The 57,671-nt window shown below is 61.4% G+C and carries 47 protein-coding genes and 1 pseudogene (2 of these 48 cut by a window edge); 21 read left to right on the top strand and 27 right to left on the bottom strand.

Annotated features, from left to right (window positions below; all coding sequences use genetic code 11):
* The 4 genes in view from GAL01_RS12585 to GAL01_RS12570 are tightly spaced (at most 7 nt apart) and all read left to right on the top strand, a layout consistent with a single transcriptional unit that may run on beyond the window.
* Positions 1 to 908, top strand: the 3' portion of a protein-coding gene (locus tag GAL01_RS12585; protein ID WP_062032290.1) for a sodium:solute symporter. It extends 616 nt beyond the left edge of the window; only the last 908 of its 1,524 coding nucleotides appear in the window; its start codon lies beyond the left edge, outside the window; the stop codon is at positions 906 to 908.
* 4 nt (positions 909 to 912) lie between these two features.
* Positions 913 to 1,845: an N-acetylmuramic acid 6-phosphate etherase gene (locus GAL01_RS12580; protein ID WP_062032292.1), complete on the top strand. Its 933-nt coding sequence runs from the start codon at positions 913 to 915 to the stop codon at positions 1,843 to 1,845.
* Positions 1,846 to 1,852: 7 nt separating this feature from the next.
* Positions 1,853 to 2,617 (top strand): GntR family transcriptional regulator, encoded by a 765-nt coding sequence (locus GAL01_RS12575; protein WP_082780139.1) that lies wholly within the window; start codon positions 1,853 to 1,855, stop codon positions 2,615 to 2,617.
* Complete coding sequence (locus tag GAL01_RS12570) at positions 2,617 to 3,726, top strand: anhydro-N-acetylmuramic acid kinase (RefSeq protein ID WP_099253317.1); 1,110 nt, start codon at positions 2,617 to 2,619, stop codon at positions 3,724 to 3,726. The genes GAL01_RS12575 and GAL01_RS12570 overlap by 1 nt, the downstream gene beginning before the upstream one ends.
* Before the next feature lie 10 nt (positions 3,727 to 3,736).
* On the opposite strand, the gene GAL01_RS12565 is transcribed toward GAL01_RS12570, so the two are convergent.
* Both GAL01_RS12565 and GAL01_RS12560 read right to left on the bottom strand, forming a co-directional pair.
* Positions 3,737 to 5,170, bottom strand: a complete 1,434-nt coding sequence (locus GAL01_RS12565) for a sugar porter family MFS transporter (protein WP_062032301.1) — start codon at positions 5,168 to 5,170, stop codon at positions 3,737 to 3,739.
* 254 nt (positions 5,171 to 5,424) lie between these two features.
* Positions 5,425 to 6,171, bottom strand: coding sequence for a glucose 1-dehydrogenase (locus GAL01_RS12560; RefSeq protein ID WP_062032304.1), 747 nt, complete (start codon positions 6,169 to 6,171; stop codon positions 5,425 to 5,427).
* 145 nt (positions 6,172 to 6,316) lie between these two features.
* Between GAL01_RS12560 and GAL01_RS12555 the strand changes: the two genes are divergently transcribed.
* Both GAL01_RS12555 and GAL01_RS12550 read left to right on the top strand, forming a co-directional pair.
* Positions 6,317 to 6,940, top strand: a complete 624-nt coding sequence (locus tag GAL01_RS12555; RefSeq protein WP_231865410.1) for a TetR/AcrR family transcriptional regulator — start codon at positions 6,317 to 6,319, stop codon at positions 6,938 to 6,940.
* A gap of 54 nt (positions 6,941 to 6,994) precedes the next feature.
* Complete coding sequence (locus GAL01_RS12550) at positions 6,995 to 7,456, top strand: YbaK/EbsC family protein (RefSeq protein ID WP_062032307.1); 462 nt, start codon at positions 6,995 to 6,997, stop codon at positions 7,454 to 7,456.
* A gap of 18 nt (positions 7,457 to 7,474) precedes the next feature.
* On the opposite strand, the gene GAL01_RS12545 is transcribed toward GAL01_RS12550, so the two are convergent.
* Complete coding sequence (locus GAL01_RS12545) at positions 7,475 to 8,080, bottom strand: DUF1826 domain-containing protein (RefSeq protein WP_062032311.1); 606 nt, start codon at positions 8,078 to 8,080, stop codon at positions 7,475 to 7,477.
* Positions 8,081 to 8,172: 92 nt separating this feature from the next.
* On the opposite strand from GAL01_RS12545, the pseudogene zigA reads away from it, so the two are divergent.
* A pseudogene (gene zigA / locus GAL01_RS12540) lies at positions 8,173 to 9,376 on the top strand (zinc metallochaperone GTPase ZigA).
* On the opposite strand, the gene GAL01_RS12535 reads toward zigA, so the two are convergent.
* From GAL01_RS12535 to GAL01_RS12520, 4 genes are read right to left on the bottom strand one after another with little or no spacing between them, the layout of a single operon-like run.
* Positions 9,324 to 9,983 (bottom strand): sarcosine oxidase subunit gamma, encoded by a 660-nt coding sequence (locus GAL01_RS12535; protein WP_062032316.1) that lies wholly within the window; start codon positions 9,981 to 9,983, stop codon positions 9,324 to 9,326. The pseudogene zigA and the gene GAL01_RS12535 sit on opposite strands and share 53 nt — an antisense overlap.
* Positions 9,976 to 12,999, bottom strand: a complete 3,024-nt coding sequence (locus tag GAL01_RS12530; RefSeq protein ID WP_062032319.1) for a sarcosine oxidase subunit alpha family protein — start codon at positions 12,997 to 12,999, stop codon at positions 9,976 to 9,978. Before GAL01_RS12530 ends, GAL01_RS12535 begins: the two co-directional genes overlap by 8 nt.
* Positions 12,996 to 13,259 (bottom strand): sarcosine oxidase subunit delta, encoded by a 264-nt coding sequence (locus GAL01_RS12525; RefSeq protein ID WP_062032322.1) that lies wholly within the window; start codon positions 13,257 to 13,259, stop codon positions 12,996 to 12,998. Before GAL01_RS12525 ends, GAL01_RS12530 begins: the two co-directional genes overlap by 4 nt.
* A 10-nt stretch (positions 13,260 to 13,269) precedes the next feature.
* The gene (locus tag GAL01_RS12520) at positions 13,270 to 14,529 is read right to left on the bottom strand and encodes a sarcosine oxidase subunit beta family protein (protein ID WP_062032326.1); all 1,260 of its coding nucleotides are present in this window, start codon (positions 14,527 to 14,529) and stop codon (positions 13,270 to 13,272) included.
* 80 nt (positions 14,530 to 14,609) lie between these two features.
* On the opposite strand from GAL01_RS12520, the gene GAL01_RS12515 reads away from it, so the two are divergent.
* On the top strand, positions 14,610 to 15,563 hold the full coding sequence (locus GAL01_RS12515; RefSeq protein WP_231865411.1) for a LysR family transcriptional regulator: 954 nt from the start codon (positions 14,610 to 14,612) through the stop codon (positions 15,561 to 15,563).
* A gap of 13 nt (positions 15,564 to 15,576) precedes the next feature.
* Here GAL01_RS12515 and GAL01_RS12510 read toward each other — a convergent pair whose 3' ends face one another.
* Positions 15,577 to 16,878, bottom strand: a complete 1,302-nt coding sequence (locus GAL01_RS12510; protein ID WP_062032333.1) for an MFS transporter — start codon at positions 16,876 to 16,878, stop codon at positions 15,577 to 15,579.
* A 101-nt stretch (positions 16,879 to 16,979) separates the two neighbouring features.
* Here GAL01_RS12510 and GAL01_RS12505 point away from each other — a divergent pair, with 101 nt between their 5' ends.
* Positions 16,980 to 17,678: an SDR family NAD(P)-dependent oxidoreductase gene (locus GAL01_RS12505; RefSeq protein ID WP_062032337.1), complete on the top strand. Its 699-nt coding sequence runs from the start codon at positions 16,980 to 16,982 to the stop codon at positions 17,676 to 17,678.
* A gap of 16 nt (positions 17,679 to 17,694) precedes the next feature.
* Here GAL01_RS12505 and GAL01_RS12500 read toward each other — a convergent pair whose 3' ends face one another.
* From GAL01_RS12500 to GAL01_RS12465, 8 genes are read right to left on the bottom strand one after another with little or no spacing between them, the layout of a single operon-like run.
* Positions 17,695 to 19,362 (bottom strand): peptide ABC transporter substrate-binding protein, encoded by a 1,668-nt coding sequence (locus tag GAL01_RS12500; RefSeq protein WP_062032341.1) that lies wholly within the window; start codon positions 19,360 to 19,362, stop codon positions 17,695 to 17,697.
* 3 nt (positions 19,363 to 19,365) lie between these two features.
* Entirely contained in the window at positions 19,366 to 20,691 is a 1,326-nt protein-coding gene (locus GAL01_RS12495) for an NAD(P)/FAD-dependent oxidoreductase (protein ID WP_062032344.1), read from the bottom strand.
* A 28-nt stretch (positions 20,692 to 20,719) separates the two neighbouring features.
* Positions 20,720 to 21,676, bottom strand: a complete 957-nt coding sequence (locus GAL01_RS12490; protein ID WP_062032347.1) for an oligopeptide/dipeptide ABC transporter ATP-binding protein — start codon at positions 21,674 to 21,676, stop codon at positions 20,720 to 20,722.
* On the bottom strand, positions 21,673 to 22,689 hold the full coding sequence (locus tag GAL01_RS12485; protein ID WP_062032351.1) for an ABC transporter ATP-binding protein: 1,017 nt from the start codon (positions 22,687 to 22,689) through the stop codon (positions 21,673 to 21,675). Before GAL01_RS12485 ends, GAL01_RS12490 begins: the two co-directional genes overlap by 4 nt.
* Positions 22,686 to 23,534 (bottom strand): ABC transporter permease, encoded by an 849-nt coding sequence (locus tag GAL01_RS12480; protein WP_082790795.1) that lies wholly within the window; start codon positions 23,532 to 23,534, stop codon positions 22,686 to 22,688. Before GAL01_RS12480 ends, GAL01_RS12485 begins: the two co-directional genes overlap by 4 nt.
* Positions 23,531 to 24,490 (bottom strand): ABC transporter permease, encoded by a 960-nt coding sequence (locus tag GAL01_RS12475; protein ID WP_062032358.1) that lies wholly within the window; start codon positions 24,488 to 24,490, stop codon positions 23,531 to 23,533. Before GAL01_RS12475 ends, GAL01_RS12480 begins: the two co-directional genes overlap by 4 nt.
* Positions 24,483 to 25,658, bottom strand: a complete 1,176-nt coding sequence (locus tag GAL01_RS12470) for an NAD(P)/FAD-dependent oxidoreductase (RefSeq protein WP_062032363.1) — start codon at positions 25,656 to 25,658, stop codon at positions 24,483 to 24,485. Before GAL01_RS12470 ends, GAL01_RS12475 begins: the two co-directional genes overlap by 8 nt.
* Positions 25,659 to 25,684: 26 nt before the next feature.
* Positions 25,685 to 28,093: a TonB-dependent receptor plug domain-containing protein gene (locus tag GAL01_RS12465; protein ID WP_082780141.1), complete on the bottom strand. Its 2,409-nt coding sequence runs from the start codon at positions 28,091 to 28,093 to the stop codon at positions 25,685 to 25,687.
* A gap of 210 nt (positions 28,094 to 28,303) precedes the next feature.
* On the opposite strand from GAL01_RS12465, the gene GAL01_RS12460 reads away from it, so the two are divergent.
* Positions 28,304 to 29,029: a helix-turn-helix domain-containing protein gene (locus GAL01_RS12460; protein ID WP_169926428.1), complete on the top strand. Its 726-nt coding sequence runs from the start codon at positions 28,304 to 28,306 to the stop codon at positions 29,027 to 29,029.
* A 47-nt stretch (positions 29,030 to 29,076) separates the two neighbouring features.
* A complete protein-coding gene (locus GAL01_RS12455) occupies positions 29,077 to 30,003 on the top strand; it encodes a LysR substrate-binding domain-containing protein (RefSeq protein ID WP_062032537.1) in 927 nt (308 codons plus the stop codon).
* 12 nt (positions 30,004 to 30,015) lie between these two features.
* Here GAL01_RS12455 and GAL01_RS12450 read toward each other — a convergent pair whose 3' ends face one another.
* Positions 30,016 to 30,747, bottom strand: a complete 732-nt coding sequence (locus GAL01_RS12450) for a class II aldolase/adducin family protein (protein ID WP_062032375.1) — start codon at positions 30,745 to 30,747, stop codon at positions 30,016 to 30,018.
* Positions 30,748 to 31,008: 261 nt separating this feature from the next.
* Here GAL01_RS12450 and GAL01_RS12445 point away from each other — a divergent pair, with 261 nt between their 5' ends.
* From GAL01_RS12445 to GAL01_RS12435, 3 genes are read left to right on the top strand one after another with little or no spacing between them, the layout of a single operon-like run.
* On the top strand, positions 31,009 to 32,250 hold the full coding sequence (locus GAL01_RS12445) for a flavin-containing monooxygenase (RefSeq protein ID WP_062032540.1): 1,242 nt from the start codon (positions 31,009 to 31,011) through the stop codon (positions 32,248 to 32,250).
* A 15-nt stretch (positions 32,251 to 32,265) separates the two neighbouring features.
* Positions 32,266 to 33,444 carry an acetylornithine deacetylase gene (argE, locus tag GAL01_RS12440; RefSeq protein ID WP_062032380.1) on the top strand — a complete coding sequence of 393 codons (1,179 nt, stop codon included), beginning with the start codon at positions 32,266 to 32,268 and terminating at the stop codon, positions 33,442 to 33,444.
* A 39-nt stretch (positions 33,445 to 33,483) separates the two neighbouring features.
* The gene (locus GAL01_RS12435; protein ID WP_062032384.1) at positions 33,484 to 34,161 is read left to right on the top strand and encodes a DUF1028 domain-containing protein; all 678 of its coding nucleotides are present in this window, start codon (positions 33,484 to 33,486) and stop codon (positions 34,159 to 34,161) included.
* 15 nt (positions 34,162 to 34,176) lie between these two features.
* Here the strand turns inward: GAL01_RS12435 and GAL01_RS12430 are convergent, their stop codons facing one another.
* The 8 genes from GAL01_RS12430 to GAL01_RS12395 all read right to left on the bottom strand — a co-directional run bounded on the left by GAL01_RS12430 (position 34,177) and on the right by GAL01_RS12395 (position 44,714).
* The gene (locus GAL01_RS12430; RefSeq protein WP_062032387.1) at positions 34,177 to 35,790 is read right to left on the bottom strand and encodes a GMC family oxidoreductase; all 1,614 of its coding nucleotides are present in this window, start codon (positions 35,788 to 35,790) and stop codon (positions 34,177 to 34,179) included.
* A gap of 5 nt (positions 35,791 to 35,795) precedes the next feature.
* Positions 35,796 to 38,153 carry a TonB-dependent receptor gene (locus tag GAL01_RS12425; RefSeq protein WP_062032391.1) on the bottom strand — a complete coding sequence of 786 codons (2,358 nt, stop codon included), beginning with the start codon at positions 38,151 to 38,153 and terminating at the stop codon, positions 35,796 to 35,798.
* A gap of 71 nt (positions 38,154 to 38,224) precedes the next feature.
* The gene (locus GAL01_RS12420) at positions 38,225 to 38,638 is read right to left on the bottom strand and encodes a RidA family protein (protein ID WP_062032396.1); all 414 of its coding nucleotides are present in this window, start codon (positions 38,636 to 38,638) and stop codon (positions 38,225 to 38,227) included.
* Positions 38,639 to 38,785: 147 nt separating this feature from the next.
* A complete protein-coding gene (locus GAL01_RS12415) occupies positions 38,786 to 40,177 on the bottom strand; it encodes a purine-cytosine permease family protein (RefSeq protein WP_062032400.1) in 1,392 nt (463 codons plus the stop codon).
* Between the two features lie 28 nt (positions 40,178 to 40,205).
* Positions 40,206 to 41,567, bottom strand: coding sequence for a hypothetical protein (locus GAL01_RS12410; protein WP_062032403.1), 1,362 nt, complete (start codon positions 41,565 to 41,567; stop codon positions 40,206 to 40,208).
* Positions 41,564 to 42,892: a histidinol dehydrogenase gene (gene hisD, locus GAL01_RS12405; protein WP_061510420.1), complete on the bottom strand. Its 1,329-nt coding sequence runs from the start codon at positions 42,890 to 42,892 to the stop codon at positions 41,564 to 41,566. The genes GAL01_RS12410 and hisD overlap by 4 nt, the downstream gene beginning before the upstream one ends.
* Positions 42,893 to 42,927: 35 nt before the next feature.
* On the bottom strand, positions 42,928 to 43,695 hold the full coding sequence (locus tag GAL01_RS12400) for an SDR family NAD(P)-dependent oxidoreductase (RefSeq protein ID WP_062032406.1): 768 nt from the start codon (positions 43,693 to 43,695) through the stop codon (positions 42,928 to 42,930).
* Entirely contained in the window at positions 43,689 to 44,714 is a 1,026-nt protein-coding gene (locus GAL01_RS12395) for a zinc-dependent alcohol dehydrogenase (protein ID WP_062032409.1), read from the bottom strand. Before GAL01_RS12395 ends, GAL01_RS12400 begins: the two co-directional genes overlap by 7 nt.
* 265 nt (positions 44,715 to 44,979) lie before the next feature.
* On the opposite strand from GAL01_RS12395, the gene GAL01_RS12390 reads away from it, so the two are divergent.
* From GAL01_RS12390 to GAL01_RS12370, 5 genes are read left to right on the top strand one after another with little or no spacing between them, the layout of a single operon-like run.
* Positions 44,980 to 46,365: a purine-cytosine permease family protein gene (locus GAL01_RS12390; RefSeq protein ID WP_062032412.1), complete on the top strand. Its 1,386-nt coding sequence runs from the start codon at positions 44,980 to 44,982 to the stop codon at positions 46,363 to 46,365.
* The gene (locus tag GAL01_RS12385) at positions 46,362 to 47,969 is read left to right on the top strand and encodes an amidohydrolase (protein ID WP_062032417.1); all 1,608 of its coding nucleotides are present in this window, start codon (positions 46,362 to 46,364) and stop codon (positions 47,967 to 47,969) included. Before GAL01_RS12390 ends, GAL01_RS12385 begins: the two co-directional genes overlap by 4 nt.
* Positions 47,956 to 49,104 (top strand): alpha-hydroxy acid oxidase, encoded by a 1,149-nt coding sequence (locus tag GAL01_RS12380; RefSeq protein ID WP_062032420.1) that lies wholly within the window; start codon positions 47,956 to 47,958, stop codon positions 49,102 to 49,104. The genes GAL01_RS12385 and GAL01_RS12380 overlap by 14 nt, the downstream gene beginning before the upstream one ends.
* A gap of 60 nt (positions 49,105 to 49,164) precedes the next feature.
* The gene (locus GAL01_RS12375) at positions 49,165 to 50,649 is read left to right on the top strand and encodes an aldehyde dehydrogenase (protein ID WP_062032423.1); all 1,485 of its coding nucleotides are present in this window, start codon (positions 49,165 to 49,167) and stop codon (positions 50,647 to 50,649) included.
* A 39-nt stretch (positions 50,650 to 50,688) separates the two neighbouring features.
* Complete coding sequence (locus tag GAL01_RS12370; RefSeq protein ID WP_062032425.1) at positions 50,689 to 51,630, top strand: 2-hydroxyacid dehydrogenase; 942 nt, start codon at positions 50,689 to 50,691, stop codon at positions 51,628 to 51,630.
* Positions 51,631 to 51,642: 12 nt separating this feature from the next.
* Here GAL01_RS12370 and GAL01_RS12365 read toward each other — a convergent pair whose 3' ends face one another.
* On the bottom strand, positions 51,643 to 53,016 hold the full coding sequence (locus GAL01_RS12365) for an aminotransferase class III-fold pyridoxal phosphate-dependent enzyme (RefSeq protein ID WP_062032543.1): 1,374 nt from the start codon (positions 53,014 to 53,016) through the stop codon (positions 51,643 to 51,645).
* Positions 53,017 to 53,121: 105 nt separating this feature from the next.
* Here GAL01_RS12365 and GAL01_RS12360 point away from each other — a divergent pair, with 105 nt between their 5' ends.
* Positions 53,122 to 53,916 (top strand): LuxR C-terminal-related transcriptional regulator, encoded by a 795-nt coding sequence (locus tag GAL01_RS12360; protein ID WP_169926427.1) that lies wholly within the window; start codon positions 53,122 to 53,124, stop codon positions 53,914 to 53,916.
* Positions 53,917 to 53,924: 8 nt separating this feature from the next.
* Here GAL01_RS12360 and GAL01_RS12355 read toward each other — a convergent pair whose 3' ends face one another.
* On the bottom strand, positions 53,925 to 54,932 hold the full coding sequence (locus tag GAL01_RS12355; protein ID WP_062032429.1) for a 2OG-Fe(II) oxygenase: 1,008 nt from the start codon (positions 54,930 to 54,932) through the stop codon (positions 53,925 to 53,927).
* Between the two features lie 449 nt (positions 54,933 to 55,381).
* On the opposite strand from GAL01_RS12355, the gene GAL01_RS12350 reads away from it, so the two are divergent.
* Positions 55,382 to 57,671, top strand: the 5' portion of a protein-coding gene (locus GAL01_RS12350) for a TonB-dependent receptor (protein ID WP_082780135.1). It continues 101 nt past the right edge of the window; the window shows 2,290 of its 2,391 coding nt (coding positions 1-2,290); it begins with the start codon at positions 55,382 to 55,384; the stop codon falls past the right edge of the window.

Below are 57,671 nucleotides of genomic sequence, written 5' to 3'. Positions count from 1 at the left end.
CCGATGGCTGGACACAGGCATGGGCGGCCGGGAAAATGGCCCCGTTCCACGCCCTGCATGTCAGCACGCTGCTGTCCGACCCTTTCACACCCCTCGCGGCCCTGGTCGGAGGCGCCATTCTTTCGGTCGCGTCCCACGGCTCGGATCAACTCATGGTCCAGCGTCTGCTGGCGGCCAGAACCCTCCGGGATGCCCGCTACGCGCTCGTTGGCAGTGCCTTTGTGGTGGCGTTTCTGTTCGGGCTGCTGTCCCTTGTCGGCGTGCAGCTCTGGATCACGCATCACGGCCAGTCCCTGACAGAACTCGGATTGCACTCGCCCGACGAACTGTTCCCAAGTTACATCGTCTCAGGATTACCCGCCGGACTGGGCGGCCTGCTGCTCGCAGGCGTTTTGAGCGCCACGATGGGCTCCCTGTCTTCCACCCTCAATGCCATGGCCGGCGCGTCCCTGACGGATTTCGGGCCTCTGCCGGAACGTCTCCTCAGACGCTGGGGACGTTTCTGCGGATTCCGGGAAAGCCCGCTGTTTGCCCCCCGTCTTACGACGCTGCTGTGGAGCATCGCGCTCGTTCTGGTTGCCCTCTGGTTTGCACAGGGCGAGCAGTCCGCCGTGATTCTGGGCCTGACGATCGCAGGGTGGTCCTATGGCCCGACTCTCGGGGCTTTCCTCTTTGGCATGTTGTACCCTGATGCCCGGCCGCGGGATGCCCTGACGGGTTTTCTGGTCTCGCTGGCGGCCATGGCAGCCATCATGAAGTTCCTCCAGTATTCCGGCTATCACATCGCTTTTCCTTGGCTCGTTCCTCTGGGTATCGCAGGAATGCTGATGGCGGCCCGTTTTTCCATGCTGTTGACAGGCGCGCGCCGAGAGAACCGCCAGTCGGCTTATGACGCCCGAAAGGATTGAGGCCATGAGTGCCAAGAACACGCCCCTCACGTCTTCAGTTGCGCCGGGCGGGACCGAGCAGCAGGACCCGCGCTATGGTGACATCGACCTGTGGCCGGTGACATCGGTTCTGGACTCTCTGGCGGAAGCCCAGATGACCGCAACCGCCGTCGCCCGCGCCGCGGTTCCGCAGATGAACGATGTCGTCACAGCTGCTCTCCCGCGTCTGCGGGCCGGAGGGCGGCTGTTTTATGTGGGCGCCGGAACGTCCGGCCGCGTAGGGCTTCAGGATGGCGTGGAACTCACACCCACCTTCGGCTGGCCGTCCGAACGCCTCATCCTGATGCTGGCGGGAGGCACCACGGCCCTGTTCGAAGCCGTGGAAGGCGCCGAGGACCGCGAAGAGACCGCAAGCCGGGAAATCCTGTCTCACAACCCCGGCCCGAATGACGTGGTGTTCGGCATCGCGGCCAGTGGCGCCACGCCCTATACCTGCGCCGCCATTGCGGCCGCGCGAAACGCAGGCGCCCTGACCGTCGGAATCAGTTGCAACGGGGAGGGCCGTCTGCTCAGGGAAGCGGAACTGGGCATTGCCATCGTCACGGGCGCGGAAGTCATTGCAGGCTCCACCCGGCTCAAGGCAGGCACAGCCCAGAAAGCCGTCCTGAACATGCTGTCCACAACCCTGATGATCAAACTCGGACATGGCTATTGCGGCCAGATGGTGGATATGCGCGTCGTCAATGCCAAACTCGAAAAGCGTGCCGCCCGCATGGTGCAGGATCTGGCCGGAGGTACCCCGGAAGAAATCGAGGCCGCCCTGCAGGCCAGCAGCCAGAACGTCAAACGCGCCATTCTCATCCGCTCCGGACTGACGCTGGAAGACGCGGAAACCGCCCTGACCCAATACGCAGGCGATCTGCGCGCCGTCATGGCCGCACAAGCGGACCGGGACTGAGGTTTTTATGGACGTGAAGCCCACGGAAAACATTTTTGCTGCCCTCACGCCAGATGAGACCGACCGCAAACCCCTGTATCTGCAACTGGCTGAACGCCTGCGCGAACTCATCAACGGGGGCACCCTGCGCGGCGGCGATGCCGTCCCGCCGGAGCGTGAACTGGCCGCGCTGACAGGCGTCTCCCGTGTGACGGTCCGCAAATCGCTTGAACAGCTGGTGACGGCTGGCCTCCTGACCCAGCGCCCCGGCGCAGGAACATTCGTCTCCCGCAGGATCCAGCAGCCGCTTTCGGTCCTGATGGGGTTTTCTGACGACATGCGGGCCCGCGGCTACGAACCGGCATCAATCTGGCTGGACAAGCGCGCCGCAGGCGCCAGCCCGGACGAAGCCATGGCGCTGGGCATCGCTCCGGCCGCCCCGGTCCTGCGCCTGAAACGGATCCGGACCGCGGACGGCGAGCCCATGGCCATCGAAACAGCCGTCATCTCACGTCGGGATCTGGCCTCTCCGGAACTGGTCGGGGAATCGTTTTACGCGGCCCTGAAAGCGCACGGCCTGTTGCCCGTCAGGGCACTTCAGCGGATCCGGGCGCGCATGGCCACACTCCACGAAGCCGAACTGCTCCATATCAGCCACCCCACGGCCATTCTTGAAATCGAACGGCGCTCCTTCCTTCCTGACGGGCGCGTCCTTGAGGTCACATTCTCCTGCTATCGCGCCGACCTCTATGATTTCGTCGTGGAACTGCAAACCTCCGAGGAGCACGACTGATGCGATGCCTGACCGCAATAGGCCTGATGAGCGGCACATCGCTGGATGGCGTGGACGCAGCCCTCGTCCGGACGGACGGTGAGAAGATTGTCTCGCATGGCCCCGGCCTCAGCCTGACATATTCGCCGGAACTGCGCGCCCGCGCCCGCGATCTGCTGTCGCGCGCCACAACGCTGAGCCCCGAAGATCCGGAACTGCGCAGTGTGGAGCGGGACCTCACCCTGCGTCACATCGAGGCCGTCCAGATCCTGCGCCAGAAGACAGACACCGTCGATCTGATCGGCTTTCATGGACAGACCATCCTGCACGCCCCCGAACGCCGCCTGACCTGGCAGATCGGCGACGCCGCCCTGCTGTCGCGTGAAACCGGCCTTCCGGTCATTCATGATTTTCGCAGCGCAGATGTCGCCGCCGGTGGGGAAGGGGCCCCTCTGGCGCCGTGGTATCACGCCGCCCTGCTGCGGGAGCATGAAGGCCCGGTTGCGATCCTCAATATTGGCGGGGTTGCGAATGTGACGCTGGTGGAGGCGGACGGAAGCATCCATGCCTGCGATACCGGCCCGGGAAACGCCCTGCTGGATGACTGGGCCTTTCTCCATACCGGCACCGCCTGCGATGTGGACGGCGCACTGGCCCGCTCGGGATCGGTTCACGAAGACATTCTTGAGCCTCTGCTGGCAGATCCCTATTTTTCCCGACCGGCCCCCAAATCGCTGGACCGCCTGACCTTCCAGCGCGCCATGACTGCGGTCAGTGCGCTGTCACCGCAGGACGGTGCCGCAACGCTTGTCGCCTTTACGGTCGAGGCCATCCGGCGCACACCGCTGCCACGCCCTCCGGCAGCCTGGTATGTGTGCGGAGGCGGTCGCCACAACCCGGCCCTCATGGAAGAGCTTGAGCGCGCTTTGCCGGCGCCCGTGATGCCGGTCGAAAAACTCGGCTGGAATGGCGATGATCTGGAGGCGGAATGTTTCGGATTTCTGGCCGTACGGGCCCTGCGAAAACTGCCACTCTCCGCCCCGACCATCACCGGCGCCCCCTCCTGCCTGACCGGCGGACGCCTGACATGCAGCGGCCTGGTCCCTCCGGCCTTGTGGTCAGAGGGGTAGGCCGCATCCGTCATGGGCTGCTTGGAAGTGTTGCAGGGCTGACGTTTCCGGAGTCATCCGGGGAGAGATGATCTTTGAGATGCGTCTCCAGCTTCTCCAGCGACAAGCCCTTCGTTTCCGGAAGAAACCGCGCCACGAAACAGAGGGAGAGGACGTTGATCGTCGCGAAGACAAAAAACGTGCCCGGTCCGATCGCATGCAGGAAAACGGGGAAAAGAAAGGTGACTGTAGCGTTAAAGATCCACTGCGATGAGACTGACAGACCCGTCAGAACCCCACGGGCGCGCATTGGAAAAAGCTCGGACATCAGCAGCCAGTACAGCGGAGAAACCATCATCTGGATGAAGAGCAGGGCCAGAAGGATGAAACCCAGAGCCGCATAGCTTTCCACAGCCGTTCCCTTGAGAAACAGCAGCGTTGCTCCAAGCCCCAGATGCGCCAGAACCACACCGCACAGCCCACCCAGAAGCGTGACGCGTCGCGGGAAACGCCCGATCATCCAGATCCCCGCAAAGGTCGCCCCCACGGCAACAAGACCATCGCCAATCGTCGCGATCAGCGCCGCCTCGGTTCCAAGCCCCGTCTGGCGCAGGATGATGGGCGTAAAATACATGAAAGCATTGACGCCGGTGAACTGGGCCGTAAATCCAAGCCCCACCCCCAGCATCAGCAGACGCCGGATCCAGACTTCCCCGAATGCCTGACGCCAGCCAATCTGTTCCGCATCGTCGTCCACGGCCGTGTAGATCGCCCGCATCTCGTGACGGACCTGACGGTCGGTGGAGCGGATGAGTTCCAGCACATGCTTCGCTTCGTCCGTCCGGCCCTGACTCGCCAGCCAGCGCGGAGAGCGCGGAACGAAAAACAGCCCCACCCCCAGAAGGATGGCCGGAACCGCGGCAATCATCAGCATGGTGCGCCAGATGGACGGTGATTCCGAAAAATGCGCCAGTCCGGCATTGAGCGTGTAGGCGACGAGCTGTCCCGTCACGATCATCATTTCGTTCTGGCTGACCAGCCGTCCCCTGCGTCCGGAGGGCGCCATTTCGGAAATGAACATCGGTACAAGCGCGGACGCCCCGCCCACGGCAAAACCCAGCACGGCCCGCATGGCAACCATCACCGCAACGGACGGTGCCTGCGCAGTGCCGATCGCCCCGATGACGAACACGACCGACAGCGCCATCAGACTGTCCCGTCGTCCGAACCGATCCGCCATCATCCCGCAGATCAGCGAGCCGAAAGCCGCCCCCAGAACCAGCGCGGATGTCACCAGTCCTTCCGTCAGAGGCGTAAGCCCCAGCCCGCCCTTCGCGACCGGAAGCTGCATGAACGGCAGCGCTCCGGCAATGACGCCCGTGTCATATCCGAAGGCCAGCGCTCCCATCGTGACGACCACCACGATTTTCGTGATCAGCCTGTCCGCCTCGCTGCGTTGTCTCATCCCTCTTGCGGCAGTCCTTCGACTGCGTTCCCTGAAAAAACAGTGCACCCCACTGCGCACCGGGTTCTGCAACCTGAGCGGTAAACATCCCGCTTGTGCTTCGGGTTCCGTCGTTTCCAAGGAATAGTTTCCAGTTCTGTGTGTATAAAAACCGGAAGGATAAATAATTCTCTGTCGCCAGCAGGTCTCGTACGGCAGGGTAGGCAAGCAAAAAAAAATGACCCGGCAGAACTCTGCCGGGTCAATATCGGACCTTACCGCAGCCCGCCGGACGCGATGAGTGTCTCGCCAGTCAGCCAGCGGGCTTCGTCGGAGGCAAGGAACACGGCAAGCGGGGCAATGTCCTGCACCTGGCCACTGCGTCCTAGGGGAGTCTGTGAAACAATAAACTGTTCCGCCTCAGAACCAACGACATTGGCCGCTTTGGTTCCTTCCGTTTCGACCAGACCCGGATTGATGGCATTGACCCGGATATTTCGTGGGCCGAGTTCGCGCGCAAGGGAGCCGGTTATGGCATCCACCGCACCCTTCGTTCCCGTATAGACGGCCAGATCGGGCGGCGTAATGCGCGAGACGACAGAACTGATGTTGATGACGCTTCCGCCATCCCCCAGATGCTTCACCGCGGCCTGCGTGGTCAGGAGCGTGCCCAGAACGTTGATATTGAAAAGCCGGTGGAAATGCTCTTCGGTGATCTGGTCGATCGACGCAAATTCGTAAACACCGGAATTGTTCACAAGAATATCCAGCCTGCCGAACTGGCTGATTGCCGTCTCCACAATCGCCTGCGCATCCGCCTTGCGCGAGACATCGCCCTGCACGGAAACCGCCTTTCCACCGTTGCCCGTAATGGCGGCAACAACGGCGTCCGCCCCGGATTTGCTGGATGCGTAATTGACGACGACCGCCGCGCCTTCTGCGGCGAGCGCCTTGGCGATACCCGCGCCAATGCCCTTGGATGCGCCGGTCACGATTGCCACTTTTCCGGAAAGTCTGCTCATGGAGATGTGCCTGTCTGTAAGGGCTGGAACGCCTGCGCGCTTCACATGCCCGGTTTGTCGAAACCAGAGGATTTAAATGTGGAGTGATCGCTCCAACATAAGGCATATGAGGCTTGGATTTCCGGTTTCAAGGATTTATGGAGCGATGACACCAAAAAAAGAACCCGGCGAGCGGCGGGGGCGGGGCCGCCCTCAGTCCTTTGACCGTCAGAAAGCCCTGTGCGCCGCCATGCGCCTGTTCTGGGACCGTGGCTATGAAGGCACGAGCTTCGACGACCTGATCGCGGCCATGCAGATCAGCGCCTCCAGCTTCTACAACGCCTTCGGCAGCAAGGAGGCGCTGTATCACGAGGTGATCGAGACCTATCTGAGCGTTGCAGGCGGCTGGTTCCTCTCCATTCTGCGTGAAGACGCCGATACGCGCACGGTTTTTCGGGATTTGACGACCGCCGCCGCTGTGGAATTCACGCGCCCCGACCGGCCGGCAGGCTGCATGATTTCGGTCGCGGCGACGCAGTGCTCGCCGCACCAGACCCGCCTGCGCGACCTTCTCGCCAGTCAGCGGACCCAGGCCGAAGACGCCATGGCCAGCCGTCTGCGAAAAGGGCAGGACGTGGGAGACCTGCCAGCCGATACCGATATCGAAGCTCTGGCGGCCTTCTACGGCTCCCTGCTGCGTGGCATGGCGGTTCAGGCCCGTGACGGCGCTTCCCGGGAGCGTCTGCTCGAAATCGCCCGGATCGGCATGCAGGCCTGGCCCGTGACGTGAAATCCGCCTGAAACCGGATTACAAACGGTCTTCCCGCATCATGAGGAGCAAGAGATGAGCCGCAGTTCCGTGCAGGCGTTTTTTGAGGCAAACGCACCCGATATCCAGCCCGTCGTACTGGAAGACAGCACCGCGACGGTGGCGGAAGCCGCTCAGACCCTCGGAGTGCAGGAAGGACAGATTGCCAAGACGCTGGCGCTGAAAGTGGGCGAGGAACGGATTCTGGTCGTCATGGCCGGGACGGGACGTCTGGATAACCGCAAGACGAAAGACACGTTCGGAAACCGGCCGCGTATGCTGCCCGCGGACGAGGTGCTGCAACTGACAAGCCATCCGGTCGGGGGCGTCTGTCCTTTTGGCCTGCCGCAGCCGGTCCGCGTGTTCTGCGACATCTCCCTGCGGGCCTTCGATAACGTCTGGCCCGCCGCAGGCGACAGGAACAGTTCCGTCTGCCTGACACCGGACCGTCTGGCGGAACTCGTCAGCGCGGAATGGGTCGATGTCACCCAGACATAAGAACGCTTCTTATCAGCCTCAGGCAACCATATCGAACGCGGCATCCCCACAGGCATTTGCTTCGTCGATTGTCAGAAGCAGCCGGACACGCTCCGGCACCGGTCGGAATGAGAGAGGAGGCGAGCGATGGAGAATTTTTTCCGCCTCGTCCCAGCCCGGAAAATGCTTTCCCTTCAGGAAAACAACAGCACCTGTCGGAGCCTCCTGCACAGTCTGCCCCTCGTCAGCAGTCCACTGAACGCCCGGCCCGGCATAAGCGCGAAGCAGCCGCAGATCTACACAGTCCACGTGGAATTTCCGGCAACTGTCCGTGGTGATTTTCTCCAGCCGGACACGCAGGTTCCGGTGTCCGGACACCGCGCTGTAAACTTCCGCAAGCTCAAGCATGTCCGGAATCAAAAGCCGCGCAGACTCCGGGCAGTGCGGAGCAAGCTGTGCGGCCATTTCCGACAGAGCCCCCTTTGCCATGAGCAGACGCGGCCCCGTCACAAGATAGGTTGACGCTGCCGCCCTCAGGCCTGGTGACACGTCCATCCGGTGCATCTCAAGGCTGCGATGCGCAGACAGGATGCCACCGAACGGCAACTGGCGCTCCAGACGGCGGCGTGTCGGACAGACAGACATCGCAGACAATTTCCCCTATCATTGATATGTTATATCATATCAAATAATGAGGGCGGATCAACCCGCTGCAACGTCCCAAGGATCTCCTCTACATGTCGGATACCCGATTGCCCGTGACTGTCCTTTCCGGTTTTCTGGGGGCCGGCAAGACAACGCTTCTCAATCATGTCCTCAATAACCGTGCAGGGCTGAAGGTTGCCGTCATCGTCAATGATATGAGCGATGTGAATATTGATGCGGATCTCGTTCGTAATGGGGGCAGTAACCTCTCGCGAACAGACGAAAAACTGGTCGAAATGACCAACGGATGCATCTGCTGCACCCTGCGCGACGACCTTCTGACGGAAGTGGACCGGCTGGCGCAGGAAAAGCGGTTTGATTATCTCCTGATCGAGTCCACCGGCATTGCCGAGCCTCTCCCTGTGGCCGCAACCTTCGAATTCCGCGATGAGGACGGGCGCAGCCTGAGCGACATCGCACGCCTCGATACGATGGTGACGGTCGTGGATGCGGTGAACCTGCTCCGGGACTATGGTTCGACTGATTTTCTGCGGGACAGGGGGGAAGTGGCGGGAGAGGACGACGAACGCGCGCTCGTGGATCTCTTCGTCGATCAGATCGAGTTTGCGGATGTCATCATCCTCAACAAGATGGATACGGCCTCGCCTGAACAGGCAGAGGCGGCCCGGCTGATCATCCGCTCCCTGAACGCAGATGCGAAGCTCATCGAAACACGCCAGAGCGCAGGTTGCGCCGGACCAGATCCTGAATACGGGTCTTTTCGACTTCGACCGCGCGCACCAGCACCCGACCTGGTTCCGGGAACTGCACGGTCATGCCGAACATCGCCCCGAGACTGAGGAATATGGCATCACCAGTTTTGTCTATCGGGCCAAACGCCCCTTCAATCCGGAAGCTTTCGCCGCTTTCATCGAACAGTCATGGGAGGGTGTCGTCCGGGTCAAAGGCTATTTCTGGCTCGCAACACGACCGGACTGGGTTGGCGACCTGAGCATCGCAGGCGCTCTGGCCCGCCATCAGGCTGCCGGACGCTGGTGGGCCAGCGTTCCCCACCAGAACTGGCCGGACGACGCGGCATGGCGCGCCACACTCGCAGGCTACTGGGACGACGTTTACGGAGACCGCCGTCAGGAACTCGTCTTCATAGGCGCCGGAATGGACGAAGCGGGCATCCGCGCGGCTCTGGACGATTGCCTTGTCCCGCCTTCACAGGACGAGGTGTTCATGCCCTGGCATTACGATCATCTCGCGGATCCATTTCCACACTGGGAATAAAGTAATCCCCTTTGTCTGCACGGCTGCAGATAGGGTCAGAACCCGGAATCCCGCCCTTCATGGCGATATGAATATCGTCGAACAGGCTCTGCGCGAGACTCCGGGGCACCAGAAATTCGTATTCCAGCAACACCTCCCGGCAGGTCAGAATGACCGGGATGTGCCCTGCAAGCGTCAGGGCAACGCAGTCTTTTGCGAAAGCGGACGCCCGAAGATCCACGGGCACGAGCTTTGCCGCAATGGCCGCCGCACCAGGGCCACACAGGGAGAACCTGACCCGACTGTCGCTCTGATCCGTGACTGCCGCCCGGCCTTCACAAAGCGCCACCAGTCGCGCCTCCAGCATCCCGCCTTCCGGTCCGCGACAGAACCACTGACTGTGTCCTGCCCTGAAAACAGCATAGCCTTCCGGACTGTCCTGTTCCTGAAAACCGCTGGACAGACTGACGCCCAAAGCGGCTTTTACCGTGGCACTCACGGCGTCAGCTTGCCCCCGAAAAGGGCCGATACTGACCAGATCCTTCTGCGGCAGGAGGGCAAGACCCAGATCGCCAATCGTAACGCGCGCCTGTTTCACCGGAGACGCCGGGCGTAAAATGTCAGCCATGAAGGCGCTCTCCCTGCGGATCGACAAAAACGGGTGAAACGACAACGGCCTCCGTCACCGTTCCGGCAAGCGGGTTATGAACCGCCACAACGTCCCCCAGACGGGCCGGACCGTTCTGCAGAAAGCCGAGCCCAATCCACGACCCCACGGTTGGCGACCACGCCGAAGAGGCAATCCACCCCTGATCGGAAGCCGCCGTCGCGGCTGCTCCTTTCGGCAGGAGATGCGCCCCGCAAACCAGTGGCGCATCCACCCGCAGCGGCTTCAACCCGACCAATGTGGGACGCGCGGGATCGCGCAGCGCCGCACGGTCCGCCATACGCCGTCCGATGAAATCTTTTCTGCCGGACAGCAGACGCCCCATCCCCAGATCATGCGCCGTGGTCTGTCCGTTCAGTTCCGCACCAGCCGGATGACCCTTTTCAATCCGCATCACCCCCAGGGCTTCCGTGCCGTAAGGAGCAATTCCATAAGGCGCGCCTGCCTGCATCAGCCTGCGCGCCAGAGCATCTCCATACCGGGCGGGAACAGCGATTTCGTAAGCCAGCTCGCCGGAAAATGACAGCCGGAACAGACGCGCGCGCAAGCCTCCGCAAACTGTCACGTCCGCAGCCGCCATGAAGCCGAAAGCCGCGTTGGAAAGGTCAAAGTCCGGATCCACGATCTGTCTCATCACATCGCGGGAGTTTGGCCCCGCAACCGCGATCTGCGCCCATTCATCCGTGACGGAGATGAACTGGACATCCAACTCCGGCCAGAGACACTGATGGCAGAATTCCAGATGCTGCATGACACTGGCGGCCTTTGCGGTCGTCGTGGTCATGACATAGTGGTTTTCACCCAGCCGCGCCGTTGTCCCGTCATCGAACACAAAGCCGTCCTCGCGTAGCATCAGCCCGTAGCGCGCGCGCCCGACCGGCAGCTTCTGCCAGCCATTGACGTACAGACGGTCCAGAAAGACCCGGACATCCGGCCCCTGAAGGTCGATTTTCCCCAGCGTGCTCACGTCGCAGAACCCGACCCTGTTCCGGACCGTCTCCACTTCGCGATTGACCGTCTCAAGCCAGTGCGTTTCTCCCGGTCGCGGATACCACTGCGCGCGGAGCCACAACCCGTTTTCCGCAAACACGGCGCCCTGTTCTTCCGCCCAGCGATGGGTCGGCGGAAGGCGGAAGGGTCTGAAATGCCTGCCACGATGCGCGCCCGCCAGCGCGCCGAGCGCCACGGGCTGCACGGGCGGGCGGATCAGCGTCGTCCCGGTTTCCGAAACGCTTCGCCCGGTGATGTCCGCCAGCATGGCGAGGGCATTCACATTTGCCGTTTTGCCCTGATCGGTGGCCATGCAAAGCGTCGTATAGCGTTTGAGATGCTCGACCGACTGAAAGCCTTCCTGCGCGGCCAGCCGGATGTCCCTGGCCGTGACGTCGTTCTGGAAATCAACAAACGCCTTCCCCGCGCGCGGCAGGTTTCCCGTCCCCGGACCCTGCCACACAGGGGTGATGTCATAAGCCGCATCGTTCACATCCGGCAGACGCATCTTCCCGCTCCCGTCCGCCCCGGACGTCAGATATCCGGCGCGCAGCCCGCTCTCAAACGCCCCCCGGTCCGTCATCACGCCTGCCGCAACTCCCACCACATGCAGATCACTCCCGCCGGCCCCCTGAGCGGGAACAAACGCAGCAAGATCGTCCCGGTAGACGGGTCGCGCGCCCTGATGGGTCGTCAGGGCAATATCGGGCGACCATCCGCCGGAAACGGCAATCAGATCGCAGCCTACCCGGTGTTCCCTGCCGTGAGCGTCCCGGATGACCGCCGCCGTCACACCCAGCCTCCCGAATGTATTGGCGATCGTTGCACCCGAAAAAAGCACTGCCCCGGTCTGGCGCGCCAGATCCTGCGCGGCCGTGGACGTCCCGGCTTCCACAATGGCCACGACCCGCACGCCCGCATGATGCAGATCGGCAACCGTCCGCAGACCGTCACTGTTATTGGTGTAAACGACGGCCCGATGACCCGGAATTACACCAAAGCGGTGGAGATAGGTCCGCACACTTGCCGCGAGCATGATGCCAGGGCGGTCATTGTTCGGAAAAACGATCGGCCGCTCGATCCCTCCCGTCGCGACCACGCAGTGCTCCGCCACCACGCGCCACATCCGCTGGCGCGGCTGCCCCTCCCGCGGCGCGGGCAGATGGTCGAAGACCCGCTCCAGCACGCCATATGTTCCCCCGTCATACCGTGCAAAAACACAGCTCCGGGTCATGATCCGCACATTGGTCATGCCCGCGAGACGTCTGTGCGCATCCTGCGCCCACATCCAGCCGGGACGCCCGTCAATCAGGGTGCGCTCCCCGCGCAGACGGCCGCCTGGAAGAGCATCCTGTTCGCAGAGAATGACCTGAACGCCACTTTCCGCCGCAGCCAGCGCAGCAGACAGGCCCGCAGGCCCGGCCCCCACAACCAGCACATCGCAGAATGCCGTAATCTTCTCATACCGGTCGGGATCAGCGGCGTCCGCCGCCCGCCCAAGCCCGGCCGCACGACGGATCAGCGGCTCGTAAACCTTTTCCCAGAACGATGCGGGCCACATGAACGTCTTGTAGTAAAACCCCGCCGTGAAAACGGGCGAAAAAAAACCATTTATCCCCAGAACATCCAGCGCCAGACCGGGCCAGCGGTTCTGGCTGGAGGCGACCAGCCCGTCAAAAATTTCTGCTATGGTTGCGCGCGTATTGGGTTCGCGCGCCGCACCCTGCCGCAACTCGACAAGAGCATTGGGCTCTTCCGGCCCGGCGCTGAGCAGCCCCCGCGGGCGATGATATTTGAACGACCGGCCCAGCAGACGCACGCCATTGGCCAGAAGGGCAGAGGCCAGCGTATCGCCCGGATGGCCCAGATAGGATTTTCCATCAAACGTAAACCTGATCTGCCGCCCCGTCTCGAGACCGTTACCCGCGCCATGACGGAACGTCCGGCGTGCCTTTCGGCCCCGCCCCGCAACCCGCAACCCGCTCATGGCGTCTCCTCCCGGCAAACTGCACGCACATTGTGAACGACATGGGTAAGGGTATCGCGCTCCACCACGAGCCAGGCCCGGCAGCCAGCGCCATGATACCAGAGCTCCCGATGCGCTCCGCAGGGATTGTCCCGCAGATATACATAGGCAACCCAGTCCTCCTCCGGCGCCTCCAGCGCGGGCCTTTGGACCGTCGCATCCCCGCGATAGGAAAATTCTTCCAGACCGCGCGAACCGCAATGCGGGCAGGTCAGTCTCATGCCACGCTCCTCAATGCAGGTTGGGCTGCGCGCCCATGCCTTTTTCGTCGATCACCGCCCCCATGCCGAACCGGTCGAGCCGATAGGCCCGCGCCACCTCATGGGGCTCGTCGCGCGCCAGCAGATGCGCAAAACAAAGTCCGGACGCAGGCGTGGCCTTGAACCCGCCGTAACACCAGCCCGCATTCAGGTAGAGCCCCGCCACGGAGGTCCGATCAATGATCGGGCTGCCATCCATGGACATGTCCATGATGCCCCCCCACTGTCGCAGCAGCCTGACGCGCCCGATACGGGGCATCAGCGCTATGCCGCTTTCCAGCACGTCTTCCACAACAGGCAGATTTCCGCGCTGGGCATACGAATTGTACCCGTCGATATCCCCGCCAAAAACAAGGCCGCCCTTGTCGGACTGGCTGACGTAAAAATGCCCGGCCCCGAACGTTACGACACAGTCGATGAAAGGCTTCAGCCCCTCGCTCACGAAGGCCTGAAGCACATGGCTTTCAATCGGCAGCCGCAACCCGGCCATCGCCGCCACCCGGGACGAATTTCCCGCACAGGCCAGACCGACCTTCCGCGCCCCCACAAATCCCCGCGTCGTCTCCAGCCCCAGAACCCGCCCGTCATGAACCCGGATGCCCGTAACTTCGCAGTTCTCGATGATATCGACCCCCAGCCGGTCGGCAGCCCGTGCATACCCCCACGCAACGGCATCATGCCGGACCGTCCCGCCACGCCGCTGCAAAAGACCGCCCTGAATGGGAAAGCGTGCATTCCCGAAGTCGAGAAACGGCAGTCTGGCCCGCACGGCCTCCCGGTCCAGAAGTTCGGCATCCACCCCGTTGAGGCGCATGGCATTGCCCCGCCGGATGGCAGCATTGCGTTGTGCATCGTTATGCAGAAGGTTGAGAACGCCGCGCTGGCTGACCATCGCGTTGTAATTGAGATCCTGTTCCAGCCCTTCCCAGAGCTTCATGGACTGTTCGTAAAACGGAATATTCCCGGAAAGAAGATAATTGGACCGAACGATCGTCGTGTTGCGCCCGACATTTCCGCCCCCAATCCACCCCTTTTCCACAACGGCAATTCTGGTCAGACCATAACGCCGCGCGAGATAATACGCCGTCGCCAGTCCGTGCCCGCCGCCGCCCACGATGACAATGTCATAGGTTTTTTGCGGAACCGCCTTGCGCCATGCCGGTTTCCAGCCGCTATGGCCACGGAGCGTTTCGCGCAAAAGGGAGAAAACTGAATAGCGCTCGCCGGACATCTGCACCTTGCTCCAGGGAATAGGGACAGCATAGGGTGAGCATTCCGGACGGTAATATAATTTTTCCTTATGGTATGCCCGTGGCGCCCAGTCTCCCGCCTTTCGACGTCAATGCCCTGAGCGTCTTCCTCGCTGTCTGCGACAAGGGCAGCATGGCAGCAGCCGCGCGCAGTCTGGGGATCACGCAACCCGCCGTCTCGCAAACAATCGCGGATTTCGAAAGCCGGGTTGGCGTGACCCTGTTCGATCGCAGCGTCCGTCCCCTTGCCCTGACCGCCGCCGGAACGGTCCTGCGCCAGTACGCCGGAAATCTCATTTCTGAAATGCATCAGATTTCATGGCGCATGCGCGAAATGCAGAAAGGACGCGTCTCGCATCTCCGGATCGGAATTGTCGACTCCCTGTCCCGCGCCATTCTGAAGGACTTCTCAGCCTTCATGCAGGAGCGGGTGGAACATCTCGTCGTGCTTGCCGGCCTGACGGAGTCCCATGCCGCCGCCCTCCTGACCCGTCAGATCGACTTCATCATTGGCGTCGATGACCTTGAAGACGTTCCCGGCCTGGAACGCTGGCCCCTGTTCGAAGAGCCCTACGTCCTCGTCACCCCCAGCGGAACACCCCCACCCGAAAGCCGTGACAGTCTGGAAACGCTCCTGACAAACGCGCCCTTCGCGCGTTTTTCCCTCCGCTCCAGATCCGGTGCCGAAATCGAACGTTTTTTACGCCGCCTGCGCATTGATGTGCCCCTGGGACAGGAATTCGATCTCCCCTCCGGCGTTCTGGCTGCCTGCCGTAATGGCAGCGTCGCCATCTCCACGCCGCTATGCCTGAACGAAGCGGGCTACGACCAAACAGAAGGACTGTCCGTTCACCCTCTGCCTGTCGGAGGCTTCCACAGACGTCTGACACTCGTGTCGCGTCGGCGGGAATTCGGACGCCTGCCGCTCGAAATGGCCGAAATGCTGCGCCACGCCCTGCTGACGAAAACGGAGCCCGCCCTCAGAAACATCTTCACGAATATCTACAGGACCTGAGGCTTTTCTCTCTTCACGCGGAGAGATTTTTCCCCTGCGTTTCAGGCGCCCAGATCCCGCAGATCACCGCGCCTGCGAACAAAAGAACGGCAATCGCCTCCAGAGTGGCCGACAGACCATAAGCCGCGATCGCTGCCGGAAAGAGCGCGGTGCTGACTGTCGCGACAAGACGGCTGCTGGACACCATCAGGCTGACCCCCGTCGCCCGCAGATCCGTCGGGAAAACCTCCGGCGGATAGACATAGGTCAGGCAATCCGCCGCCGTGAGAATGAAGCCAAAAGCCGTCAGAAGCGTGAGCGTGATGAAAGGCGGCGGATCAAACAGGCTGATGAGAAAAAGACAGCTTCCCTGAAGGATAAAACTGCCCATCATCAGCGAACGGCGCCTGAAACGGTCAACGATCCATAATCCGATGACGGACCCGCTCACAAGCAGCGCGTCATAGAACAGCCCGCTTCTGAAAGGATCATGCAGCCCCGCCCTGCGCAGGACATCCGGAAGAAAAGCACTCAGGACCAGATAGGGCACATTGTGCAGGACATAGAAAACAGTCGCGCCAAGACTGTGCCGTCCCTGAACTCCGGAGAATAGCAAGACCATGCGCCGCATGACGCCCGTCCTGCCGGAAACGGAGTCTCCAGAACCCAGGGCAGGAAGATCCACGGCACCGAAGTGCCGGTTTGCGATCTTCCGGGCCTCCCCAGAGCGGCGTTGGGATACAAGCCACAGAATGGATTCCGGCATCCCGTAGCGCAGAACCGCAGCACAAAGCGCAGGGACGGCCGCGCTGATGAAAATCATTTTCCACGTCCCCTGCGGCCATGCGAGATGCAGGACATATCCAATGGCGTAAGCGGACGTATATCCACCAACCCACGCCACGCTCAGCCAGCTCATCAGCCTGCCGCGGGATGCCGAGGGGAGGAACTCGCTCACATACAGCTTGCCCGCCACGTAATCCAAACCCAGCAGACACCCGATAATGAATCGCAGGACAAGCAGGCTGGCCAGATCTGAGACAAGCGCATGAAGAAGCGCGAGCACAACAAAAGCCATCATATCGAACGCAAAAGGAATCCTGCGCCCGATCCTGTCGAGAACCGGACTGGCCAGCAGGCTCCCGACCAGAAGCCCGGCCAGAGGCGCGGACGCAACCAGACCGGTCTGATGCGGACCGAGATGTAATTCCGAAGTCAGACTGGGGAGGGCAGGGCTGATGGAGCCCAGAACATAACCATCCGTAAAAATGCCGCATGCCCCGGCGATCAGGACCCTGAAATGGAATTTCTGAACCGACAGTTCATCAAACAGCATTACATTATCCCGGTCAGTGGCTATCATTTCAGTTTCACATCGAATGCACTGCCCTGTCACTGCTATTTCGGGTCACGCCCTCAGGAAATACGGAGTTCCTCATGCATGAAGCCCCAGCCAGCCGCGTCGTCATGATTTCCGGCGCCAATCGCGGCATTGGAAAAATTCTCTCCGAACAGTTGCGGCAGACAGGCTGGCGCGTCAGCGCCGGCGTGCGCGATATTGCATCCCTGCCGCCCGGTCCCGGCCTTTTCGTGCATGAATTCGATGCGAAACGGCACCAGGAAAAAGACTGGGTCGACGCAACACTAGCCCATTATGGCCGGATCGACGCGCTGATCGCGAATGCCGGCGTCATGATCCCTGCGTCGATTGTCGATATCAGCGAAGATGACATGGACACGATGCTGACGGTGAACCTGCGCTCGCCGATCCGGCTCGTGCAGGCGGCATGGCCGTTTCTCAAGGCCTGCAAAAGGGGACGTGTCATCATTCTGGCTTCCCTGTCCGGAAAACGCGTCAAATCGGCGCTCTCCGGCCCCTATGCCATCACCAAACATGCGGCTGTTGCCCTCGCACACAGCATCAAGAAAACAGGCTGGGCAGACGGAATCCGGGCAACAGCTGTCTGCCCCGGCTTTGTCGCTACCGATATGGCCCGGAGCATCACGTCCAAAGACGATGCCGAGATGACGCAGCCGGACGATATCGCGCGCATGATCCTCGCTGTTCTGGATCTGCCGAACACCGCCAATGTTGCCGAACTGTCAATCAGCTGTTCGGAAGAAGACCTCTACTGAACACGGCCGCGCAGCGTCATGTCCAGTGCCATTCGGACAGGTTCCACAGATTGGAGCGGACATTGACGTTGCTCTCATACCCCGCAAGAGTGGCCTTGATGCCTTCGATATTATTGATCTGATAAAAAGGCAGCATCGGCAGATCGTTCCGCAGGATCTGCTGGATCCGCCGATAGCAGCGGATGCGGGCCGTGCGGTCGAATGTTCTGTTCCCTTCCTGGAACAGTCTGTCCACCTCCGGATTGGCGTACTGGAACACATTCTGGCCGCGGCCGCCTTTTGCGGGAGACGCCGTGGACATGAAGAAGCTGGAAGCATCCGGGTCGGACCCGGTCATGTAGTCCACGGACACAAGCGCACTGTCAAATTCGGAATGGACCCAGTAACGCCCCCACATTACAGCTGCCGGCCGGTCTTCGATCCGCATGATGATGCCGATATCAGACAGATACTGCTGTATGATTTCCTGTGCCTGCGTGCGCAGGGCATTGCTTGACGTGGTCGCATTCGTGAATTCCAGCCGAAGCCCGTTACGCGACCGGACCCCATCCCGGTTTTTGCGCCATCCCGCGCGTTCAAGCTTTTCCGCCGCGGCATCCGGGTCAAACCGGTGCGGGGGCAGGTCGGGGTCAAAGAAGGGAGATTCGGCAGGCAGAAAGGATTCCGTCGGAATCTCGATGCCCTGAAAAAGGGTTTTGAGCATGGTCTCCTTGTCGATGGCCTCATAGATCGCCTGACGGACCGCCAGATCCTGAAAACAGGGCCGCCCCATGTTGAAAGCGAGCCCCTCCACAAAAGGCTGGGGGGCCTGAATGATGGTCCGGTTCTGAAGGGTCCTGGCCTGTGGATAGCGGTCCGGAAGAATGCCCTGCATCCCGAGATAGTCGATCTCGCCGGTTTCGAACTGCGTGAACATCACCGTCAGATCGGGAATATAGCGGATGATCGCATCCTCGATCTCCGCTTTGGGGAGATGGTAATGCGGATTGGCCTTCAGGCGGATCTCTTCGGACGGAATCCGTTCTCCCCACCGGAACGGCCCCGAACCGACAGGCGCGCGCGAAAACGCGGACACATCCGTTTCACCCTTCAGCAGATGCGAGGGCACGATCATCGCGCTTGCAAGCACAGCGTGGAACGGCGCGTAGGGTTCACGCATATGCCAGCTCAGCTCAAGCGGCCCGGTCTGCTCGACATGGTCGATCAGGTCGAAGCCGCTTCGGGTATAGGCCGGGAAGGCGGGGTCCCGAAGGGTCTGGAGCGTGAACAGCACGTCGCCTGCCGTAACAGGCTGCCCGTCATGCCAGAGCGCATCGCCCCTCAGCCGGATGCGCCAGGTCCTGCCATCCGGGGAAATGTCCCCGTTTTCAAGAGACGGAATGACCGTCACCAGATCCGGGATGAACGCGCCTTTGGCATTGATCCGCCAGAGCGGGCTGAACAGGTTCATCAGAACCCCGTCATCCACTTCGATATGCGGCAGAAGCGGATGAAAAACGGTCGGCTCCTGGGACAGCCCGACAATGACCTGCCTCTGGCTGGGCGGCGCGTCTCCCCCCGCCGCAACCGGGAGATCGGCGGCCACGGCCTGTCGCGGAGCCAGTGCCGCACGCGTCAGGTGCCCCAGAAACCCGGCCCCAAGGGTTAGGCTCTGGCGGCGGGAAAGCTGAAAAGAGCCTGCCATCCCTCAGAAACCGCCGATCAGCCGGATGGGCGTGCCGTCCGTAAAGCGGGAGAGGCGGAACGGCGTGGGGTCCACCACAGGCGTCGCCCCCGTCACCAGATCGGCGGTGAGCTGCCCGGCCCCCGGACCGATGCCGAACCCGTGCCCCGAATACCCGGTGGAAATGGTCAGCCCGGGCACTGAAGACAGCGTATCAATGACAGGCACGGCATCGGGAACCACATCAATCAGGCCGCCCCAGTGCTGCAGGACCGGAATATGCCCGACCGAAGGAAAGAACGCCTCCAGCTTCGCCACCATGGAGCGCGTCAGCTTGACGTTGGGACGCGGATCGAGAGTCCGGGTTTTCTCGAAAGCCGTGGGCATGTCGAGGTCCCACCGTGTCGGCGTCAGGAGTTCGGTCAGGAAGCGGTTGTCGAGACGGGGCGAGACAGCCTTGCGCTCGGCGCGGAAGGCCGGAAGATATTGCAGCCCGAGCCTGAACATGTCCGGCACGATCGGCACGCTCAGCCCGACGCTGGGCGCAATATTATAGCCCCCGTCATCGCGTTTACGGAAAGCCACGGAGCCCAGATACGCCGAAACATCCGGAAGTCCCTGAACGGGCGCCGTCCGGCAGACCGAGGACAGGACCTTCATCTGCGGCAGGGACACACCCAGATTGCCACAGAAAAGCCGGGACCACGCGCCGCCGGCCACGACCACCTGGCTCGTGCGGATATAGCCCAGCTCCGTCACCACACCGCAGATGCGCCCGCCCTCCTTGTCGATGCCGCGCACCGCGCAGTTCTGCACGATGCTCGCCCCCATCTCGCGTGCCGCCAGCGCAATGAGCGGGGCCGCGCGCTGCGGCTCGGCCCTGCCATCCGTGGGATTGTAAAGCGCGGACCTGAACGTCCCGACCAGACCGGGAAGGATGGTGCTGATCTCCCGCCCGCTCACCACACGGCTGCCGATCTGATAGGGCTGTGCGTCAGCGACGAATTTCTCGTGCCGCGCCTGATCCGCCGCCGTCTTCGCAACTGACAGCACACCACAGGCGGTAAATCCCGTGTCGATCTTTTTGTCGGAAAACTCCTTCCACAGCCGGAAGCTCTCCATCATCAGCGGCAGTTCGCGCGGATCGCGCCCATTGCGGCGCACCCATCCCCAGTTGCGGCTGGACTGCTCCCCGCCGACATGCCCCTTCTCGCACAGGACCACCGAAACGCCCCGTCTGGCGAGCGCATAGGCCGTGCTGACACCCACGATCCCGCCGCCAACAATGACGACATCCGCGCTCTCGGGAGGAAGCTGATCGGTGACGATGGCTTTGACTTCAGGTCCCATAACACTTGTCCTTTGCTGTCATGAACATTCAAACACCGCCCAGATGCAGCTCTGTCCGAAGACAGGCCGACTGATGCGCCGGGCCGACCTCGCTGAGGTCCGGCTGCCTGCTGAGACATTCGGACGTCATGTGAGCGCAGAGCGACGCAAAAACGCACCCCTCCGCCGCCCGTGAAACCTGTGAGGGCGCGGGCTCCGGCGGCAGCGGAGCGCCATGCCGGGGGGCTGCCGCGAGAAGCTGCGCCGTATAGGGATGGCGCGGACGGCGGAAGAGATCCGCCGTTCTGGCCACTTCCACCAGCACGCCGCGATACATCACGCCCACCCGGTCGGAGACCACGCCCACAACCGCAAGATCATGCCCGATAAACAGGACGGAAAGCCCCAGTCGGTCCCGCAGGTCCACGAACAGGTTGACCACCTGCGCCTGAACGCAGACATCCAGCGCAGATACGGCCTCATCGGCCACCAGAAGCTCCGGCTGCATCAAAAGCGCGCGCGCAATGCTCAGCCGCTGCCTTTGCCCGCCCGAAAACATGGCAGGCGTGCGGTTCAGGCTATCGGGCGACATCCCCACGAGCGCGAGCGTCTCGAGAATTTCCTGATCGTTGTCGATCCCGCGCAGCGCCAGTGGCGTCCTGAGAATGCGGCCGATCGTCTGTCGGGGATTCAGCGATGCCGAAGGGTCCTGAAAGATAAGCTGCATCTTGCGCCGCACAGCCCGCAGACGGGCCTGCGAATAGGCCGTGATATCCGTCCCCGACAGCACAACCTGCCCCGATGTCGCCTCCAGAAGACGCATGGCCATGCGCCCCACGGTCGTCTTCCCCGACCCCGACTCCCCCACAAGCCCCAGGATTTCGCCGCGTCCCACATCGAACGAGACATTCCTGACCGCATGCGTCTCCTTCACCGCGCCCAACAGACCCTTCCGCTGGACATAGGTTTTCGAAAGCCCGCGCACACTCAGAACAGCCGTGGTCATGGTGCAAGCTCCTCCCAGCGGGCACAGCGAACAGTATGGTTTGTCTCTCCGGGTCCTGCGATGGAAACAAGCGGCGGCATGGCAGCCAGACAGACCCCCTCCCGCACATCGTCGCAGCGGCTGGCAAAGCGGCAGGCCGTTCCTCTCTGCCCCGGCGAGGGCACCTGCCCACGCGGCGCTTCGAGATGTCCATATCCCCCCATGACTGCCTCAAGCCGTGGCGCGGCAGACAGCAGCGCCCGGCTGTAGGGCATGGCGGGTCGCCGAAAAAACACCTCCGCCGGAGCATCCTCCACCACCTGACCGGCATAGAGAACGATCACCCGATCGGCGATGGCGGATGCGACGGCCAGATTATGCGTGATGAACACCATGGCCATCCCCGTCTGGTCGCGCAGTCCCTTCAGAAGGCGCAGAACCTGCGCCTGTACCGTGACATCGAGCGCGGTCGTGGGTTCGTCCGCAAACAGCAGATCAGGCTCCGCCGCAATGGCCAGAGCGATCATGACACGCTGCCGCATCCCGCCGGAAAGCCGCTGGGGCAACAGCGTCAGACAGCCTTCCGGATCGACAATCCCGACCTGCTCCAGAAGGGCGATCGCCCGTGCGCGCAGGGCCGGCCCTTTCAGGGGCGTATGGGCCCTCAGAACCTCCCGGATCTGGCTTCCGATCGTCTGAAGAGGGTCCAGACTGGACAGGGGATCCTGAAAGATCATGGAAATCCGCCGTCCCCGCAAAGCCCGCATCTGGCGGGCAGGAAGACCGACAAGTTCGGTGTCCCCCCCGGCCCCCTGCGCGCCCGCCAGACAGGCCGAACCCCGGATGTCCGCATTCTCCAGCAGCCCCATGACCGCCAGGGAGCCGACACTTTTCCCCGACCCGCTCTCGCCAACAAGCGCCACGATCTCACCATGCCCGATCTCGAACGACAGATCGTCCACGATATCCGGGCCGCCGAAACTGACGGTGAGGTTACGAACGCTCAGGAGGGGAGAGGTCGTCTTCCGGGTCATGAGCCGCGCCTCGCTGGATCAATCGCATCCCGCAGCGCATCTCCCAGCAGATTGAACATGACAACCGTCAGAACAATCACCGCACCAGGGATGATGGCAAGCCAGGGATCGGATTCCAGATATTCCTGGGCATTGTTCAGCAGGTTTCCCCAGCTCGCATCAGGCGGCTGGATGCCGTATCCCAGATAGCTCACATAGGATTCCAGCAGGATGGCCCGGGCGATGTTGAGCGTCGCGCTGACGATGATGGCCGGAAGGATGTTGGGAAGGATTTCGCGGAACAGAACCTGAGCGTCTCCCGCCCCCATGGCGACCACGGCCGTCACATAATCCTGCTGCCGCACGATACGGGTCTGGGCCTGCGCGACGCGGGCAACTTCCATCCAGCTGACCAGCGTGATGATCCCGATGATCGTCCCGATCCCCGGATGCAGGACGGCCGCAAGCGTCAGCAGCAGAAACACCACCGGAAAACACAAAACGGTGTCGATCACGGTCGTGATCAGGAAGCGCGACAGACCGGCATGATACCCGGCAACGATCCCCACCGTCGTACCGATCAGGGTGCTGATCGCGGTCGAAACCACCCCGACCAGAAGCGAAACCCGCCCCCCCATCAGAACCCGGCTCAGAACATCCCGCCCTATTTCATCCGTCCCAAGAAGATGCCCGTCGCCCAGCGGCGGGAGGAAACGATGATAGAGATCGACATGCAGCTCTCCGAAAGGCAGAAGCCACGGGCCAATCGCGCACAGCACGATAATGGCAGGTACATAGAACGCAGGCACCATTCCGCGCGGATGGGACAGCAGGCGTCGCAGAACCGAAGGAAGCCGCATCGTCATGCCCTCAGCCTCGGATCGGCCGCATGATGCACCAGTTCCGCCAGCGTGCTGCTGAGCAGAACAAGAATGGCGCTGAACATCAGAACACCCATGACAACAGGATAGTCGCGGTACTGAAGACTATCGAGGAACAGACGCCCGATACCCGGCCAGCTGAACACCGTCTCCGTGACAAGCGCGCCGCTGAGCAGCGTCGGCAGATAGATCCCCGCCACCGGAATCATGGGCAGGAGCGCGCCCCGCAACAGGCGGTGCACGATGATGCGACCGGAAGACAGACCCAGGGCGCGTGCCGTCCGGATCTGGTCCTGCTTCAGGATTTCTCCGGCGAATGTGCGCATGTAACGGCTCCAGACGGGCACGGAAACCAGCCCGAGCGTCAGCGCCGGAAGCGCAAGATGCCTGAGATATCCGACCACAGACCGATCCCCCGGACTGCTGACATTCCCCGTCGGAAACCAGTGCAGGCGCACGGAAAAAACATAGATGAACACCAGCCCCAGCCAGAAGGTCGGAAGCGAGAACAGCACGATGGACACAACGGACGTCACATCGTCCAGAACCCGCCCGGACCGCAAAGCCCCCAGCAGCCCCATGCCCACCCCGAGCGTGAACGAGATCGCCAGCGCCGCCAGCCCGAGTTCCACGGTCGCGGCCAGATGCGAGACAATGATGCCCAGAACCGGGGCCTGATCCCGGAAAGAGCGCCCCCAGTCGCCCGTCATGATGCCGTACAGCCAGTGCAGGTACTGCCGCCACAAAGGCTGGTCGAGCCCCATGCCATGCGCGATCTGCGCCAGCCGCTCCGCCGTCATGCCGGGCGCGAGCGTGAACTGCGAGAGGGGATCACCCGGCGCGAGATGCAGCAGCACGAACCCCGCTATCGAGACCAGAAGCAGCAGCAGGAGTTTCAACCCGCCCAGCCGCAGGACATACAGGATGTTGCCACTACCCATGAAGCGTCACGGGAGCGCTGGAGGACGCGGCCGGAGCGGAAAAACGGCTGAACGCAAAGGCGGAAATATCCACTGCAGACACCTCGCCCTGAACAAGGGCGGCCATGATCTTTCCGGTGAGGGGCCCCAGACAGAACCCGTGCCCGGAAAATCCCCGCGCCATGACCAGCCCTTCCACGCCCGGAACATGGTCCAGAACCGGCAGCGCATCCGGGGTCTGATCGACAAGACCGCACCAGTACGCGTCGATCTCCGCGTCCCGAACGGCAGGGACGATATCCCCAAAGCTCTGAAGGGTTTCAAGCAGGCTGCCGACAGTCGGGGCAACGATCGGCCTGCCACGCTCTTCGCGCATCAGGCCGTCCCAGACTTTGATCCCGCTCGTAAAGCGGAACGCCCCATCCAGTTGCTGCCGCCCGGCACAGGCCGCATCGGAATTGCAGGCACTCGCAACGGACAGAACCTGCGAGAGCAGGGGCGGGAGGGGCCGTGTCCGCACAACCGTCACGTTCCTCACATCGACCGGAAGAGCGCAGCCGAACGGCGCCAGAAGGTCGTTGCCGCCAATGCCCGTCGCCAGCACGACACCGCCCGCCGGAATACTTCGCGAGGCCGTGCGCACGCCACAGATGCGACCGTTCCGCGTCTCCAAAGACAGCACAGCCTCACCAAAAAGGGTCTCAACGCCCAGCTGCCGGGCCGCGCTGACATAGGCATTCACCGTGGCGTCCGGGTCCGCATGTCCGTCCGTCGGGCACCATGTCGCACCGGCAATCGCGGGAGACAGGGCGGGGGCGATATCGCGAACGGCCTGTGCGTCCGAAAGAACCTCAACAAACAGGCCCGCCGCCTGACCCTCCTTCGCAATGACCTGCAAGGCAGGCAGATCTTCGGGGGTCAGACCAATCCGGAGATTACCCTTCTGGGTATAGCCGGTGGACGCTTCAAGCGCCTCATCCAGCCCCTGCCAGATTTTCACCGCTTCCATGGCCAGCGGCAGTTCGGCAGGATGACGCCCCGACTGCCGGACCCCGGCCAGCGTCCATCCACTGGCCATGGAGGCCGGTCCGTACTGATCCACAAGGGTGACGGACCGACCTGCTTTCGCAAGTTCCCAGGCCGTGGCCGCGCCACTGATTCCACATCCGATGACAACAACATCCGGCATTCGGCTTCTCCCGCCTGGTAAAGACGTTATTTCATGCTGTAATTGATTTGGAAGAAGTAGTATCCGCCATTGAATCCGATCTGCTGGACATCGAAATTATAGCGCTGCACTCCAAGGTAATTCGTGTTCTTCGGCACGATGGGCTGCTTGGCATTGAAAAGATTGTTGGCCCCCAGAGAAAGGCGCCATTGCGGCGAAACCTGGTAGCCTACAAGAATGTTCGTCTGCTGGTTCGCCCCGTTGTTGAAGGGAAGATAGACCGTGTTGGAATAGGCATAGGGGCCGGTCACATACTGCTGTTGCGAAACCACGTTGCCGTAATGGATTTCATGGATCGCGACCGACCATTTGCCCTTGCGCCACGTCCCGCCGATGATTTCCTTGCTGTGCGGCGTGTAGCTCGTGAGGAACCCGCGATAGAGCGCATTCAGCAGGGAATTTCCGTTTCCGTCCGTGGCCGTGCGGGTGATGACCGGGTCGTTGAGATTGATCGCAACATCCCAGTTGACGGTGCCAAACCTTCCGAAAGGCGTTTCGTAATTGGCGCTGATGTCCATACCGCGTGTGCGGGTATTGGCCGTATTGGCGAAATACTGTGCCGTCACATCCTCGGGGATCAACCCGCCCGGCAGGCCGAACCCACCGGCTTCCAGCGCATCAATGGCTGTCTGACCATTATAGACGCCTCCCAGCGTGATGCGGTTACGCAGGGAAATCTGATAGACATCCACACTGATATGCATGCGCGGAAGCGGATTGATCACGATCCCGGCGGAATAGTTCATGGACCGCTCGGGCCGCAGGGGACGCGAGCCCAGAAGCCGCGCGGCAGCTGAGGAAACGGGCAGAATTCCCGAAGCGCCAGTGGGGGAGACCCCCATGTTGGAATAATGCTCCTCGGCCAGCGTCGGAGCGCGGAACCCGTTGCTGATCGTCCCGCGCAGGCCGAACATCGGATTGATGTCGTAACGCATCGACGCCTTGCCGGTCTCGGTATTGCCGACATCCGTATAATGCTCGACGCGCCCGGCAAGATCGAGCTGCCACCCCTTCATCAGCTGTGTGGACAGATCCATATATCCCGCCGTTACGTCGCGGAAATTCTTGGACGCCGACATGGGGGAAAGACCATCATCGGCGGAAGGACCACCACCGTAATAAGACGCCGGCTCACCCGCACCCACCTGGTAGGTGTCGTAACGGTACTGCGCGCCCAGTGCGAAATTCAGCGGCCCCGCCAGAAGCGGAACATCGAAGCCCCGACGAATGCCCGCATCGGTCGTCCACTGCGTGTCATTGAAGGTCATCATGGGATAAAAACGGGTCGGCGTGTGACCTGTCGCCTTGTACAGATCGGGATTGACCGTATCGAACATGCCGACATCGGCCACGTTGCCGCCATAGGTCGTGCTGACATCCCAGTCCCAGCCGACGAACTTGCCCTTGAAACCGCCGGTGAAGCTGTAATCGTTCTGCGCCAGCGTGATCTGAGGCGAAAATCCGTTGGGATAGACTTCGGGCAGAACGGTCGGCAGACGATAGTTCTGGTAGCTTTCCCCGTTGACGTGCCCAAAGGACGCGAAGGAATAAGCCTGAATATTATCAGTAATATGATAGCCCATATTATAGGAAATCGTCTCGCGCATCTGACGCGGATTGCCCATGATATGGTTGTCGTAATCGCCCGTACGGTTGTCCCTGCCGCCACGGTCGGTGTGGTCCATGTATTTGTATTCGGCGCTCAGATCAAAGAAACCCCGTCCTTTTCCAAGGTCGGTGCCCCAGTTGAAAGATTCCCCTGACGTAAATCCGTCGCCCGCATAGTAACCGCCATTGATGGCCTGTGCCGTCAGGGCATGCGCGGAATGCTTGAGGATGATGTTGACCACACCCGCAATCGCATCGGACCCATACTGCGCTGCCGCACCATCCTGAAGAATTTCGATGTGATCCACCGCGGAGACGGGGATCATGTCGATATCGACGGGGATCGAACCCTGCTGCGGCCCGGTATAGTCGGTCATCACCGAAGTCGTATGACGGCGCTTGCCATTGACCAGAACCAGCGTCTGGTTGGGCGTCAGGCCCCGAAGCTGTATCGCATCCGTCATGTTCGAATTGCCGATATTCATGTTCGAACGCGTCATGGACGGCGCCATCTGGATCAGCGCATCCCGCAGATCGGCCTGTCCCGTCTGCTGCAACTGTTTCGCTGAAATCACGACGATGGGGCTGATACTCTTCTGGGCAGTCTGATGCGGATCACGCGTACCCGTTACAATGACCTGCTCATCCTCTTTGCTGGCAACCTCAACGGGCTTGCGCGCCGTTTTGAGAACCGAGGTCTTCGTGGTTCTGGTCGCCGGGGTCTCCGTCGTGGCCGGAGATGGGGCTGCGGCTGAAAATTCAGGCAGAATTCCTGCAAGACCGGTCATCAGAAGCGCCATCTTACGCGTTGTAAGAAGACGTTTTTTATCTATGCCGGGACCACAACACACTGACCTCATTGAACTTCCCTTTCGCGGAGTTCCTGATGCCTTCAGGAATTTCTCATAACGATTCCGATACGAGGTTGTTGAAATAGACTGACAGAATCAATCGTCTTGGATTAATCTTTCAAAGAATTCCAAATGGTGGAACGGCAGATGCGAAACGAATCGAAAAACGCAGTTCGCAAGGCAGCCTGTATCCTGAAAGCGCTGTCCTCTTCCGGTATAAGCGGGGAGGAACTGGGAAATCTGGCCACACTCTGCGAACTTCCAAAAGCCACCACACACCGGCTTCTGGCCTCCCTGATGCAGGAACATCTCGTCACCCGCGTCCCACAGACGAGACGTTATATTCTCGCACCAGCCGGACAGTTTCACCTGACGGAGGCACAGTTCCACCTGATCCACAGTCGCCGTCTGCGCCGCGTCATTGCGGGACTGCCCCTGCGGGAAAACGACGCCGCTTTCCTTCTCGCCCGCTCCAACGACTGCGCGATCTGCATCGACGCTTATTTTGGGGACGAAATAATACCCTCTCTGACGCAGGGTGTGGGCGGCCGGGTGCCACTGGGTTTCGGCCCCGGTGCCACCATGATCCTGGCAGGCTGCCCTGACGAAACCATCAACGGCGTCCTGCAGAAAAAAAGACCAAGGCGTCACTCCGAAATCCTGCTTGAAAATATCGCCCGCGCCAGAAGTGCCGGATACACGACGGATCAGGGCACCCTCATCAGCGGTGTCGGAGGCGTCGCGGTGTCGATCCCCCAGAGCAGCGTCGAGACGACGGGGCTGGTTCTGGGCGTGGCTTTCTCCATCAAGGGTCACCCGCCGGGCATTTGTGACAGTCTGGGAAAAATCCTTCTGGATGCAGTCCAGTCCTGACGATATTCCGGTTATGCGTCCCGCACCGGATGCGTTATGCTGCCTTCATGCGTTATACACTCCGCCAGTTAGAGTATTTTGTCGCCGCCGGAGAGGCAGGCTCGATCCGGCATGCGTCCGAGCGCCTCTCGATTTCGCAGCCTTCCATCTCGACGGCGATTTCCCATCTGGAACTCGAACTGAACGTCCAGCTCTTCATCCGCCACCACGCACAGGGCCTGTCCCTGACATCCGTGGGGCAGATCCTGATGGAAGAAGCCAAGCGCGTTCTGGGAATGGCTGAAAATCTCTATTCCCTGGCTGCGGAAACCACGGATCAGGTGAGGGGAACGCTCTCGGTCGGATCAATGGTCACGCTTGCGCCCATGATCATGCCTGAACTCGTCCACAGCTTCTGTACGCGCTACCCCGCCGCCGAAATCCGGCAGGTGGCGTCCAATCACGAATGGCTGGCCGAAAAACTCAAACAGGCTGAAATCGACATCGCCATTACCTACGACCTTCATCTTCCTACCGGGATCGAGTTCGTCCCTCTGGCGAGCCTTCCGCCCCATGTTCTCGTCAGCGAAAACCATCATCTGGCGCAGCGTTCGTCCGTGGATCTGGCCGAGCTTGCCGCCGAGCCGATGATCTTCCTCGACCTTCCCCTCAGCAGGCAGTATTTCAACGCCCTCTATCACCATGAGGGCCTGCAACCCAATATCTACGCCCGCTCCGCCGAACAGGAAGTGGTGCGGACCATGGTCGCCAACGGCTACGGCTATACGCTGGCAAATGTCCGCCCCTGTTCCGACATGGCCCTCGACGGCAAGAAGGTCGTCCGCGTGCGGCTGTCAGGCGATCACCGCCCGATGGTCATTGGCATGGCAACATGGCAGGGCGTCCGCAAATCGCGCCTGCTGGACCTTTTCGTCCATCACTGCCGTTCCTCGATTTCCGACACCGCAATCCCCGGCATGAAACCCCTGACCTAGACCCGGCCCCGATTACTCGGCGTAATCGGGTTCTTCACGATCGAGGATAAGCTTCATTTCCTCGAAATGCCTGATGGAAAAATCCCGGATCTTTTCCCAGTCCTGTGCCGTTCTCTCCGCCACGTCGTCCGACAGGATGGAAAGCTCACGTCCCGTGGAATAGGCGGTTACGAGGATCTGGCACGCGCGTTCGATCGTGTACATGTCGTCAAACGCTTCTCCAACCGTTTCCGCAACGATCAGCACGCCGTGATTGCCCATCATCAGCCGCGTTCTGTCTTTCAGAAGAGATGCCAGGCGCGCGCCTTCCGCCTCGCTGTCTGCCATGCCTCCATACTGGGTATCCACGGCAACCCGGTTGAAATACCGGGCCGTATTCTGGTCGATCGGTAAAATCGTGGGGTCACGCAGCGTGGAAATCGTCGTGCTGTAGACCGGATGCAGGTGCATCGCGACCTGTGCGGCCGGATTCAGACGATGCAACTGTCCGTGGATGGCCCATGCCGTCGGGTCCAGATCGCAGGACGCCAGACTGTCGGCATCGTTCGTATCGACCAGGATCAGGTCGCTCGCCCGGATCCGCGAGAAATGTCGCCATTTCGGGTTGATGAGAAACCGCGAACCGTCCGGCGAAACCGACATGCTGAAATGGTTTGCCACTGCCTCATGCATGCCAAGCCGGGCCGCAAGACGGAAGGCGGCAGCAAGATCAATCCGTGCTTTTTTCTCGTCATGCGCGGTCATGAAGGCGGTCCCTGAGCAAGATGGTCTGAAATATCGGTCTTCCTGATCTTCTAGAGAGTCGCCGATGGACGGCAAAGACGGATTTATCAAATTCATCCCCCCGTTTTTCCGATGCAGCACGCAGGAAAACTCTTAGGAAAAGACTAAGCAACGATAATCAATTCGATTGTTTCTCGAGGCATATCGTTTCCATAAAACAACGGAGAGGTCTTCCTGAGTTGTGGAAGAATTCTTCTGTCAGTCCAGTAGGAAATGTCCAGCATGACAACGGAAAACGTCGATACCCTCATCATTGGCGCGGGCCAGGCCGGCGTGGCGATGAGCGAACACCTGGGCAAAAGAGGGGTGCCACATCTCGCCGTGGAACGCGGAAACATTGCCCAGAGATGGCGTGCCGAACGCTGGGATTCCCTTGTCGCCAACGGCCCCGCCTGGCACGACCGTTTTCCGAACCGGACATTCGACAAAACAGCCCCCGACGGCTTTGCCCCGCGTGCCCAGATTGTCGACTATTTCGAATCCTACGCGACCCAGATCAACATGCCCATTCGCTGCGGCGTCGAAATACGTCATCTCCGAAAATCCCCGGACGGCATCGGATTTGAAGCGCAAACGGCAGACGGCACCATCAGGGCACAGAACGTTGTGGTTGCGACAGGGCCGTTCCAGAAACCATCCTTCCCCGACATCATTCCCGCCGAGTTCGATGTGCTTCAGATGCACTCGAACAGCTACAAAAATCCGCAGCAGATTGCCGATGGCGGTGTTCTGGTCATCGGGGCCGGCTCATCCGGCGCGCAGATAGCAGACGAACTGCGGGCTTCGGGGCGGGACGTCTGGCTGTCCGTCGGCCCGCATGACCGTCCGCCCCGCCGCTACCGCGGCCGCGATTTCGTCTGGTGGCTCGGCGTTCTGGGATTGTGGGACATGAAAGTCCCCAGCCCCGATACGGAACACGTCACCATCGCCGTCAGCGGCGCTCATGGCGGCCACACCGTCGATTTCCGTGACCTCGCCGCCAGCGGCATGACCCTGCTGGGCCGGACCGAGAGCTTCGAGAACGGCTGCCTGCATTTCGCTCAGGACCTTCGGAAGAATATCGAAGGCGGCGACGCCAACTACCTGTCGATGCTCGACGCCGCAGATGCCTATGTCACGGCAAACGGGCTGGACCTCCCCGAAGAGCCCGAAGCCCGCAACATCGGCGCCCTCCCGGCCTGCGCCACAGACCCGATCCTGAGCCTCGACCTGAAAGCAGCCGGGATCAAAACCGTCATCTGGGCCACCGGCTACAAGTTCGATTTCAGCTGGATCGACATCGACGTCCTCGATGCCCGTGGCGCCCCCCGCCACGACCGTGGCGTCTCCGTTGTGTCGGGCCTCTATTTCCTGGGGCTGGCCTGGCTGTCGCGGCGCGCTTCTCCGTTCATTTGGGGCGTATGGCACGATGCGGACTATCTCGGAGAGCATATCGCAGACCGCCGCCTGGCTCTGGCAGGCTGACGGCGGAGGCGCCCGGTGTCCGTTTCCGAAATCGAGAGCATCCTCTCGTCGCTCATCGGCTTTCCCAGCGTCTGCGGGCTGCCGAACGGAGACATCATAGAGTGGATCGAGGCGCATCTTCTGGCCTCCGGCGCGCGGGTACGCTGCATCCCCGGAGACACCTCCAACGGTGTTCCGGGGCGCTATAGCCTGTTCGCCACGATTGGCCCAAAGACGGCAGGCGGCATCGTCCTGTCCGCCCATGCGGACGTGGTGCCGGTCACCGGCCAGAACTGGTCGTCGGACCCGTTCGTCCTCACACGGCGCGAAGACCGGCTGTATGGCCGGGGCAGCAGCGACATGAAAGGCTTCCTGGCCTGTATGCTGAACCTCGCCCGCAAGGCTGGCGCGGAGGGTGCGCCGCCGCTCAAACGCCCGCTTTACCTCGCCATCTCCCATGACGAAGAGCTCGGCTGCCTCGGGGTCCGCTCCCTGATCGCAGGCATCCGCGAAGACGACGAATTCGACGATCAGGGTGCGCTCGGCTGCATCGTCGGCGAGCCGACGGGGATGCAGGTCGCCCTCGCCCATAAAGGGAAAATCGCGTTCGAAATCATCTGCCACGGACAGGCTGCCCATTCTGCAAACCCGTTCCTAGGCAAAAGCGCCATCACTCTCGCAGGCGACATGATTGCCGCCCTTTCGCGGTTGCAGGAGCATATCCGCCAGACCGAACGGCACGACACACGCTTTGGCGTTCCGTTCTCCACCGTGCAGGCAGGCCTGATTTCCGGTGGAGCGGCGCTGAACATCGTCCCGGACCTGTGTACGATCACAGCCGAACTGCGCCTTCTGCCCGGCTATGAAGGCGCGCCCTATCTGGCCTGGCTGGAAGACGCCGCCCGTCAGGCCACGGAAAAACTCGGCGGCGGCGAGATCGAACTGCGGATCACGAATGCCTATCCCGGCCTGAACGCCACCGCCTCGAGCGACATCTGCTCTCTTGCCCTGCACGAAGCCGGGCAAAATCAGGTCGGCGTCATTGATTTCGGCACTGAAGCGGGGCTTCTGGGCGAACAGCTTGGACTAGACTGCATCGTCTGCGGCCCCGGTTCCATCGCGCGCGCCCACAAGGCCGACGAATACATTACCCTGCCCGAATTGGCCGACGCAGAACGCTTCCTTGACGGGGTGCTCGACCACCTCAGACGATGAGCCACCCAGACGCCGCGCGTTTCATGAAAGACACCGCCCATGACCTTTTCCATTATCGCCCGCTGTGAACGCACCGGCCAGTTCGGGATGGCGGTTTCGTCGTCCTCTCCCGCCGTCGCCAGCCGCTGCGCCTTCGCCAGAGCCGGTGTCGGCGTCGTCGCCACCCAGAACATCACCGATCCCCGCCTCGGTCCCGCCGGGCTGGACCTGCTGGAGCGGGGCGCAACGGCAGCGGAATGCCGGGACATTCTGGTCCGCGGCAACGCTTTTGCGGCGTTCCGACAGCTCGTCGTCCTCGACCGCATCGGCAGCACCGCACTCTGGGCCGGAGAGCAGGTTCTGGGCTGTCACGCCGAGATTGCCGGAACCAATGTCGCCGCCGCAGGCAACATGCTGGCCAGCACGAACGTCCCGGCTCTCATGAAGGACGCCTTCAACGCCTCCAGCCCGTCGCTGGAGCTGGCCGAACGGCTGATGCTCGCCATGGAAGCCGGTCTCGCAGCAGGCGGGGAAGCCGGTCCGGTCCACTCCGCCGGGCTGATCGTCGTGGAAGAGCAGAGCTGGCCGCTGGTGGACCTGCGTGTGGACTGGAGCGACGCCCCGCTCGTCGATCTGCGGAGCCTGTGGACGCTCTGGCAGCCCCAGATGCGCGACTACGTCACACGCGGCCTCAACCCGCTTTCCGCACCTTCATACGGTGTGCCTGGGGACCGTTAAGGCCCCCCATTTTTCTCAGGCGACGTCCTGCAGAATCATCCGCGCCGCCTTCGCCCCGATCATCATGCTCGGGGCGCTGGTGTTGCCGCTGATGAGCGTCGGCATGATCGACGCATCCGCCACCCGCAGCCCCGAAATCCCGCGTACCGTCAGGCGCGGCGTCACAACCGCATCGTCATCCACGCCCATGCGGCATGTCCCGGCAGGATGAAAGACCGTAGCTGCACTCCGCCGCAGATACTCCAGGATCTGGGCGTTGTCCGCCACGGCCTCGCCGGGCGCGACTTCCGTGCCACGGGTTCCGTCAAAGGCCCCCTGCGCCAGAATGTGCCGCGCGGCGCGGATGCCTTCGCACAGAACGTCCAGATCGTGCGGGTCTGATGCGAAACTGAAATCAATGACCGGCTGGTTTGAGCCATCCGTCGCCAGCCGGATGCTGCCCCGGCTTTTGGGCCGCAGAACACAGGTATGGATCGCAATCCCATGCCCCCATTCAAACAGCCGCCCGCGCGGACTGCGATAGCCGGGCACGAAATGAAACTGGATATCCGGCACGCCATCGCGGGCAAGGGACGTACGCGCAAATCCCCCGGCTTCGACATAATTCGTGGTCAGCCACCCCTTGCGCCCGAACAGGAACCGGAGCGGAGACATCAGCACGGACGGCAGCGACCGGCCGGAAAATCCCAGTGTCCGATGATCGTTCGAGCGCACCGTGACCAGCCCGTCCAGATGATCCTGAAGGTTCTGGCCCACGCCCGGCAGGTGATGCACCGGCGAAATCCCCGCCGCGATCAGATCCGCGCTGCGCCCGATCCCGGACGCCATCAGGATCTGCGGAGAGCCGATCGCCCCCGCACACAGCACGATTTCCCGCTCCGCCCGCAGCAGTCGGGCCGTGCCGTCCTGAACGACCACGACGCCCCGCGCCACCCGGTCCTCGATCACCAGATTGCGGACCTGAACGCCCGACATCAGGCTGAAATTCGGCCGCTTCAGGATCGGATGAACAAACGCCCGATACGCACTCAGCCGATAGCCGTTGCGCTGGGTCACGTCATACAGGCCCACGCCTTCCAGCGTCGCACCGTTGAAATCGGTATTCTCCGGCAACCCCGCGCTGACACCGGCCTGAACAAAACGTCGCGACAGCGGATTGACGTCGCGCGGCGTCGTGACATCCAGCTCGCCCCTGAAGCCGTGATACGCCGGATCAAGCTGCCGGTGACAGTGTTCGAGGTCCCGGAACTCGCGCAGAACGTCGTCCCATCCCCAGCCCGCACAGCCCAGAGCCTGCCAGTGGTCGTAATCCGTGCGGTCGCCCCGGATATAGATCATGCTGTTGAGCGTGGTGGACCCGCCCAGCGCCTTGCCACGCGGCACATGAATGCGCCGCCCCGCCAGATGCTCCTGCGGGGTTGAGTGGAACTGATAGGCGAAGCGCCGGCTTTTGTAGAGCGTTATCGTCCCCGCCGGAACGCGGATTCGCGGCGTATGGTCGCCGCCCCCCGCCTCCACGAGACAGACGCTGAAACGCCCGTCAGCGCTGAGACGGTTGGCAACCACGCATCCCGCAGAACCAGCGCCCACGACGATGAAATCGAAAGAGCGGGACAGATCGTTCTGCATGATCCTCAGAACCCTGTGGAAACGGTCGCAAGACAGGCAAAGGACGGCGCCACATAATAGCTGGACGTCCCCGCAACCGGCCCCGTGCTGTAAACGCCCGACAGGTAGTGGCTGTCGCCCAGATTGACGATGTTCAGGCGGATGCTCGGCTTCTTGAAAAACCCGATGTCATGCGTGCGCGCACCCAGCATCATATCCACCTGCTTGTGGCCCGGAATGCGCTCGTCATTCATGAACGTGCCGTATTCCTTGTCGACATATTTCATCGACACGCTGCCGAAGAACGTTCCGTCATCATACTGAACGCCAATCGCCGCCATCCAGCGCGGCGCGGAGGTCGCGATCTTGCCCTTCGTGGCATAGGTCACACCGCCCATCGTGATGTTGTTGTCGTTGGTCGCATAAAGATATTCCGCCGACACATACGGAGAGAAGTGATGCCAGGGCGTAAAGCCCAGCTCCGCATCCACACCCCGCGACGTCATCCCACCCGCATCGAGGAAGTACGGAACGGCATTGATGTACTGGTTGATGGCGTGGTGAACGAAGTTGTAGTTGAACAGCGTCACCGACCCCATGACCCAGTTGTTGTGATACCGCGCGCCCAGTTCCTCGGCGATGCTGTATTCGTCCTTCAGATGCGTGTTCGCCGTCTGGTAAAGGCTCGCATCATACGGGCTGTTATACTGGTTGTAGAACGCAGACCCCATCGGCACGCGGAAGCTCGTCGTCGCATTGGCGAAAAGCTGGATGTTGTCATTCACCTTGTAGCTGATCGACATGCGCGGCAGCGGCTCGGCCGAGTTGTAGCCGACGGCATACTGCGGACCGGGCTGCTGGAGCGTCCCGTTACGCGCGGTCATGACTTCCTTGAACCCGACATTGATATGCAGCCGGTCATTGAGCAGCCGCACCTCGTCCCCGACATACAGCCCGACCATCTGCGTGATCGTATGATACCGCCAGCCATTCAGAACGGTCCCGTCCGTTAGCTTGAGCAGGGAGCTTGAAACATTCCCCGCTTCATCCAGCCCGGAGAACGGCTCGCTCACATTCATGTCGCTGTACCCGTACCACGCACCAGCCACCAGATGATTGATGCCGGAATCGTAATGCAGGGCCGCATTCAGCCCGGTATAGCTCTCGCGTCCATACCAGTCCCATTTCGCGGCGACATTGCCATCCTGGGAATAGGTGTTGCCCGCAAGCTGGCCATTGATGGGCTGCGTGCCGTCATAATAGGTGCCACTCGTCGGGATCGTATAGACGCCCAGCGGGTAATTGCCCGACCCGTGATAGAAATAGGGCGTAATATCCAGCGAAAGCTTGTGCGTCAGTGCGAGATGGGACTGACTGCTCAGGAAATAATCCGTCCAGTTCGTCTGGAACCCCTTGTAATAGTTGGAATCGCCAAACTTGTAGGTGCCGTCCAGATTGATCCCGCCGCCAAGCCCGCTCTTGTTCCAGGCAGCCAGAGAAGGTGTGCTGTACCAGGCCGTGTTCTCGTTGTTGTACGTGAAAGACAGGGACGTATAGCTCTCCGGCGCCCAGTCCTTGATCGCCTTGAAATCCATATGCCGGCGCAGGTTCCGCCCCGGCCCACGCCAAGCCCGGCTGGTCAGGTTCGAAAACGACGCAAACGCCCGCAGCCCCGTATGCCCGATCTCCCCGGTATCATACCGCAGAAACTGCCGGTTCATCTGATGCGACCCATAGCTCACATCCACCTGTCCCGAACGCGTATATTCCGGGTTGCGGATCCGCACATTCATCGTGCCACCCGCAGAATAAACGGTCGGAATTTCAATATCCGGCGCGCCCTGCTGAAGCTGGACACTCTCCATGTTCTCGCTGTCCACCCATTCCGAGGAATTGGGAGTGTAGTTGTCCGGGTCGTTCATCGGCGCGCCTTCGAAGATATAGCCGATTTCCTGCTGGTTGAGGCCGCGGACGCTGACGGAGGACTGGTCGGTGACGCCGAAGGGGTCTCCCATGGCGACGTTGGCGCCGGGGGAGAGGGTGACGAGGGCCAGGGTGTTGGAGGCCGGGGACTGTTTGGCAATGAATTCGTGCGACACGGTGCTGACGGAGCGGGCCGCGGTTTCGCGTTTGATCAGGCCGCCGCCCGGTCTGTGGCGGCTGACGGAGACGTTGATCGTTTCTCCGGGGCCGGTGTTGTCCACGGCAGTGCGTTTTGGGCGCGCCGGGGCTGGGGCGGGCGTTGCAGCATGGGGCTGGGTGCTATGGGCGGGGATGTGGTGTTTTCCCGGGGCCGCAAAGGCTGTTTTCGTGCCTCCTCCCAGCAGGAGAATTGTCGAGGAGAGAAGCAAACAATGGCGTGAAAACAGGGATTTCGTCTGCATGGCGGTACCTCGGCATGAATGGCCCGTGCGGCGCGGGACGTGCGTTAGGGAGGAGGGCTTGAGGTGTGTGGTCAGCCGGGGATGACGGCGATGACGTCCACTTCGATCAGCCATTCCGGCCGGGCGAGGGCGACGACGACCAGTCCCGTGAAGACGGGAAAGACCCCTTTGAGGTGCTGCCCCAGGACGCGGTAGGTGGCTTCGCGGTAGCGGATGTCGGTGAGGTAGACCGTGACCTTGCAGATATGGGAGAGGTCGGAGCCGGATTCCTTGAGGAGAAGGGTGATGTTTTCCATGACCTTGTGGGCCTGTCCGACCGGGTCGCCGACGCAGACGTTTTCACGCGTGTCGAGATCCTGCGGGACCTGTCCGCGGACATAGACGGTGTTGCCTGCGACGACGGCCTGACAGAGATCGTTGTCGAGGGCCTGTTCGGGGTAGGTGTCCTTCGTATTGAAGGGGCGGATTCGGGTGTGGACGGGCATGGAACTGTTTCCTCAAACTCTTCGCATCTCATGCGGGGTTTGGTGCGATAGAGGAATGGTCGCAATTCGGTGCGATGAGTTAAAGAACGGATGTATGGGGAAGCGCTTCGGAAAAACCGAAGAAGGCGTCCGCAGGCCGATGGAGCGTCAGTTCCGGTTGCGGGACAGGGCCAGATAAAGGCCGCCGGGGACGAGAATTCCGATGATCCATGAGACGTCGATACCGCCAAGGGCGCGGGCGAGCGGGCCGGTATAGAGGCCGTTTGACAGGAACGGAATCTGGACGATGACGCCGATGGCGTAGCACAGCAGGGCCGGGCGGTTGGCGCGGCCGTAGACGCCGCCGTCGTGTCGGAACAGGGAAGGAATATCGTAGGCCCCGTGCCGGACTAAATAATAATCAACGAGGTTGATGGCCGTCCACGGAGACAGGACGGCGAGGAGCAGCGCGATGACGTTGTCGAGGATTTCCAGCACGTTTCCGGTCAGATTGATCGTGATGACGGCGCAACACAGGCACAATGTGAGCGCGGCGAAGGCGCGGGAGCGGCTGGTCGGGGTCCAGTTGGGGCGGAATGTCTGGAGGAAGGTCAGGGACGAGAGGGCGGCGCAGTAGATCTGCATGGTGCAGCTCACCAGCGTCGAGACCATGATGACCGCGAACAGGGCCATGGGCAGCAGCGGGGACCAGGGCCTGACGGCGTCGTACATGGTTCCCGAAAAGCCGGTGCTGCCGAGATAGGAGCCGATGAAAGTCGGGAATGCGGTGCCGATGACGCTGCCGGTCAGGCAGACGAGAAACGCCGTGCGCTCTCCGGTCGCGGAGGGGAGGTAGCGGGTGTAATCGGAAACATAGGGGGCGTAGGCGATCTGCCACAGGACGCCGAGCGACAGGGCCGTCAGGAAGTCGTGGGGTGTGGGGGACTGCCAGAACGGCTGGGCGAGATGGCCGCCGGATGCGGACATATAGGCGAAGGCCAGCAGGACGAACGTAATGGCGGCGACGGGAATGAAGCCGGAGATGAAGCGCTCGATCACGTCATGACCGATTGCGCAGAGGGCGCCGATGACGAGGACGGAAATCCAGATGGGAAGCTGGCTGACGGAAGGGCCGAAGACCTGCACGATCTGTTCGCGGCTGATGGCGAAAAAGGTCGCGGTGAAGCCGACATACATCAGGATGATGATGGCAATGATCAGCAGGCTGCCGGTGGAGCCGAACTGACCGCGGGTCTGCTGCATCTGCGGGATGCCGAGATGGGGACCCTGTGCGGCGTGGAGGGCCATGAAGATTCCGCCCAGCAGGTTGCCCGAGAGAATGGCGAGGAGGGACCAGCCGAGGGAGAGGTGGCAGATGGTCGGGTACAGCAGGCCGGTCATGACGGCCATGATGTTCTGGTTGGCGCCGATCCAGACCATCAGCAGCGACCAGGCGTTGCCGTGGCGGCGGTCTTCGGGGATGGGAAAGATCGTTTCGTTTTCAACGGCAAACGCCGATGTTGCGGTTTCCTGAACGGTCTTGTTGTGGGACGGGTTCATGAAGGCAGGATCTTTCCCGTTTTCTGGTTCAGAGATCGTTCCACTCTGGCATTGTACTGGACGGGTCGATAGTCCCCAGAAAGCGTGAGATTACGTCCGCGCTTTCGGGTTCTGCCCCGCACATCAGGGCGATGGCCAGACCGGTCAGGGAGGAGGCGGGCGTGTGGCGGCTTTTGGGGTTTTCTTCCGACCGGGCGCAGAGATCCATGACGAGGGTGGGGCAGCAGAACAGGCCGGAGCGGATTGTTTCGCGCCAGTTGTCGGGAAGTGCATCCCGCTGCGCCAGACCTTCGAGCAGGGGGCGCCACAGGAGGCGGGCCTTGTCCTGAAGGAAGGTCTGTCGCAGGGGCGGGAGCGACCAGTTTGTCGTGACGAACGCCGTTCCGTTGCTGATCCGGATTTCGGGGCGGGTTTTCAGCTCTGCGGAATGATAGAGCCAGTCCGCATGGGCGAAAATGTTGTGAAACGTGGCCTTGATTTCGGCCAGCAGGGCCGGGATGTGGCGTCCGGCGAAAGCGGGGTCGAACAGGGTGAGGCTGGTGGTGTCTGGGTTGAACCAGACATTTGCGTTATGGGCGTCTCCGTGAGCCACCACGCCGCCGCTTTGGGCCAGTGCCTCGGGAGACAGGTTTTTCAGCGCGTTGTGAAAGCAGTCTTTCAGGGTGCGGTCGTAGCGGATGCCGTCGATCACCCAGTGCAGTTCGAGAAGCTCGTGGCCGCTCAGGGTTGCGTCCGGGAATGTGAAAGTCCGTTCGGGAGCGAAGAATTTCGTTGCGCGGCTGCCGAGCGTGCCGGGCGGTTGATCCGGGGTGGTGAGGCGATGGTGAAAGAGCTGATGGATGGGTTCGTCCGCGCTCTGTTGGCCGGTGATCGGGTGCCATGAGCGCAGGTAGAGCGTGGCGCTCAGCGCGTCCAGGTCCTGCTGGGCATGTCTGAGGGCCGGGGCATCCGCGCCGGGCAGGGGCGTGTCACCGTCAGCGGCGCGGGCGGCATCGGCGAGTTTCGGGATGGTTTTGAGCGGGTAGAGCAGGATCTGCCGCCCGACACGGCGGCAGACATGGGCGGGCATATCGACCGGAAATCCGGCTTCGAGCAGGATTTCGCCCCTGTAGAATTCCTGAAGGACGGAGTCTTCGTTTTCTTCATGGTGGAATTTGAAGAAAAAGCGTTCTCCGGTGTCACGGGTCATGAACCCGTTGACGGAGTTCAGGCTGTAATCGTCTGCGCCGAGTGTGACGTCCGTGATGTGGAAGCCGAATTCTTCCGCGATCATGCGCGACAGGAGGTCTGCAGCCAGAGCGGGGTTTCCGCTCCGGGCCGCGGCGAGGATGCCTGCCGCGTTGACGGGGCCGGTGCTGGCGGGTGTGTTGCTGGCCGCTTCGGGGTTCATCGGGGTTGGATCTTCGGCATGGGGCGGGCCGAGGAGACGGCGCGGGCATGGCCTGAGAAGTTTTCGTACCGGGCGAAACGTTCCGCATGGCGTGCGGCTTCGGGGTACGCTTCGGGCGAGACGCGTGCGAAGGACATGCGCTTCATGAAGTCATGGACCGAGAGCGGGGAGTGGGTGCGGGCGGCGCGGTTCGTGGGGAGCACGGCGTTCGGGCCGAGGACGTAGTTGCACAGTGTGACGGGCGAGGCCGTGCCGAGGAGGACTTCGCCTGCGTTGCGGATGCGGCCGAGATCCGCCATTGGATCGACCGTCAGGATTTCGAGATGTTCGGGTGCGTAGGCGTTTGTGAAATCGACGGCGGCGCTGAAGTCTTTGGTCAGGATGACGCCGCCATGGGCGCCGCCCAGAACGGTGCGGGAGAAATCGGCGCGTTTGGGGTCCATTTCGGCCCAGTGTGCGGGCAGGGCGGCGATGACGCCTTCGGCCACGCGGCGGCTGCTGGTGACGAGCCAGGCGGAGGAATCCGGGCCGTGTTCGGACTCGATGATGAGGTCCAGCGCGGCCAGAACCGGATCGACGCTGTCATCGGTCAGGATGATGCTTTCGCTGGGGCCTGCGGGGATGCCGGGGTCGATCCGGTCGGACAGCAGGCGCTTGGCGGCGACGACATACGGGCTGCCGGGGCCGACGATCTTGGCGCAGGCGGGCACGGTTTCCGTACCGAAGGCTACGGCAGCGACGGCCTGTGCGCCGCCGCATTTATAGACTTCCTCGACCCCGATGAGGCGGGCGGCCACGAGGGTTCCGGCGTCGACAGTGCCGTCGGGGGAGGGCGGTGTGACGATGATCAGGCGCGGGACGCCGGCCACTTTTCCGGGGATGGTCGTCATGTTCACGACGCTGGGGAAGCTGCCCTTGCCGCGCGGGACGTAACAGGCCACGGAGTCTATGGGGATGTTGCGGTCTCCGGCCCAGATGCCGGGCTGGACCTCGATCATCCAGCTTTCTTCCGGCTTCTGGGCTTCGTGAAAGCGACGGATGTTCCGGATGCCGTATTTGATGGATTCGAGAACGTCGGGCTCGATGCTGGCGAAGGCGGCGTCGAACTCTTCCGGCGTGGCCCGGATGCTCATTTCGGGGGCGGTCACCCCGTCGAAAGCCTGTGCGAAATGACGCAGGGCGGCGTCGCCTTCGGTGCGGACGCGCTCGATGATCGGTTTGACGCGCTCGAAGAAGACCGACAGGTCGCTCTCTGTGCGTTGCAGCAGGGCTTCGGGGATTGTCCCGGTCTGGGTCAGATCATGGAAGGTGATGTTTTCAGACATCGGGTCTCTCTTTTCGGGTCGGAGGGTTGGAAGGATCAGAGCGCGGCGAGTGTTCCGCCGTCCACGTACAGGACCTGTCCGGTGATGTAGGCGGAGGCTGTGGAGCAGAGGAATTGCAGGGGGCCTGCGAGGTCGTCAGGCAGGCCGAAGCGTGCGAGGGGGATGCCCGCCAGCATCTTTTCGCGCCATGCGTCGTTGCGGAAGAACGTGTCGGTCATGTCCGTATGGAAGTAGCCGGGCGCCAGGGCGTTGACGCGGATGCCCCGAGGCGCCCATTCGACGGCGAGGCTGCGTGTCAGGCCGAGGATACCGGATTTGGAGGCGCTGTAGGGGACGGCTTTTGCGACGCCCGCTGCCGAGGTGAGGGAGGCGAGGTTGATGATGCTGCCTCCGTCCGGCATCAGGCGGGCGGCCTGCTGGGCCACGAAGAACGGCCCTTTCAGGTTGGTGTCCAGAAGGCGGTCCCACAGGGCTTCATCCACGTCGTCGCAGGCGCGGAGGGTTTCGTCGCCCGCATTGTTGACGAGGATGTCGAGCGCTCGGGTTTCGCGGGCGATCCGGGAGAAAGCCTTGCGGATCGTGTCGAGGTTGCTGACATCCATGACAAGCGGATGCACGGTCAGGCCGTCGGAGAGGGCCTCGGAGCGGGCTGCCTCGAGGGTGTCGGCGTTGCGTCCGGAGATCCAGACGTTCGCGCCGCAGCGGGCGAGGTGGAGGGCCATGGCTTTCCCCAGGCCGCGCCCGCCGCCGGTGATGAGGGCTGCTTTGCCTGCCAGCGAGAAGAGGGGGGAGATGTCTACCATGTTCCGTCCGTACCGTTGGGGGCGATCAGGGTTTTCAGGCGGTTTTCCGCGCCTGAGAGCAGATGGGTATAGAGGGCCGGCAGATCGGTGAGGGCTGCGGCCGGAGTGATCAGACGGTCGAGAAACGGAACGAGGCCGGGGAGACGCTGGATGGCCTCGGGCATTTCGTCTGCGAAAGCGCTGACGCCCCGGATGTCGAGTTCCCGTTCCACGATCAGGTTGAGGTCGATCCGGGGTGTGTGATGGAAAATGCCGGCCAGCACGAGCCTGCCGCCGGGAGCGAGGCGCTGGCAGGCCATTTCCACAACGGGGGCGGCGCCGGTGGCGTCGAGAATAAACGCGGGGCCTTCCGGGCCGAACAGGGTGTTCCAGTCTTCTGCGTCCGGAGGGAGGGGAAGGGTGCCGATGGTTTGGGCGAGGAGTGTCTGGCGCCCGATGTTGCGTTCAAGCAGATGGACGTCATGGCCATGCTGCCGAAGCAGGAGGGCGGCCAGCCCGCCGATCGTACCGCCGCCGCAGATGACGACCGGAGAACCGGGTGTCGGGGCGAGGCGGTTGACGGCGTGGAGGGAGACGGAGAGCGGTTCGACGAGGGCCCCGTATCTCAGGGGAAGTGTGTCGGGGAAAGGCAGGACCTGAGTGGCTGGCAAAATGACGTCCTGTGCAAAGCCACCGTCGCAGCTTTCTCCGACGAAGCTGAGGTTCCGGCACAGGTTTTTCCGGCCGGAGCGGCAGGACTGGCAGGTTCCGCAGCCGACCCTTGAATCCGCGATGACGGGTGTGCCGACTGTCAGTGAACCGCAATTGCCGCTGGTCTGGGTGATGGTTCCGGAAAATTCGTGGCCCGGTGTGACGGGACAGCGGGAAAGCCACTGCCCGGTCTGGAAATTGTGCAGGTCGGACCCGCAGATCCCCGCTGCTTCGACCCGGATGCGGACACAGCCGTCCGGCAGGTCCTGCGATATCGGGACAGGGAGAACCTGAATGTCTCCGATGCCGGAAAAACGGGCAGCAAGCACGAGATTTTTCCTTTCCCATCAGACTGAGGCCGGGCCTCGTTTCTCTTTCCGGTATAGATATGATGAAGCCGGAATGAAAAGACTGATCGAGAGGAACTGCGCGTAGCTTTTTCCGGGGTAGGGCTTCAGGAAATATACACCAGAAACACATTACCAATACGGAAAAATGTATGTTTTATAATGATCTGATATTGCAATGGAGCGTGGCAGTATCAGCATCTTTCCGCATGGCGGATTGACTGGCAGAAGGACGGAGAGTGGCACGATGGAGACCATTGGCACACTGGAAACAGAGACGATTTACCCCATTTCTCCGGATCGCCGTCATGGGAGTGCCAGGGACCTGTTTACGGTCTGGTTCGGGCCGAACCTCATGATGCTGACGGTCGTGACCGGAGCGCTGGCGACGACGGTTTTCGGGCTGTCTCTGGTTCCTGCGCTGCTAGCGCTTCTGGCAGGCAACCTGGTGGGCGGCATTTTCATGGCGCTGCATGCGGCTCAGGGGCCACGGCTCGGTGTGCCGCAGATGATCCAGACGCGGGGGCAGTTCGGGCTGTTCGGGGCGGTTCCGGTGACGGCGGTGATCGTGCTGATGTATGTCGGGTTTGCGGCCTCGAACCTTGTTCTGGGGGCGGAGGGGCTTCAGTCCTGTTTTCCGGGTCTGGGACGGTTTCCGGCCATTCTGATCATCCAGATCCTGTCCATTGTTCCTGCCATTCTCGGGTATCATGTGATCCATGTTGCGGCGCGTCTTCTGACGCTGCTGTGTGGTGCGGCCGTGCTGGTCTGTCTGTGGCAGGTCATGGGCGTGCACCCGGCGGTGCATGATGTTGTGGCGCCGTCATGGGGCGGCACGGGTATTCTGCGCACCCTGTCGCTGGCGGCTTTGTGGCAGATTGCCTATGCGCCTTATGTTTCGGATTCGTCGCGATATCTTCCGGTGGGGCCGAAAAGCGAAAAATATGCGTTTCTGGCGTGTTTTTCGGGGTCCGTTTCGGGGTCGATGCTGGCCATGGGGCTGGGAGCTGCGATCGGGATCGTGGCGGGTGGGGCGCATGTCATTCAGGCGCTTACGGCGATCCTGGGCGTAACGGCGGTGCCGGTTCTGCTGGCGCTGTCCATCGGCATTGCGGTGGCGAATGCCATGAATGTCTATTGCGGGGCGCTCTCGACGCTGACCGTGGCGCAGACGTTCACGCCGGACCGTCATTACGGCAAAGGCGCGCGGCTTGTGGTGACGGTGGGGCTGCTGTCGCTGGCTTTTGGCATGGCCACGCTCATGGCCGACCAGTTCATGACGGCTTACAGCGAGTTCCTGGAGCTTCTGATGTCGGTCATGATCCCGTGGACGGCGATTAACCTGACGGATTATTATATTCTCCATCATGGAGACTATGACGTCGCTTCTTTTTTCAAGAAAGATGGCGGAATTTACGGGTATTATAACACGCCAGCCCTGATCTGTTACGGGGTTGGGGTTGCGGTACAGATTCCGTTTCTGGCGACGAATCTTTATACGGGAAGCATGGCCAGAATGCTGGGGGGCGTGGATGTTTCCTGGGTGGTGAGCCTCATTCTGACGCCGGTAATCTATATTGTTGCGGAGCGGACGTTCCGGCGGAAAGTTCTGCCTGCGGGAGAGCGGGCATGACGCTTTTGTACAATGCGCGGATTGCGCTGCCGGGCCATGAGCGGTTTGAAGGCGCGGTTCTTCTGCGCGATGGGCGGATTGCGGCGATTGGTGAGCGTCAGGCGTTGCTCGACGGCTGCGGGGCGGATGTGGAGCAGGTGGATCTGGGGGGCGCGTGTGTCCTTCCGGGGTTTGTGGACAGCCATCTTCATCTGTTGATGGGGGCGGAATATCTGTCGAATATCGGCCTGCGGGACGCCAGAACGATGGCGGAAGTCGTGGGGCGGGTGGAGGCGTTCGCCGCCGCGCATCCGGAGCGGGAATGGCTTGTGGGGCTGGAATGGAGCTACGGCTATCCGGATCTGCCGCCGGAAGGTTTTGACCGTGCGATGCTCGATGCGGTGGTGCCGGACCGGCCGGTTTTTCTGAGGTCCGGCATGGCGCATGCGGCCTGGGCCAACAGCAGGGCGCTCGAACTTGCGGGCATTGATGTGTCAACGCCGGACCCGGTGGGCGGGGAAATCGTGCGCCGTCCGGATGGGTCTCCGACGGGGTGGCTCAAGGAAGAGGCGGGCAAGCTGGTCGGGGCGCATGTGGTGCCCATGGATGAGGCGCTGGTTCGGGACGGGCTTGAGCGCGTTCTGGAGGAAATGGCGCGTTGCGGGATCACGCGGGTTGAGAGCGCGGCCTATGATGAAGGGCTGTTTCCGGCGCTTGCGGAGATGGAAGCCTCCGGCGCGCTGACCTGTCGGGTCGGGGTGATGGTCGAGATGCCGCCGCCGGAGCTTTCGGAAAAGCGGCTGGCCGAGATCGGGGAGCTGCGTCGGCGGTATCATTCGCCGATGCTGAGTCTGGACGGGGTAAAGTTCTTTCTGGATGGCGTTCTGGAATCGCACACGGCCAGCATGCCGCAGGGTTATGCGGACCGGCCGGACGAGACGGGAACGCTGGTCTGGAAGCCTGAGGCCTATCACTCCGCTGTGCGGCGTGTGTCCGAGGCGGGGTTTCAGATCTGGACGCATGCGATCGGCAGTGGGGCGATCCGGCTTGCGCTGGATGCCTATGCGCAGGTTCCCGAAGCGACGCGCTCTCTGCGGCATCGCGTCGAGCATGTGGAAATTCCGTTTGCTGGGGATATTCCCCGGTTCAAAGAGCTGGGTGCGGTTGCCTGTCTTCAGCCTGTGATGGTTGCGCCGTCCGATGAATGGATGGGGATGAACGGGGTGTGGGCGCAGCGGGTGCGCGAGAGCGAGCAGGAGCGGGCGTTTCCGAACCGGTCGCTTCTGGATGCGGGCAGTGTCGTGGCGTTCGGGACGGACTGGCCGATCGTGTCGCTGTCGCCGCTGCGGGGGATCGGCAAGGCCGTGACCCGCCGGAGCCTTGCGGGAGGCGCGGCGTTCGTTCCGCAGCAGGCCATCAGCGTTGACGAGGCGCTGTATGCCTATACGGCGGCGGGGGCTTTTGCCTGTCATCGTGAGGGGCAGGAAGGCAGCATCGAGGTCGGAAAACTGGCGGATCTGGTGGTTCTGGATGCAGATCCGGCTGATGTGCCGCCCGAGCGGATTTCGGAAATTTCGGTTCTGATGACCGTTCTTGGGGGGCGGGTCGTTTATGACGCGCGTTGATGACGGTGTCTTTTCCGGTGTTGCGGCGTCCGCGCGGCGGCGTCTTCCCCGACTGTTTGCGGATTATGTCGATGGGGGCGCGCATGGGGAATGGACCATGGCGCGGAACCGCGAGGCTTTCCGCGAATGGGGGATCGTGCCGCGGGGGCTGAAGAACGTCGAGACCGTGGATGCGGGTGTGCGCTGTTTCGGGCAGGAGTGGGCAGCGCCCTTCATGCTCGCACCGGTCGGTTTTGCGGGGATGCTGCATCCGGACCGCGAAGTGGGCGCCGCGCGTGCTGCGCTGCGCTGCGGGGTGGGGATGGCCGTTTCCACCTTTTCCATTGATCCGATGGAAGCGGTTGCGAAAGTGGGGGGCGCGCCGCTTGCGCAGATCTATGTTTTCCGGGACCGGGGTCTGACGCGGGACATGCTGGCCCGTGCGACGCAATGCGGCATGGACGGCATTATCGTGACGATTGATACGGCTATTACGCCCGTGCGGGAGCGGGATGTGCGGAATGGATTCCGCCATCTTTCGCGGCCCACGCTGATGCAGATGGCGGGGATGATGGCCCATCCGCGCTGGTGTCTGGGCATGGCGGGGCGTGGGACGCCGGCGATCGGAAATCTGGCCGCCTATACCTCGGCGCACGGTATCATGGGGCAGGCCAAGGACATGGCCGCGCAGATTGATCCCACGCTCGACAGGGCCGGGCTTGAATGGCTCCGGAGCGAATGGAAGGGGCGGCTTGTTGTGAAGGGCGTCATGCACCCGGAAGACGCAGGGAACGCCATTGCGGCGGGTGCGGATGGGGTGATCGTCTCCAATCATGGTGGACGGCAGATGGACCCGTCTCCGGCGACGCTGGATGTTCTGCCGCAGATTGTGGACGCCGTTGAGGGCAGGGGCGATGTCGTTCTCGACAGTGGCATTCGCCGGGGCGGGGACGTTGTGACGGCGCTGGCGCTGGGGGCGACGGCCGTTTCCATCGGGCGTCCGTGGGCCTGGGCGCTGGCCGCGGGCGGTGAGGTCTCCGTGGAGAAAGCCATCCGCGCGCTGTCTCAGGAAGTGGTGGATATTCTGGGGCTGGCCGGTCTTGAAGACATCGCCGCCCTGCGCCGGCGCGGGCCGCAGGCTCTGTGGAAATTATAGTCCGACATGTCCGGGCCTGAGGGTCCGCAGGATGTCTGAAGACGGAAGAGAGCAGACCGGATGACGAAAAATACCGAGTTTTATACGAAGCGTGCTGCCGAACTGTCGTTGCGCAATGATTGCTGGATTGACGGGCGGTTTGTTCCGGCTCTTTCGGGGCAGCGGTTCGAGACCGTCAATCCGGCGACGGGCGCTGTTCTGACGCAGGTGGCGCGGGGCGATGCCGGGGATATCGACCGGGCCGTTGTCAGCGGGCGGGCCGCCTTTGAAAGTGCTGTCTGGTCTGGTCTGACACCGGCGGAGCGCAAGGCCGTTCTGCTGCGCTGGGCGCAGCTTGTGCGGGACAATCTTGAAGAACTGGCCCTTCTGGACACGCTGGATGTGGGCAAGCCGATTTCCGATACGCTCACGATTGATGTGCCGGGTGCTGCGGCTATTCTGCAATGGCATGCCGAGGCCATCGACAAGCTGTATGACGAGATTGCGCCGACGGGCGGGCGGGATCTTGCGATGGTGCGCCGGGTTCCGCTCGGGGTTGTGGGTGTGGTGGTGCCGTGGAATTTTCCGCTGGATCTGGCGATCTGGAAAATTGCACCGGCTCTGGCCGTGGGCAACTCGGTTGTGCTCAAGCCTGCCGAGCAGTCTCCGTTGTCCGCGCTGCGCCTGGCGGAGCTTGGGTCTGAAGCCGGTCTGCCAGCGGGTGTGCTGAATGTCGTGACGGGGTTCGGGCATGAGGCCGGGCGCGCTCTGGGGCTGCATCCGGATGTGGACTGTCTGGCTTTTACCGGTTCGACGGAGATCGGAAAGCTCTTTCAGGGCTATGCCGGTGAGAGCAACATGAAGCAGGTCTGGCCGGAAACGGGTGGGAAGAGTCCGTGTCTGGTGTTTCCCGATGCCGATCTGGAGGCAGCGGCTGACAAGGCGGCCTGGGGGATTTTCTTCAATCAGGGGCAGGTCTGTTCGGCGAATTCGCGTCTGCTGGTGCATGAAACGATTGCGCAGGACATGATCGGGCGGCTGAAGGCCAGGGCCGAGGCTCTTGTGCCCGGTAATCCGCTGGACCCGTCCACGCGGCTGGGTCCGATGGCGACGGTGGAGCATGCGGACCGTGTTGCCGGGTTCATTGAAGCCGGACGTCAGAGCGGCACGCTTGTGACGGGGGGCGGGCAACTGACCCATGGGGCATCGCGGGCCTATATCCAGCCGACGGTTTTTGCGGATGTTGCGTCGGACGCCACGATTGTGCGCGAGGAGATTTTCGGGCCTGTTCTGGTTGTCCAGACGTTCCGGGACGAGGATGAGGCGGTGGCTCTGGCCAATGATACGCCTTACGGTCTGGCGGCGTCCGTCTGGACCCGGGATATTACGCGGGCTTTGAGCGTTTCGGACAGGCTGAATGCGGGAACGGTGTCGGTTAATACCGTTGATGCGCTGTCTCCGATGACGCCGTTTGGGGGCATGAAGCAGTCCGGTTTCGGACGTGATCTTTCACTTCACAGTTTTGATAAATATTCCGCTCTGAAGACGGTCTGGATCAAATACTGAACCATTCGGGCGCGTGTTGGGGCTTTGCGGAGAAATCTTATGGTAACGCTTGCAATCAGTGCAGAAGGGCCGGGTGTCTGGGAGAACTGGCGGAATGCTTTTTGTGAGGTGGCGCCCGGTATCCGGACGGTGTCGTGGTTCGATCCGGCGTTTGATCCGTCCAAAGCTGATTATGCGCTGGTCTGGGACCCGGCTCCTGGAGAAATGGCGAAAATGCAGCATATGCGCGCCATTTTCTGTAGTGGGGCGGGGGTGAACCATCTGGTGGGTCGGGAAGATTTTCCGAAGGATGTCATGCTGGTCCGCATGGGCGGAGACCAGACGGCGGTTCTGATGGCGGATTATGTGCTGTGGGCGATTGTTTCGCTGCTGCGTGATGCGCGGACCTGGGCGTTGCAGCAGGAGAAGAAAATCTGGCGTCGCAATCTTGAATATCGCACGAGTGCGGAGACCACGATCGGGATTCTGGGATATGGCAATCTGGGGTCGGCTGTGGCGCGACGCCTGTCAAAGGCCGGGTTTCAGGTTTCGGCCTGGTGTCGCCGGGTGCGGCCGATTGAGGATATTCCTCTGTATTTCGGAGAGGACGGCAAGGTCGATTTTCTGGGAAAGACGGATATTCTGGTCAATCTTTTGCCCAGTACGCCGCAGACGCACGGTCTGATTGATGCGGAGTTTCTGTCCCATCTGAAGCCGGGAGGCAGTCTGATCAATGTGGGGCGCGGCGAGCAGGTGGTGGCGGAAGACCTGATTTCCGCTCTGGACAGCGGGCGGATGCTGGGGGCTGTGCTGGATGTCTTTGCGCAGGAGCCACTGCCGCAGGATGCTGTTTTCTGGGAGCACCCGAAGGTTTTCGTGACCCCCCATGTCGCTGCGGAGGCGTCCTGTAAAATGCAGGCGGCTTATGTTGCCGGGGCTATCGGGGAGATCGAGGCGGGGAAGACCCCCGCCCTGACTTATCACCCTGACTGGGGATATTGAGAACGCCTCCCTTCAGGGTTTTGAAAGGTCGTGCATGACCTCCGTGATGCTTGCGCGGAGGATGTCTCCAATTCTGGCGATCTGCTCTTCCGACAGGATCAGCGGGGGGGACAGGATCAGGATATGTCCCAACGGGCGGGCGACGAGGCCTTTTTCCTGAGCCTTGCGCGCGACCAGCATGCCAATGTTGAGCTTGGCATCGAAGAGGGCTTTGCTGGTCCTGTCCCTGACGAATTCTATGCCCATCATGAAGTGGCTGCCGCGGACTTCGCCGACGATGTCGAGATCTTCCAGCGCGCGCAATGTGTTTTCAAACAGCTTGCCGGTGACGCGTACCCGTTCCGGGATCTGTTCGGCTTCCATCAGGGCGATATTCGCCAGACCAGCGGCAGCGGCGGCCGGATGGCCGGCATAGGTCATGCCGTGGGTGAAGACGCCGTCCGGGCCGGACACCACGTCGTAGATTTCGTCGGTCATGATCGTGGCGGCGAGGGGCTGATAGCCGGAGGTGACGCCTTTTGCGATGGTGATCATGTCCGGCTGGGTATCGAAAACCGCTTCGGAAGCGAAGAAATGTCCGAGACGTCCGAACGCCGTGACGACTTCATCGGCTACAAACTTGATATCGTATTCCCGACAGACGTCCTGAACGCGTCGGTGGTATCCTTTGGGCGGAACGATAACGCCGCCAGCGCCCATGATGGGTTCACCAATGAAACAGGCGATGTTTTCGGGGCCGAGGCGTTCGATTTCATGGCGCAGGTCGGCGATGAGCAGATCTGTGAAGTCCGCCTCCGTCATCCCGTCGCCTTCGCGCCAGTAATGCGGTTTTTTCAGGTGATGGACGATCCCTTCGGCTTTTGACCAGCCTTTGGAATAAGCGGGGGTGGTCATTGCGATGGAGAGATAGGTCGAGCCGTGATAGGCGCCGTGGCGGCTCAGGACGAGTTTCTTTTCTGGTTTGCCCAGACGCTCGTAATAATGATGCAGGATGCGCACGGCGCCGTCATTGGCGTCCGATCCCGAAGTGGAAAAATGGACCCGGTTCAGGTTACCAGGCGCCAGTTCCGCCAGTTTTCTGGCCAGGGCGGCGGCTGTGGGGTGGGTGAAGGTGTAGAAGGTGGAATAGAAATCCAGCGTCGAGAGCTGGCTGGAGATGGCGTCAATGATTTCGGGGCGTCCGTGACCCACGTTGACGCACCATAAACCCCCAATTCCGTCAATCAGGTCCTGACCGTTGCTGTCGCGGACCATGGCGCCTTTTGCCGCAACGATTGCGGTGCGGGCATGGGGTTTTTTCAGACCGTCGAGGTCGGCCCAGGATTGGACGAGATGGGTATCTGCCGCGAGAATGTCGTCGGTGGTGTGGGGCAGTGCAGGCGGCATGTTCAGGTCCTCCATCCATAGGGGCTGTGCGGGGTGCAGCTTCTGATGTGTGATGGTAGGGTCTGTGTGGATGGGACGTATATTGCCCTGAAGGGGTATAGAAGGGTGTTTTGTCAGCAGGAACAGCAGCTTGGTGCGGTGATTTCGGCGCTGATGACGCCTGCGTTCGAGCAGCGGCTTGTGGCATGGTTTGAGAGCTGTGTTCCGATTGATAACCTGACGATCCTTGCCTATGGGGGGGAAGGGCGGCCGAGATGTCTGTTGACCCATTCAAAGGAAAAAAGCGTCCACGCCCGTTTTGACAGTGCGTATTGCACGGGGATCTATCTGCTTGATCCGTTTTTTGTCGTGGACAGGGCCGGGGCGCCTTCGGGGCTGTATCGTCTTGAGGATATTGTTCCCGATCATTTTGCCGCGTCGGATTATTACCTGAAATATTACCGCGATACGCATATTCTGGATGAGATGACGTATCTGGTCCGGATATCGGCGGATGTTTCCATTCATATCTGTCTGGGGCGGGATACGAGTTCGGGAGAGACATTCGTTGCGGCGGAGTGGGAGAAGGCTCTGGTCATTCAGCCTGTTGTAGCGGCGCTTGCGGGGCGGCACTGGTCGGGGCTTGAAGCTGCGCAGACCGCAAATGCGCAGGATGCCATGGCGGAGTTCCGCGAGCAGTTTGAAAAGACGTATGGCATCGTGCTGACGGCGCGGCAGTCACAGACGGCTTTGCTGATTTTGCGGGGGCATTCCTCCCGTTCGATTGCAAGGCTGATGGGGGTGAGCGTGCAGACGGTGAAGGTGTTTCGCAAGCAGATCCATACGCGCTGTGCCATTTCCTCGCAGGCGGAGCTTTTTGCGATGATGATGCCTATTCTGGTCAGGCTGGGTGAGCAGTAACGCTCCGGTTAGTAGACGAAGGGCAGGCAGGCGTATCTCCGGCCGGATGTAACGGGCTGGACGGCATGCAGGAGCGCGCAGGAAAATACGACGGCTCCGCCAGCATTGGGACGGAATGTCTGTGGCCCGAATTCGGGGAAAATCAGTTCTCCGCCCATGTAGTCGTCATTGAGGGTGAGGGAGACGGCGAACTGGCGGTGGGCGGAACTGGGGACGGTATTGTCGCGATGGGCGTCGAAAAAGCCTTTATCGGTGGCGTCGTAGGAGCTGACGAGCATTCTGTCCATTTGTGTCGCCGTGAAGCGGAAAGCCCGGAAAATCTCGGGGACGACGCGGCGGATGATGCGGTTTTGCAGCGCTGTGACGATGCCCCGGTCGCGCAGGGGCGTGTCCCGCCGGCGTTTGAAATCCGGGGCGACGGTGCGGACCGGATGTCCTGCGGCATTGGAGGTCAGGATGGGAGAGGGCTGGGGATTGTGGGTGTCGTGATACCGGATCAGGTCCTGACAGAAGGCCGGTTCCAGAACGTGATCCAGCATGAGGACCGGCGCAGGCATGCTGCGCTGCGGGGCGGTGGCTTTCTGGAGTAACGTCGCGAAAAGCGTTTCTTCCAGACCGGGGCGGTGGAGCTGCGTGTGGACGACATGCATCATCGGGTCGAGTTCTATCCAGCCCGGTGGCGCGTTTTCAGCAATTCCGAACGTCCGGTGGCAGATGCGGTCGGTATCGTAAAGGAAACAGACCGATCTGAGATCGGACCGGTTTTTGAGGACGTCCGTGTCGGCCCTGTCGAGGGTGACGCCCAGAAACAGGCAGTCTCTGCGATTCAGGACATCCGGATGGTGGGAAAGGCGCTGGAGGACGCTTTTGACCGCAGGATTGGTCGAAGAATCAAAGAAAAAGAGCAGGATTCTGCGTCCGCCCACCATGTCAAAGGACAGGGCCCCGGAACTGGTGCTGGCTTTCTGTACGAAGGGCGGGATGGGGTCGCCGGTTTCAGCCGTGGTCCAGGACATGCGCGCTCTCGGGAAGGGGCAGATGTGGCGAGCATGCCCAAGAGGGACGCTCATCGCAAGGAGGATTTGCCTATACAATTTTACAGGGGAGAAAGGGTAGGTCTCTGCGAATCTTGTGAAGGGGATTTTTCTCTGAAATTCTGTTTATAAAAAAATGAGTTAAATCAATTAGTTAATGACTTTTCTTTTTTGAGAAGTGTGGTCGACGAGCCTGATTGTGTGTTCCTGAGGGCTGGTGGGAAGGTTTTTGCTGGGCGGTGTGGAGCGGGTTGAAAGAATTTTTCGGAGGGAAGCGAGTTTTTTTCTAAGGCATTGGTATATTGGAATTATTTTTATGGATCTTTGGGAATTTTAGACATGTCTTTGTCATATCGGTGTAAAATGGAGGTTGCATATGCAACCAGACATGACATTGTGACTTCGATACGAAATGATTCCGAGCAGGTACCATGCCAATCGCAAAACGCCGTCGTGCTTGTGTAGCCCTTTCCACCATGACGTTTCTGGCGTCGACCTCTCTGGCTGGAGCCGCGTCGGCAACACATGCGCGTTCGCGGTTGCAGGCGCATGCCGCCGGGGCACCGGTGAAGCGGAAGTCTCATTCTGTCAGTGCGCGGGGGCCGGAGGTTATTTCCGTGCATGCGGCGGGTGAGGACGGGGCGTATGGCAAGGTCCGGCACATTGCGGGCGGGGGGCTGATGGCCGTTCAGACGGGCGGCGACATGCGCAGTACCGTGACTTCGGAATATATCAACAAGCAGGCGTCGACGACGACGGCCTATCAGGCTGTTTCGCTGGCGCCGGGTGCCAATCTTTCCCAGAGTGATCCTTACGGTTTTGCGGCCAATTCGATGCTGAGCGTGCGCGGGTTGGGGGGCAACGAGATCGGGCAGGTCTGGGAAGGCATGCCGGTCAACGATATCGAGACCTATAACGGCTATCCGACATACTGGGCGGATGGTGAAGATATTGATTCCGTCAGTCTGACGCAGGGGTCTTCGTCCATCACGGCGCCTGTGGTCAATGCTTCGGGCGGCCAGGTTACGACGCTGATGCGCGATCCGTCTCACAAGATGGGCGGACTGGTCGATTACAGTTACGGCACGCTGAACCTTCAGCGGTTCTTCGGACGTTTCGATACTGGGGATATCGGGAATACGGGTCTTTCGGCCTATGTGTCGTTTTCCAACGGAACGGCCAAGAATTCCCTCGGACCGGGGCGGCAGATGCGCCGGCATATCGACTTCGGCTTCAAGAAGGAATTTGCAAACGGCGACCGGATGAAGCTGGTCGGGTCGTATGTTGACATGAACTACATGTACAATCCGAACCCGACGCTTGCCGACTGGCAGACTTCGGGACGGAGTTATGCATGGAACGGGACATTTACGCCCGGAAGCTCGGATTACTGGCGGCAGAACCGCTGGAAATGGGAGCAGATCATGATGAGTCTGCCCTCCGACTTTACGCTTCCGGGGAAGGTGAAGCTCAATGTGACGCCTTATTTCCTGTATGCGATGCAGAATTCTCCGGCGTCTTCCACGCTGTCGTCTGACGGCAACTATTACGGAACGGAACCTGTTTCCGTGACCATTCCGGATGCCCAGGCGTCGGGCGGGAGTGTGAGAAGCGATTACGTGGGCGTGCAGTCCGTAGGCGGGTTCAACGCGTCCCTGTCCCGTCAGTTCGGGGTGCAGAAAGTGACGCTGGGATACTGGTATCAGTATAGCGTTGATGATCTGTCGATGCCGTTTTCGTCGGTCGATGCTTCAGGCAATCCGGCTTCGGCCTGGAGCCTGCGGAACGTGACCATGAGCAATGGTCAGCCGTATCTGGCGGAGAAGGAGCATACCGTCACGCAGACGAATGCGCTCTACTTGCAGGATGAGATTTCGCTTCTCAATGATCGGCTGAAGATTGTGGGTGGCATCAAGACGCTGATGATGAGCAAGGCCGGGACCAATGGTCTGCCGGGCACGCAGTATCATGTCGGGGCCAATAACTTCCAGCCGCTGCCGCGCGTTTCGGCGACGTACAAGATTGATTCCCACAATCAGGTCTTCATCAATGCCAGCACCAATACATTGATGCCGATTGATGACACCCTGTACAATTCCTATTCGGGTGGGGCTATTTCAACGCAGGGCAATCCGGGGATCAAGCCTGAATATTCGATTTCCGAAGAGCTGGGATATCGCTATCAGGACCGGATCATTCATGCCAGTCTGGCCCTGTTCAACTACAACTTCACAAACAGGCAGGTGTCCAGCCTGCGTTACGTCAATAACGTTCCGGTCTATTCGACGATCAACGGCGGCGGACAGACGTCGCGCGGTGTGGATTTCGAAGCAGGGCTGATGCCGTTTCATGGCTTTTCGCCTTATGTGTCTGTCGAATATCTTCATGCGACGATCGACAACAATATTCAGGTCGGAAACGATTATCTGCCGACGGCAGGGAAGACGGCGGTTCGCAGTCCGTCGTTTCAGGGATCTTTCGGTCTTGTCTATGACTACAAGAATTTCTTCGGAACGTTCTCGTTCAAATACACCGGCTCGCAGTATTCGACCTTTATGAACGATGAAAAAATGCCCGCTTACAAGACGTTCAACCTGTCTCTGGGGTATCGTCTGCCGAGCGTCGGTTTTGTCAAACATCCGGAAATCCGGGTCGCGTTCATCAACCTGACGGATGAGAAAGTCCTGTCCGGTATTGCGTCGCCGCAGCTGAATGCCCAGA

Source organism: Gluconobacter albidus (assembly GCF_002723915.1).
GTDB lineage: Bacteria > Pseudomonadota > Alphaproteobacteria > Acetobacterales > Acetobacteraceae > Gluconobacter > Gluconobacter albidus.
This window is presented reverse-complemented; position numbering and strand designations above follow the sequence as displayed.

Bases quoted from the DNA above. Each gene is read 5' to 3' on its own strand.
- GAL01_RS12580 (WP_062032292.1), top strand. From the start codon at position 913: ATGAGTGCCAAGAACACGCCCCTCACGTCTTCAGTTGCGCCGGGCGGG.
- GAL01_RS12575 (WP_082780139.1), top strand. From the start codon at position 1,853: ATGGACGTGAAGCCCACGGAAAACATTTTTGCTGCCCTCACGCCAGAT.
- GAL01_RS12570 (WP_099253317.1), top strand. From the start codon at position 2,617: ATGCGATGCCTGACCGCAATAGGCCTGATGAGCGGCACATCGCTGGAT.
- GAL01_RS12565 (WP_062032301.1), bottom strand. From the start codon at position 5,170: ATGAGACAACGCAGCGAGGCGGACAGGCTGATCACGAAAATCGTGGTG.
- GAL01_RS12560 (WP_062032304.1), bottom strand. From the start codon at position 6,171: ATGAGCAGACTTTCCGGAAAAGTGGCAATCGTGACCGGCGCATCCAAG.
- GAL01_RS12555 (WP_231865410.1), top strand. From the start codon at position 6,317: ATGACACCAAAAAAAGAACCCGGCGAGCGGCGGGGGCGGGGCCGCCCT.
- GAL01_RS12550 (WP_062032307.1), top strand. From the start codon at position 6,995: ATGAGCCGCAGTTCCGTGCAGGCGTTTTTTGAGGCAAACGCACCCGAT.
- GAL01_RS12545 (WP_062032311.1), bottom strand. From the start codon at position 8,080: ATGTCTGTCTGTCCGACACGCCGCCGTCTGGAGCGCCAGTTGCCGTTC.
- GAL01_RS12535 (WP_062032316.1), bottom strand. From the start codon at position 9,983: ATGGCTGACATTTTACGCCCGGCGTCTCCGGTGAAACAGGCGCGCGTT.
- GAL01_RS12530 (WP_062032319.1), bottom strand. From the start codon at position 12,999: ATGAGCGGGTTGCGGGTTGCGGGGCGGGGCCGAAAGGCACGCCGGACG.
- GAL01_RS12525 (WP_062032322.1), bottom strand. From the start codon at position 13,259: ATGAGACTGACCTGCCCGCATTGCGGTTCGCGCGGTCTGGAAGAATTT.
- GAL01_RS12520 (WP_062032326.1), bottom strand. From the start codon at position 14,529: ATGTCCGGCGAGCGCTATTCAGTTTTCTCCCTTTTGCGCGAAACGCTC.
- GAL01_RS12510 (WP_062032333.1), bottom strand. From the start codon at position 16,878: ATGCTGTTTGATGAACTGTCGGTTCAGAAATTCCATTTCAGGGTCCTG.
- GAL01_RS12505 (WP_062032337.1), top strand. From the start codon at position 16,980: ATGCATGAAGCCCCAGCCAGCCGCGTCGTCATGATTTCCGGCGCCAAT.
- GAL01_RS12500 (WP_062032341.1), bottom strand. From the start codon at position 19,362: ATGGCAGGCTCTTTTCAGCTTTCCCGCCGCCAGAGCCTAACCCTTGGG.
- GAL01_RS12495 (WP_062032344.1), bottom strand. From the start codon at position 20,691: ATGGGACCTGAAGTCAAAGCCATCGTCACCGATCAGCTTCCTCCCGAG.
- GAL01_RS12490 (WP_062032347.1), bottom strand. From the start codon at position 21,676: ATGACCACGGCTGTTCTGAGTGTGCGCGGGCTTTCGAAAACCTATGTC.
- GAL01_RS12485 (WP_062032351.1), bottom strand. From the start codon at position 22,689: ATGACCCGGAAGACGACCTCTCCCCTCCTGAGCGTTCGTAACCTCACC.
- GAL01_RS12480 (WP_082790795.1), bottom strand. From the start codon at position 23,534: ATGACGATGCGGCTTCCTTCGGTTCTGCGACGCCTGCTGTCCCATCCG.
- GAL01_RS12475 (WP_062032358.1), bottom strand. From the start codon at position 24,490: ATGGGTAGTGGCAACATCCTGTATGTCCTGCGGCTGGGCGGGTTGAAA.
- GAL01_RS12470 (WP_062032363.1), bottom strand. From the start codon at position 25,658: ATGCCGGATGTTGTTGTCATCGGATGTGGAATCAGTGGCGCGGCCACG.
- GAL01_RS12465 (WP_082780141.1), bottom strand. From the start codon at position 28,093: ATGACCGGTCTTGCAGGAATTCTGCCTGAATTTTCAGCCGCAGCCCCA.
- GAL01_RS12460 (WP_169926428.1), top strand. From the start codon at position 28,304: ATGCGAAACGAATCGAAAAACGCAGTTCGCAAGGCAGCCTGTATCCTG.
- GAL01_RS12455 (WP_062032537.1), top strand. From the start codon at position 29,077: ATGCGTTATACACTCCGCCAGTTAGAGTATTTTGTCGCCGCCGGAGAG.
- GAL01_RS12450 (WP_062032375.1), bottom strand. From the start codon at position 30,747: ATGACCGCGCATGACGAGAAAAAAGCACGGATTGATCTTGCTGCCGCC.
- GAL01_RS12445 (WP_062032540.1), top strand. From the start codon at position 31,009: ATGACAACGGAAAACGTCGATACCCTCATCATTGGCGCGGGCCAGGCC.
- GAL01_RS12435 (WP_062032384.1), top strand. From the start codon at position 33,484: ATGACCTTTTCCATTATCGCCCGCTGTGAACGCACCGGCCAGTTCGGG.
- GAL01_RS12430 (WP_062032387.1), bottom strand. From the start codon at position 35,790: ATGCAGAACGATCTGTCCCGCTCTTTCGATTTCATCGTCGTGGGCGCT.
- GAL01_RS12425 (WP_062032391.1), bottom strand. From the start codon at position 38,153: ATGCAGACGAAATCCCTGTTTTCACGCCATTGTTTGCTTCTCTCCTCG.
- GAL01_RS12420 (WP_062032396.1), bottom strand. From the start codon at position 38,638: ATGCCCGTCCACACCCGAATCCGCCCCTTCAATACGAAGGACACCTAC.
- GAL01_RS12415 (WP_062032400.1), bottom strand. From the start codon at position 40,177: ATGAACCCGTCCCACAACAAGACCGTTCAGGAAACCGCAACATCGGCG.
- GAL01_RS12410 (WP_062032403.1), bottom strand. From the start codon at position 41,567: ATGAACCCCGAAGCGGCCAGCAACACACCCGCCAGCACCGGCCCCGTC.
- hisD (WP_061510420.1), bottom strand. From the start codon at position 42,892: ATGTCTGAAAACATCACCTTCCATGATCTGACCCAGACCGGGACAATC.
- GAL01_RS12400 (WP_062032406.1), bottom strand. From the start codon at position 43,695: ATGGTAGACATCTCCCCCCTCTTCTCGCTGGCAGGCAAAGCAGCCCTC.
- GAL01_RS12390 (WP_062032412.1), top strand. From the start codon at position 44,980: ATGGAGACCATTGGCACACTGGAAACAGAGACGATTTACCCCATTTCT.
- GAL01_RS12385 (WP_062032417.1), top strand. From the start codon at position 46,362: ATGACGCTTTTGTACAATGCGCGGATTGCGCTGCCGGGCCATGAGCGG.
- GAL01_RS12380 (WP_062032420.1), top strand. From the start codon at position 47,956: ATGACGCGCGTTGATGACGGTGTCTTTTCCGGTGTTGCGGCGTCCGCG.
- GAL01_RS12375 (WP_062032423.1), top strand. From the start codon at position 49,165: ATGACGAAAAATACCGAGTTTTATACGAAGCGTGCTGCCGAACTGTCG.
- GAL01_RS12370 (WP_062032425.1), top strand. From the start codon at position 50,689: ATGGTAACGCTTGCAATCAGTGCAGAAGGGCCGGGTGTCTGGGAGAAC.
- GAL01_RS12365 (WP_062032543.1), bottom strand. From the start codon at position 53,016: ATGCCGCCTGCACTGCCCCACACCACCGACGACATTCTCGCGGCAGAT.
- GAL01_RS12355 (WP_062032429.1), bottom strand. From the start codon at position 54,932: ATGTCCTGGACCACGGCTGAAACCGGCGACCCCATCCCGCCCTTCGTA.